Here is a 57671-nt window from a genome sequence, read left to right as displayed (position 1 = left end):
AAGGGCTATGCCAATTGCGGCTAAGCAAGTACATACAAGAGAAATTTGCGCCGTAAGAAACGGCTCTAAAACTTCTTGAAGTGTTGCTGCTGTTAAACAATCCATAATCAAGCTCTTATAGAAAATGGGGCGCGAGCGCCCCGATAACCGTGAAAAGGAATCAGCCGATTGCGCGACGAATCCATTTGAAGGCAGCAATACCGACGATTACGCCGAGAATTGCCAGACCAACGGTTTGCACGTCACCCAAAGATCCAGTGATCGTGTTGGTAACAGAGGTCAGATCCAGCGCAGTTGAAGTGGTTGTTTCTTCCATTTTCGTTCTCCAATGAGAGTTAAATTGCTTTTTTGATTTGCACAATTACCCAGGCAGAAGCCCAGAGAAGACCCACCGCTTGAACGAATTCAATGGCCTGTGCGGGGTCAACTTCAGGAAACACGTTATGAGGCCTTTGAAACCGCGCGAGGGGCTTCAGCAGGCTTTAAACGCAGCTCGAACGGATTCAGTTCGAGATTTTTAAAGCGGCCTACCTGAAAGGTGCTGACATCGAGTGTGTATTCACCAATAGGTTTGGCATCCGCAGGGTTGCGGAGTGGGATTTCAATTTGTTGAGGAAAGGCACCGCCCAGGTGAGCGTAAGCCTCCTGGAAGTAACGGATTCCGTTTCTGGTGTTGCGGGATTGGGCCTGATGATGGCCGTCAATGATGCTGATGTTTAACATGGTTTTTACCTCATGGTGGTTGGCGTAGAGTTATTGAAACAAGTCCAAGGCAGCAGGCTGCGCCTGCTGCATGTAGACGCTGTGCAATGACACAGGAAGCTGTTGATTCTGTTCCTGGATCTCTTCAAGAATGTCGGCAATACCGTCCATAATCTTCTGGCGGGCTTTGATGACCTTCTCGTTCTCACGGATCTGCCAGAAGTGGGTTCGGCTTAAGACCGTAATACCGTGAATCAGAATGCCCACAACACGCTCTTTGGCTTCATCGCCATAACGGGTGTGGGTGACTTCGGTAATCTCGCCCGTGGCAAAATCCAGCTTCTCCGACAAGGCATAAGTAGGCCGTGCCAGATACTCATTGCGTGGGATATTCGGGCCGCCCATGGCTTTTACGAATGCAGCCCAGTCACCAGCGTCAGCAGCTTGTCTAACTTGTTCGACGACACCTTCCTGCTCGCTCAGGCGTCTGAGTTCTCTCCATACCGTCACGCTTGGGCCTCCTATGGGCTGAAATTGGCGAATGCGGTTTGTTCTGGCCCATGCTTCGATTCGTTCAGCCGTTTCGTATGGGTTCTTACCGTTCCAGTCTTTGTCTTTTGCGGCCTGTTCATCGTTGTCGATTCCGTGGCCGTCGATGTTTTTACTGATGTACTTAATGATGTAGCCGGTTGCGGAGTACTCCCGCCCGGTTGCCGGATTGATACCAGTTTTAATTTTTTCTACTTTCACGCGGTGTTGAGCTGCACCCTTTTCGTCAGGTGAATCTTTGAGTGCCCAGCGGTGGAAGATTGAAACCAGTTCCTCACTGCGTTCTTTTTGAACGAATAAAAGGAAATGCCAATGAGGTGTGCCATCGTGGTGAGGTTCTGCAACGCGAAAGCCATAAGGGCGAATACCTTCACGGTGGAATTTGGCCTGAATCTTTGCCCAGGTAGAGCACAGATATTCCTGTGTGTCGCGTGGCGTTGACCCATCAAATTTCCCATTGGGAACGACCTTGATTACCTTGCCGGACTCACCGGTTATTTTGGTCATACGATGGAAGCGAGAGGGTGCTGTGAATGTCACAAACAGGGCTTCATGCCCCATTTCTTTGGCGAGAACTTCGTATCCCTTACAGCGGGTAATCAGTTCCAGGCGGCGGATAGCTGGATTGGATACCCCCAAATCTGACAGCTCAGCGAGTGTGTATTCCTGATCAAGTTCGTTGACTGCGATTTGCGCTTGCAGGAATGCACGGTTAGCCAGTTTCTGCTTGCGATGCTCATTCAGTGAAATCGTTGAGCAATAAGGAACGGCATGGTTGTGAACCTGCTTCAGCTCACGGGACACGGCTTCTACCGTAGTCTTTTTCAGCCGCATCAAATTGCGTTTCCACCACTTTTCGCAGCAGAGCCGAGCCAGACAGGCCTCAGTATTATTTGAGTGGTTTTCGGGGGCCGGTGGTGTGAGGGTGTATGACAGAGCGAGTTCAGAACAGGACTGGTAAGCGCTTTCGGTGCTCAAGCCATTAGCAATACCAAGGCAGATTGAGGCCAGCTTACCGGCAAACTCCGTTACCTGTTCAGGATCTGAAAGCAGGTTGAAGTCCCGGATCTGAAGCGTTTTATCAAGGTCAAGCAAGCGTAGATTCGCCTGCACATGGGATTGCTTCAGAGCAATGTCCAGATACTCAGCTTTGATTGCTGAAGCCAATGGAAAGAATTTGGTGAAGAAACGCTCACGGAACACAGCGCACTCATGGGTACCAAAGCCCAAGAGCTCATGATCTGAATGTAAATGGCGATCATGGCCGACAAACTGGCCACGACTGAGTGGTTGAGATACCATTCTTGCGTTCCTTTTTTAGCGAATCGGGACAAACTGAGGGTGTTGGCGCACCCTTGGAGGTCTTACCAGTTGGCGCTGGTAAGGCCGCTCTTAACGTTCAAACTCTGCTTCAAGCGCTTCTTTCGTAATCAAGGCGACATTGACCATTCGGTGCTTGCCGATCTTCACGGTTGGCAGATGGCCACGATCAATCATTCCCCTGATAGTCTCTTCCGTCAGACCCGTGAGCTGAGAGAACAGCTTTTTGGTTACAACTGGCCCTAACTGAAGAACGCCTGCCTGGCTAGTGGATTGGATGTCTTCCATAGGAATCTCGTATCTATTGTTTACGAATTTTGTGTCTATATTGTTTATTTTTGATGGCTCATTGGTCTTATGTCAACCATTTGTTTTTGTTTTTAGTAAACTTATGATTTAATTTCACTATCCAGCACTTTGTTACATGGTGAAAGAATGAGCATTGAAGCGCGTGCCAAGATTCTGGTTCAGTCCTTGGGGGTCTCTTTAGGCGAGCTTGAAAAGGGGAGTGGAATCTCAAAACAGGTTTGGAGTAATGCGTTCAGGGGAAAGCAACGCATGAACTCATCACACATCGAGTACCTGGGGGCAACTTATCCGGAATACAGCTATTGGCTGGTAACAGGTGATGAAAACGCGGGATTGAGTCCGGTTAATCGTGATACCTATGATTACTTTATTCAGAAAGGCGAGATCTACGCTACAGCGGTATCAGAGTACCGCTATGTTCAAACGATTTTGGCTTTTATCTCTGATAAGTCGGGTATAGCTGATCTTGAGCAAGGAGGACAAGCGAGTCCGTTACCGTCTCAAAGACGGGAATGGCAAGAGAAAGCACTGTCTGACATTGGCAGGAGGTACAGTGAAGCAATTGCTTATTCTCCTGATGGAGGCAAAGACGGTATTGATACCTTCTTCAGAAGTCTGGCTATAGCGGATCTGAATGAGATATCGACGGAGTACGGCGCTGAAAGCCGTGAATACCTGATGTGCAGCCGCTACTTTATTGAGCTGCTGATTCCTGGATCAACTTCCAATGTTTTCTGACTAAGTTATGACCATTAAGAAAGACGGCGACAAGTGGCTTGTTGATCTTTACCCTGAGGGCCGAAGTGGTAAACGAGTACGGAAGAAGTTCGACACCAGAACGGAAGCTGCACGATTTGAGAAGTTTGTGCTCAGTGCTGTTCACCAGGGAAAGGACTGGAATTCCAGTAAGCGAGACTCCCGGCATCTGAATGAGCTGATTGATATCTGGTACAAAGCGAAGGGCAGTTATCTGAAAGATGGGCCGCGCCGTCGAAAATGCTTGCTGGATATATCCGAGTGGCTGGGGAATCCGAAGGGAATTGATCTGAAAGCTACCAACTTTACGGCGTACCTGAGTTATAAAACCGAATCTGGTATCTCCGAAAAGACGATTAACAATCACCTGGGATATATGAATGCGGTGTACAACTATCTTTCCGACGTAGGTGAGATTGAGTACTCCAACCCTCTGGCCAAGATTAAGTCGATCAAGATAGATGAGCGTGAGCTTTCATGGCTCACAACCGAGCAGATCCGGCACCTCTTAAGTACCATCGAATCATTCAGCCAGAATCCGCACGTACTTCTTCTGACAAAGATATGCTTGGCAACAGGTGCAAGATGGAGTGAGGCGGAAGGGCTGAAGTTACGTCACGTTCGCGATGGAAAGGTAAGCTTTCACGGTACGAAGAGCGGTAAATCTCGGAGTGTTCCTGTGGCTGAAGATCTTTTTAACGAAATTTATGTTCACCTGGAGAGGTTCGGTGAGTTCAGCTTTTCATTGAGTGCCTTCAGACGGGCGCTGGATGAATCAGGTATTGAGTTGCCGAAAGGGCAAGCAGCTCATGTATTGAGGCATACCTTTGCGAGCCATTTTATGATGAATGGTGGAAATATATTGACGCTGCAAAAAATTATGGGGCACTCAGGGGTTGCAGTGACAATGAGGTATGCCCATTTGGCTAGTGATCATCTTCTCGATGCCGTTCGTTTCAATCCACTTCAAAGGCTGTGTTGTGCTAAGTGATAAAATGATCAGAGAGGCCTTAAAGGCATTTCTCAAAAATGGTGTGAATAAACCCAAGGTAGTTGTTGACGAATTGGGTGTTATTAATGGCCGTGCTATTGCTGATGTTGTTGCGATTTATGAATTTTCTCATTGCTTTGAAATCAAAAGTGACTTGGACTCATTGTCGAGGTTGAAAAATCAAATCGAAAGTTATAACGCATGCTTTCAAAAAATAACGGTTGTTACAACGGATAAGCATGTGGATAAGATTGTAGATATAATCCCGGAGTGGTGGGGGGTTATGATAGCCAGAGAGATTGGTGGGAGGGTCGCTATTAAAAGGGTTAAGAGAAGCCTTTGTAATAAAGATATTAGGGTTGAATCTATGTTCTATACTCTTTGGCGTGAGGAATTGGCAGATATTTATTCTCTGGAGTTCCTTCGGTCTGCACCTAGGCGCTACAGTAGAGAAAGGCTGGTTGAGAGTGTGCGTGGTATGTCTAAAAAAAATGCAATAAATTATTTCAATGGCTGTATTTTAAAAAGGAATTATAAGAAATCCTTTACTATGTAGGTTATATGTGAAACGTTTAAGAATTTGTACCAGTTGCCTTGTGAACTTGGGCTACCAATTTCTTTGCTTTTCTGATCTATAAATTTTTCTCCTGAACTGTAGTGTGCTCCTCTGAACTCTTCGAGTGAAACAATCTCTTTCGCAAGTTTGAAGTATTGCTTGTTGCCATTTGTCTTTAGACTGCCTCCGCGAAATATATAGTATTCATTTCGCCCTGTGTATATTAGTTTTGGCGTCGACATTTGATAAATGAACTCGATAGGTAGGCCTGAGTCGCTATACTCTGGACTGACAATTCCATAGTCGCCATATATTAGGTTGCTTTCTAATCTGCGAAGTTGTTCATATAGGAAATATTCAAATCTTGGGAGTTTTGATGACTTTTTAGCTGGGGTGTGTTCATTAAAGTTAGCGCTAATGACGGAGCTGGTGAATACTATGGTCGAGTAATTGATAGTATTAGATGTAGAGATGTCTTGAATGAAATCTGTCAGTGGGGTTATTAAGCGCTGTGCATCTTTTTCACCATGAATTACTGCAATATCAATTATTATGGTTATATTGCACCCTTGAAAATGAGCTAATAGTGCGGATAGCTCAGCCTCGCATGTATAAAAGTCATCTATTTCATACCTCTCTAACCTGATTGCAATCTTCGAGAAAGGGGCTTGTGTGTGATGCTTTTGTACGCACTCGTTGTGTCCTTTGTCTCTGTTTAAAGCTAGTACAGGTGTAAAATTAAATCCTTCCTCTTTAAATCTACTAATTGTGTAGTCGTAAATATGCTGATTGTTTACACTGAGTGTTATAATGTCTTTGCAGTCGATTAGTAGGTTTTTGCTTTTGTCCCAGCTCTTGTTTAGAAATTTTATGCCTTTTTCTACGGATGTTTGCGCGGTAGTAGGGCTCTCTTTTTCCGTCTTTGGTATGTCAAAAAGAGGAGTTAAATCTGAGAGAATGTTGCTTGATATTGATCCTAAGGCAGCTACTTCATTCTGCTTTAATTTTAGGAACGGGTAATATTTTGTGCTCATTCCATATCCTTTAGAATCGTGGCGTTATCCGTGCGATTGTTTATTTGTTTCGAGAATATAGTGTAGTCATTTCTTTCGAAGCGAATTATTCCTGCAAGGAGCGCTGGGTGAACGCTTAGAATTTTACTATCTTCTATCAAATTGCTTTCGCTGGGTTTTACTTTAGAACTGAGGGTTCTCCAAGCAGATGCAGGAGCAATTGCGGCGCGAGCTGCAGAATTTGCTTGCCGTTCTATTCTGTCGCTTGATAACTCTAAAAGGTCATCGATTATCGGCTGGTCGAGGTTGTCGTAATGGAGAATTACATGTGCAAGCTCATGCAGTGCGGTGAACCAGACGCTGTCTGTTCTTTGAAATCTTCCAGATATGGCAATGCAAGGATTGCCGCTTGGTAGCTTGAATACCGCTCCATCAATTTTACTTCCCTTAATGTAAGGTTCGTAAAGAAATATAATTCCCTTTGAAATAAGGGATTCCCTTATAGTTGAGATATTAGAATTCGTGAAAGATTTAGTGGCGGTAGTTCTCAGAAACTCTTGCGGAAGATCTTCGTGATTGTACGGCCGTATCTTTTCATTGAGTAAGATTGTTATCGCTTTTTGCTTTGCTTTTGCAATCCAAATGGCGTGATTAACGTTTGTTTCAGATGATGTGCGAAATAAGGCATCGCTAGAATTGCATAGTAACGCGTATGCATCACTGTAGTCTTTAATTGTCCCAGATTTTACCAGCTTGTCTAAATCACCTGAATGAAGCGCAGTTAGAAAACTGGTCATAACGCGAGAGTTTTCCATTGCGTTTGGGGCTACGTAGAAGTCATCTAATGTCATGATGCAATCCCCATGCTGATAAACTCGTTACAACTCTTCTGTGACATTTCGAATGATTGTAGATTTTGCTTGCCGGTATCTCTGCCCAGGCACGTCATGCCAATTTTTGAATAAAATTCTTCCGCTTTGGGAAGAGAGTGCAGTGAAAATCCCGGCTTTAAGCCCGCAGCTATATAATATCGGGCAGCCGCTTTCATTATTATTGAACCTAAGCCGTAAAATTGCCTTTGAGGTTTAGGTTCTCTGGCTATTCCTCTGTTCCAGGGCGCGGCCGCTACATAGTCGATATAAAATATCTTACCTGACTCGATCTCGCTTGCTTTTGGATGGTAGGCAATAAGTATTGCTTGCGTCCGGCCGTCGGGTGTACTTAGCGTGAACCAATCATACTCAGGAGAGGCTGCTAGGACAGAGGCCTTCTCGCCCCAATTCCAGTGTTCATCTTCGCCTAGATAGTCGTAGTAAACTTGAGTGGCATTAGCTATAGCCGCCGGATCATTTTGATCTACATGTTGAATTACAGGCAAAACAAAAGTATTGAATACACCGGCACGCCAAATGCTCCAATCAACCTGAAGCTGGGTGGCCAGTTGATAGATATCTGTCACTCCGACCACATGGTTGACAGTGTAATCAATTTGATTTCCTGTCGGCGCATCTACGATCGTTCCTGATTCAAGCGCGCTCACTACTGCTCCTTTGTAGTCACTATGTAGGCGGAGCTACTCCGTGCTGCTTCTTCTTTGTAAGGCAAGCCTTTGATTTTATTGGCTTACCCTGTATTTGTATGGTGGAGATGGCGGGATTTGAACCCGCGTCCGCCAATCCTCCACTAGAGGATCTACATGCTTAGCCGTCTCTATTGATTTAGTTCGTCACGGGCCGAGGGGCAGGCCGTTCAGAACGAGCTCGATTAAGTTTAACCTTTCAGCTCCGAGCGAAGCATCCGGGCGATCCTGTAAGACGTCGCCCTCGTCCCCCGGCTACAGGAACCCGAGTTCGGAGGTAAGCGGGCTTAAGCCGCTAGTGCGTAAGTTTCGTCGTTTGCGACTATAACTATGTATAACGTTTATTTACGAGATCGCTATACACTCTCGGCATGCACCCATAGCTTTGTAATCAACGTCGAATCCTAATCATCCCCGAATTCGTCGCCTGCTACTTGCTCAGGTCTTAGTGTCTTATATGAGGGCAGCCTGGTGTTTTTCAACCCCTGTCTGCCCGCAAACAAGATGAGTCAGCTTACCACAGTTGTCTGACATCTGTCAGCGTGTGGTGTGCTTCATGATCCGTTCTTTCTGCTTGGCCCAGTCGCGGTCTTTGGATGCATCGCGCTTATCGTGGCTCTGCTTACCTTTGGCCAGAGCAATTTCTGCTTTGACGTTGGGGCCTTTCCAGTAAATTGCAGTGCAGACGCAGGTGTAACCTTTGGCCTGGATTTTTTGATTCAGGCGGTCGATTTCACGGCGGTGCATCAGCAGTTTACGCTCACGCCGCGGTTCGGTAACGATATGGGTAGACGCCTGCTTCAGCGGTGTGATCAGGGCGCCACTCAGCCAGGCTTCGCCTTTATGCATGACGATATAGGAATCGACCAGCTGACATTTACCTTCGCGCAGCGCTTTTACTTCCCAACCAGTCAGCACCAGTCCGACTTCCAGTTTGTCTTCCAGGAAGTAATCGTGACGGGCTTTTTTGTTGAGGGCGATCGTGCCGCCATTTGTTTTGGGTTTTTTCTTGGTACTCATGGCCGCGAGTATAACTGACGAAGTGTAGAAAAGGCAGTAGCTGTAGCGCTGCTTTGGGTTGAGGCGAGGGGGCAAATCCCGGACAATACGCCGAACTGAAGATTGGGTAAAAAGAACGATGAGCGCAGACAAACGCGGAATGCACGGTATTTGGGGTAGCCGCTGGACATTTATTCTGGCCGCCACCGGATCGGCTGTCGGGTTGGGGAATATCTGGAAGTTTCCATATATCACGGGTGAAAACGGCGGCGGCGCTTTTGTTCTGATGTATCTGGTCTGTATTCTGATTGCTGGTGTTCCGGTGATGATGGCCGAGGTATTGCTGGGCCGCAAAGGCCGGATGAGCCCTATTCATACCATGCAGGCGATGGCGCGCGAGAATAATGCCCCACGGCTGTTTTCCGGTATTGGCTGGATGGGTGCAGTATCCGGTTTCTTTATTCTGTCGTTTTACAGTGTCATTGCTGGCTGGACGCTCGCTTACGTCGGTAAGTTAGCTTCGGGCGAGTTTGCCGGAGCAACGGGGGAAGTGGCAAAGGCGTCTTTTGGTGGACTGTTGAGTGATCCGTGGATGCTGCTCGGATTGCATACCTTTTTTATGCTGATGACCGGTTTTGTTATTGCCCGTGGCGTTAAGCACGGGCTTGAAGACAGTGTTCGCCTGCTCATGCCTATGCTGTTCCTGATGCTGATTCTGCTGCTTGGCTACAGCATCACGACGCCGGGTTTTGTACAGGGCTGGGATTTTCTCTTTACCTTTGATTTCAGCAAACTGACGACCCACAGTGTTGTGGTTGCTCTGGGTCATGCATTTTTTACCCTGAGTCTGGGGATGGGCGCGATCATGGCATACGGCGCTTATATGCCGGCTCAGGCCTCGCTGGGTAAAACTATTCTGGCGGTAGCGTTTCTGGATACCCTGGTCGCCCTGGTTGCTGGTCTGATTATTTTTCCTATCGTATTTTCGCATGGACTGGAACCGGCATCTGGCCCTGGCCTGATATTCCAGACACTGCCTATCGCCTTTGGCGCATTACCGGGCGGGACGTTAATTGGCACTGTATTCTTTGTTCTGGTCGTCATTGCGGCCTGGAGTTCGGCGATTTCTATTGCTGAACCGGCGGTAGCCTGGGCAGTAGAGAATGGTTTCAGCCGCGCCAAGGCAACCTTTGGTGTTTGCTTCCTGGCCTGGTTGCTGGGGATTGGTTCGGTATTGTCATTCAATGATTGGGGTGATGAGCAGTTCTTCGTAACCGAAACCATCGCCACGACCGTGGCTGACGCGAGTACCGGCGAAGAGATCCAGAGCAGTGAATCGGTATTCCACCTGTACGCCAACACGACAGAGCTGAATGCTGAGCCGCTGGCGGACGGGGCTGAGCGCAGCGTGAAGGGCAAGACGTTCTTCGACCTGCTCGACTTTATTACTGCCAACGTCATGATGCCGCTGGGTGGCGTCTTTATCGCCATCTTTGTCGGCTGGTTTATGTCGCGTGAGTCGGTGGCTGCCGAAGCCCGGGTAAAAAGCCCGCTGCTGTTTAATATCTGGCGATTTATGGTGCGTTATATTTCACCGGTTGCGATCTTTATTATCTTTGTTGAAGGCCTTTCCTGAGACGGCGGAGAGTGAGTGCGAATGACCAGTATTACGCGCAGTGCGTTGGTGATGCATACCGCAGAGCAGATGTTTGATCTGGTAAATGATGTGCGCCGCTACCCTGAATTTCTTCAGGGTTGTCAGGCAACAGAAGTGTTGGCTGAAGGTGAGGATTTTATTGAAGCCCGGCTGACCATTGCCAAGGCGGGTGTTAATCAGAGCTTCAGTACCCGCAACACACTGCAACGTCCGGAACGAATGGAAATGCGGTTGGTGGATGGGCCATTTACGCACTTTCATGGCGTCTGGCATTTTTATCCGTTATCCGATGAAGCCTGCAAGGTGTCTTTAGATATGGATTTTGATGTCGGTAATAAACTGGCGGGTGTGGCCCTGGGGGCAGTTTTTAAACAGGTTGCCAATATGATGGTGGATGCCTTTGTTAAGCGAGCAAAAGAGATTTATGGCTGACATGATTCGTGTAGAAGTAGCGTACGCCTTACCACATAAGCAAAAAATCCTCAGCGTTGAGGTTGAAGAAGGTACGAGCATGATTGATGCTGCTCGCCAGTCGGGAATTGAAGCTGAGTTCCCGGAGTTAGTATTAGCGGAGGCGAAGTTCGGTATCTTTGGCAAAGCATCGCGTGCACCGGAAACGGATGTCGTGCGGGATGGTGATCGTATAGAAATTTATCGTCCGCTGCTGATTGACCCCAAGCAGGCGCGGGCTAACCGGGCGGCCAAGGCACAGAAGTAAGCGCTTTACACGCCGCGCCAGAGAGCGCAGAAACAGAGCACAAAAAAGCCAGGCGATGCCTGGCTTTTTTGTGCTTAAGAGAGTGTATCTCAGATATCGGTTGGCACGGTGTTAACCGATTTTTCCTCTGTCGGCAGGGTTTTCAGCTGATCTTCTTCTTTGAAAGCCTGCTCTGGCAGAGTGCCGGTGTAATGGGTGTAGTTTCCCTGAGCATCGAAGTAAACGCTGATGGTGTAATTTTTGATAACCTTATCGCGCTGCTCAAGGGTATACAGATAGTCCCAGCGCTGTTGCTCAAAAGGATTCCGAACCACCGGATTGCCCATCACATAAGCCACCTGACGGGGATTCATGCCGGGTTTCAGTTGTTCCAGCATATCAGCAGTCACAATGTTGCCTTGCTGCACGTTCAGTTTGTAGACGCCAGGGAAGACACAGCCGGAAAGGGTTGCAAAACCGAGTAAAAGGGTCAGAATTGGGATTCGCATAATAATTGGTGTTGTCTCTGAGTGCGTTTGTAGTTGCATAGTTGTTGCGTTGTGACTTAGACCCGCGATAATACCCGATAATTCAAGTTGCTGTGAAATATTCGAGGAAAGCAATGTCCGATCAGAACGTGGAGTTGCGTAAAGCAGGCCTTAAAGTCACTTTGCCACGAGTGAAAATCCTGAGCATTCTGGAAACCAATATCGACGCACATATGAGTGCTGAAGATGTCTATAAATCTCTGATCGAAGCAGGCGAAGATGTTGGTCTGGCGACGGTTTACCGCGTACTGACCCAGTTTGAAAGTGCAGGTCTGGTGACCCGTCACAACTTTGATGGTGGTCATTCTGTGTTTGAGCTGGCGCGTGGCGAGCATCACGATCATATGGTAAACGTTGATGACGGCACCGTGATTGAGTTTACCAATGCGCAGATTGAGCGCCTGCAGCATGAAATTGCCGAAGAACACGGCTTTGATCTGGTTGAGCACAGCCTGGTGCTGTACGTACGCAAGAAAAAATAATCCTGCGCACAGACATAAAAAAAGCAGCCAATGGCTGCTTTTTTTATGTCTGTCGGTTACCGCTTCTGCGTATCAGTATCGCTGTGCTGGCACCGGTCTATCTGACCAGCGCCAGCATTTCTTGCGCATGAGCCAGGGTTTGTTTGGTGATATCAACGCCGCCCAGCATCCGCGCAATTTCCTCTGAACGCTGTTTCTCACTCAGTTCACGCAGCTGGGTGTGGGTGGCGCTGTCACCACTGATTTTGCTTACCTGATAATGCTGATGTGCCTGAGCAGCGACCTGCGGCTGGTGGGTAACACAGAGCACCTGGCTGTCTTTGCCCAGCGTCCGTAGCAGGCGGCCAACGCGCTCAGCGGTTCCGCCACCGATACCGACATCGACCTCATCAAAAATCAGACAAGGCGTTTCGCTGACGGCAGCGGTTACCACCTGAATGGCCAGGCTGATACGGGCCAGCTCACCGCCAGAGGCGACTTTGGCCAGTGGGCCGCCGGGCATGCCCGGGTTGGTCTGTACAAAAAAGCCGATCTGGTCGATGCCATGTTTGTTGCCGTGCTCGGTACTGCCGGCTTCAACCTGAGTGATAAAGCGGGCGCGACCCAGAGCCAGTGCTTCAAAGTGTGATTCAACTTCTCTGTCCATGCGCGCAGCGGCGGTCTGACGGGCACTGCTGAGCTGTTGTGCCAGTGTGCTGTATTCTGCCTGCAGTTCCTGTACCTGCTGTTCCAGTTCGGCCAGATCTTCGTCGCTGAGATTCAGGCCGGCGAGCGCTTCTTCCTGCTCCTGCCAGTAAGCGTGCAGTTGTTGTGGCTGAATCTGATGCTTGCGCGCCATGCTGTACAGGTCACTGAGGCGGCTTTCTACCTGTTGCAGCCGGTGCGGATTGATATCGACCAGCTCAAGGTAGTGCTGCAGCGACCGACCGGCTTCTTCCAGCTGGATTTGCGCCTGTTGCAGCAAATCGCGGGCTTCGTTCAGCAGCGGATGCTGGTCGTCGATATTATCGAGGCGGGTAATGGCCTGATAGGTCAGCTGGGTTGCGGCCAGCTCGCCATTGTCGTCGCCATAACAGGCAGCCATCGCATACTGGCCGTTAAGCAGCATACTTTCGGCATTGGCCAGACGTTTATGTTCGGCTTCCAGTTCGTCCAGCTCGGTCTCTCCCGGTGCCAGTTGGCGCAGCTCTTCAACCTGATAGGTCAGCAGCTGGCGCTGGGCGGTTACTTCGGCACTCTCTTCCTGCAGCATGGCAAGGCGTTTGGCGTGTTGCTGCCACTCTGACCAGACCAGGGCGACCTCGGTTGCCTGCAGCTGCAGCCCACCAAAGGCATCCAGCAGCTGGCGCGGGGTGTCTTTCTGCAGCAGGCGCTGATGGGCATGCTGGGAGTGAATTTCGATCAGATACTGGCCGATGTCTTTCAGGTCGTTGGCGGATGCGGGACGACCATTGATATAGCCGCGTGAACGGCCTTCGGCGGAAATAATACGGCGCAGAATCACCCAGTCGTCATCGGCGGGAATATCCCGCTGTTGCAGCCATAACCGCGCCTGTTCGTTCAGTGTGAACGAGGCGGACACTTCGGCTTTTTCGGCATTGTTACGCACACAGCCGGCATCGGCCCGCTCGCCGAGTGTTAGCCCGAGCGCATCAAGCAGAATCGATTTACCCGCACCGGTTTCGCCGGTAATCACCGACATACCGGGTTGCAGTTCAAGTTCCAGCTGATCGACTAACGCAAACTGATGAATGGACAGATGAGCCAGCATGGTCATGCTCCGTATCTGAATGGATATACAGTGTTTTTATATACAGTATAAGATTCTGTCAAGAGAATGTTGCAGCTCTGCCCTTGAATCTCATCCGTTCGTCCCCCATATAGCCGACAGTTTCGAAAATAGTGACCGAGGAAAGATAGATGTCGGAAGAGCAGAAGGTTCAAGAAGAACTCCAGGAACAACTGGACACTGAAACTCCGGTGGATGCGGCGGATGCCACTGCCACAGAATCTGCTGATGATCAGCTTGCCGGCGCACTGCAGGAAGTGGCCGAGCTGAAAGAACAGGTGTTGCGTGTTCAGGCGGAAATGCAGAACGTACGCCGTCGTGCTGAGCTGGATGTGGAAAAGGCCCATAAGTTTGGCGTTGAGAAGTTTGCCAACGAAATGCTGGCGACCGTCGATAATCTGGAACGCGCGCTGGCTGCGGCTGTTGCCGATGATGAAGCGACAAAAGCGATTCGCGAAGGCGTGGAAATGACCCTGAGCGGCCTGGTTGCCGGTCTGGAAAAATTCAAGGTGGAAAGTGTAGATCCGGTTGGTTCTGCGTTTAATCCGGAATTCCATCAGGCAATGGCCATGGTTGAGAATCCGGATGCCGCACCGAATACCGTTATTGCGGTGATGCAGAAAGGTTACACCCTGCAGGGACGCCTGTTGCGTCCGGCAATGGTGGTGGTGAGTAAAGGCGCACCACAAATCGACGAAAGCGCCTGATTTTATTGTTACCGGGGGCCTTGAAAGCCTGTTTCCCGGACTTATATAGAAAGCAACACAAATACAACGGTTAATAGTTCACGCAGCGTAAGCTGCCATGAATGGAGAATTGAAAAATGGGTAAGATTATCGGTATCGACCTGGGCACCACCAACTCCTGTGTGGCAATCCTGGATGGCGACAAAACCAAAGTGATTGAAAACGCTGAAGGCGATCGCACCACTCCTTCCGTCGTTGCTTATGCTGACGACGAAGTGCTGGTTGGCCAGTCAGCCAAGCGTCAGGCCGTCACCAACCCGAACAACACCCTGTTTGCGGTTAAGCGTCTGATCGGTCGTCGTTTCAAAGACGACGTAGTACAGAAAGATATCTCCATGGTTCCTTACAAAATCATGGAAGCCGATAACGGTGATGCCTGGGTAGAAGTAAAAGGCGAAAGATATGCGCCACCACAAATCTCTGCTGAAATTCTGAAGAAAATGAAGAAAACCGCAGAAGATTATCTGGGCGAGAAAGTAACTGAAGCGGTTATTACCGTACCGGCTTACTTTAACGATTCCCAGCGTCAGGCAACCAAAGACGCTGGTAAGATCGCTGGTCTGGAAGTTAAGCGTATCATCAACGAGCCAACCGCTGCGGCTCTGGCTTATGGTATGGATAAAGAAGGCGGCGACCGCACCATCGCAGTATATGACCTGGGTGGTGGTACATTCGATATTTCCATTATCGAAGTGGCTGACGTTGACGGTGAAAAACAGTTCGAAGTACTGGCAACCAACGGTGACACTTTCCTTGGTGGTGAAGACTTTGACCTGCGTCTGATCGAATATTTAGCGGCTGAATTCAAGAAAGAAAGCGGCATCGATCTGCACAACGATCCACTGGCTCTGCAGCGTCTGAAAGAAGCCGCAGAAAAAGCCAAGGTTGAGCTGTCTTCTTCTCAGCAGACTGACGTCAACCTGCCGTACATCACGGCCGATGCGACTGGTCCTAAGCACTTAAACGTGAAAGTGACCCGCGCCAAGCTAGAGTCTCTGGTTGAAGAGCTGGTAACCCGCTCGCTGGAGCCTTGCCGTATCGCACTGAAAGATGCCGGCCTGAGCTCCGGTGAAATTGACGAAGTGATTCTGGTGGGCGGTCAGACCCGTATGCCACTGGTGCAGAAGAGCGTTGCTGACTTCTTCGGTAAAGAGCCACGTAAAGACGTGAACCCGGATGAAGCTGTGGCTGTTGGTGCTGCGATTCAGGGCGCGGTTCTGTCCGGTGATGTTAAAGACGTTCTGCTGCTCGACGTAACGCCGCTGACTCTGGGTATTGAAACCATGGGTGGCGTTGCGACTGCGGTTATTGAGAAAAACACCACGATTCCGACCAAGAAATCTCAGGTGTTCTCAACCGCCGATGACAACCAGACTGCGGTAACCATTCACGTAGTTCAGGGCGAGCGTAAGCAGGCTGCGCAGAATAAATCACTGGGTCGTTTTGACCTGGCCGATATTCCGCCGGCACCACGCGGTATGCCACAGATCGAAGTAACCTTCGATATCGACGCCAACGGTATTCTGAACGTGAGTGCGAAAGACAAGGCTACCGGTAAAGAGCAGTCGATCGTCATTAAGGCCTCTTCTGGTCTGAGCGATGAAGAGATCGAAAAAATGGTTGCTGATGCAGAAGCGAATGCGGATGCTGACCGTCAGTTCGAAGAACTGGTGCAGGCACGTAACACCGCCGATGGTTTGATTCACGCAACCAAGAAAACTCTGGAAGACGCGAAAGACAAGGTAACCGATGACGAGAAAACCGCCATCGAAAAAGCCATCGCCGATCTGGAAGCTGTGATCAAAGGCACCGATAAAGAAGAAATCGAAGCCAAGACACAGGCTCTGACTGAAGCGTCCAGCTCTCTGGCTCAGCGTCTGTATGCCGAGCAGGCTCAGGCCCAGCAGGGTGGTGCGGAAGCTCAGTCCGGTAATCAGGACGATGACGTTGTTGACGCCGAGTTCGAAGAAGTTAAAGACAAGTAATTAACGGCTGCATCAGTCGTTAAGCGGACGCGGCAGTTTTCTTTCGGAAGCTGTCGCGTTTTGCTTTGTTATCACACCTCAGAAACGCCTGTGCGCGTGCTGGGTTTGTTCCTGTCGCCAGCGTTAATCAGCTTGTGGCGGCAGACAAAAAAACAGGTGAAGTATGTCTAAGCGAGATTATTACGAGGTTCTGGGCGTCAGTAAGGACGTCGATGGACCAACACTGAAAAAAGCTTACCGTAAGCTGGCGATGAAATATCACCCGGACCGCAATCCGGACGATAAAGATGCGGATGCCAAATTTAAAGAAGCAACCGAAGCTTACGAAGTGCTGGGCGATGAGCAGAAGCGCCGTGCCTATGACCAGTACGGTCATGCCGGGGTGGATGGTCAGGCCGGCGGCGGCTTTGGCGGTGGCGGTGCTAACTTCAGCGATATTTTCGGTGATGTATTTGGCGATATTTTTGGCGGCGGTGGCCGTGGCCCGCGTGGTGGCCCGCAGCGTGGTTCTGACCTGCGTTACACCATGGAGCTGACACTGGAAGAAGCAGTGCGTGGTGTGGAGAAGAAGATCCGCATTCCAACCCTGACCGCCTGTACTACCTGTGACGGCAGTGGTGCCAAGCCAGGCACCAAACCAAAAACCTGTAATACCTGTCATGGTGCGGGTCAGGTGCGTATGCAGCAGGGCTTCTTCTCGGTACAGCAGACCTGTCCGAGCTGTCGTGGTCAGGGTACGCAGATCGATGATCCCTGCACCAGCTGTCATGGCCGTGGCGTAAAAGAAGAAACCAAGACCTTGTCGGTGAAAATTCCTGCTGGTGTTGATACCGGCGACCGTATCCGTTTGTCCGGTGAGGGTGAAGCGGGAGCCATGGGTGGTCCGGCCGGTGATCTGTATGTGCAGGTCAGTGTGCTGGAGCATAAGCTGTTCCATCGCGATGGCCGTAACCTGTATTGCGAAGTACCGATCAGTATCGTCGATGCGGCACTGGGGGCTGAACTGGAAGTGCCAACGCTGGATGGCCGGGTAAAACTGAAAATTCCGGCAGAGACCCAGAGTGGCAAACAGTTCCGTCTGCGCGGTAAGGGTGTGCTGCCGGTACGCGGTGGCCCGGCGGGTGATCTGCTCTGCCGTGTACAGGTCGAAACACCGGTCAGCCTCAATGCTGAGCAGAAAGATCTGCTGATGAAGTTCCAGGCTTCTCTGACCGGTGAGAAACACTCACCACAGAAGAAGAGCTGGTTTGAAGGTGTGAAGAAGTTCTTTGAAGAAATCTGAGCAGCTTTAAACCCTGCAGGCGTGGCCTTCGGGCTGCGCCTCGCATCTCCTGCCGAATCGCTATATCCTTAGCGCCATTCTGAAATTCTGTCTGGGTATTTTTACATGACACGCATTGCAATTACCGGTGCTGCCGGACGTATGGGACGGGTGCTGATCGAAGCAGTCCGTAATGCTGACGACGCAGAACTTGGAGCAGCCATCGTTCTGGCTGATGATCCGCTGGCGGGTGTTGATGCCGGTGCTATTGCTGGTTTGGGCGTTACGCTTAATGTTGCTGCGGCAACTTCTGTTGAAGCCGTGCTGGATCAGTTTGATGTGCTGATCGACTTTACCGCACCAGCGGCCACCATGGCCAATATCGAACTGTGCCGTAAGGCCGGTAAAAGTATTGTGATTGGCACCACCGGTCTGAGTGACGAACAGAAAGCTGAGATGAAAGTTGCAGCAGCGGATATGAGCATTGTCTTTGCGCCAAATTATTCGGTTGGTGTGAATCTGTGTCTTAATCTGCTGCGCATGGCTGCTTCAGTTATGGGTGAAGACAGCGATATCGAAGTGGTGGAAATGCATCACCGTCACAAAGTCGATGCGCCATCCGGTACCGCATTGCGTATGGGCGAAGTCGTCGCAGAAACCCTCGGCTGGGATTTAAAAGAAGTGGCTGTGTATGGTCGTGAAGGTTACACCGGTGCCCGTCCGCAGAAGCAGATTGGTTTTGAAACCATCCGTGGCGGCGATGTGGTCGGTGATCATACCGTGATGTTTGCTACCGAAGGTGAGCGTGTGGAAGTGACGCACAAAGCACAAAGCCGTATGACCTTTGCCAAAGGTGCAGTGCGTGCCGCTAAGTGGGTCAGCACTCAGCCAAATGGTCTGTACGACATGCAGGATGTATTGGGCTTCTGATACCTTTCTGAATATAAAAAAGCCGCTCAACGAGCGGCTTTTTTATGGCTGGGGGGCAGGCCTCAGGCTTTAACGCCCAGCATATGATCGAAACCTCGCTCGACCATTTTTTCCATGCCGCGCGGTTTGCCGTTCGGATCAAATACCATCGATACCAGCATCTGGGCATTACCAAGCGCCCAGCGGGCACGTTCTTTCGGCGCCAGACCCTGTTCCAGAATGCCTTTCTTGATGCCTTTGTCGATTTGCTTGGCAATCAGCTCCAGTAATTTATTCTGGAATTCCAGATACTGTGGCCAGATTTCATCACGTACCGAAGCGCTCCATTCCAGCCAGACTTTAATGTAATCCGGGTTTTCTTCGCAGGCATTCAGGAATGCTTTAACGTGTGAACGGATGGCTTCCAGAGGGTTGTCTTCTTCTGCGTAAACGGACTCGGCCAGATTCAGCAGAAAGTTTTCTACTTCTTCCAGAACGGCTTCAACCAGAGCTTCGCGGGTTTTAAAGTAATTAAATACCGTTGCTACGGATACTCCACCGATCTCGGCAATCTCTGTATGACCGCCCCGGCCGATTCCGCGGCGGGCAAATACTTCAACAGCATTGGTTAATAATAAGCGCTTACGCTCTTCCGGTTGCAGACGACGACGACCATCTACGGCTACAGGCATGGGGCAGACCTCTTCATTTTGGTTTTAATTGTTGTTGTCCTTATTTTTTGACTTATCAGTCAGATATTTAATTGTTTAAAAATATCTTTAACTGTTAATAAGCCAGGCAGTAGTTTTCCCTCTCAATAGATAACAATGAAATGACTCATTTGATTCTGAGTGAAGTAATATTAAGTGTATATTTGTATGTTACAGAATGTAATCTTATGTAACTCGCTATTTAGTACCAGAGTTATCAGTAAATTTCAGGGGCCTTGCCTGGTGTTACTGACCTTCGGGGAGTACTCGGTCTGGCTTGCTTTTGGCTCAGCTTGCAGGTGAGGGATGGGGGAAATACGGAATGCGGCCGGCTGGTGCACTGTTAACGTACAATCCACCACCTTTAATGGACACAAGACCCTGTTTTCAGTATCATTTAGGGTTAGTTTATACACGCACTGCGGTGATCGTTTTTTGTCGCCGGAATCCGCTATCAGTCCATAGCGAGTCATAAGCGGGATGGAGTCAATTTGTCGCCATTCCGCTTTTTTACGACTGCAGATTCTGGTTCTGACCTCCTCCGGCCCGGTGCGGTAGTCTGCAAGTTTATTCTTTGTTCGGGGATTTAGCCTTGTCTACGCCAGCCATTCTAGCTCTTGAGGACGGCAGTATCTTCAAAGGTACCAGCATCGGTGCCGAAGGCCTGTCAGTGGGAGAAGTTGTTTTCAACACCTCCATGACCGGTTATCAGGAGATTCTGACCGACCCTTCCTACGCCAACCAGATCGTCACTCTGACCTATCCACACATTGGTAACTACGGTACCAACAGCGAAGATGAAGAATCCAATGGCATTTATGCCAAAGGTCTGGTGATCCGCGACCTGCCGCTGATCGCATCCAACTTCCGCAGTGAACAGGCACTGGATGTTTACCTGAAAGAGCGCAATGTGCTGGGCATTGCCGATATCGATACCCGCCGCCTGACCCGTATTCTGCGTGAAAAAGGCTCCCTTAATGGCTGCATTCTGGCGGCTGCAGATGCGCATTCTGAAGAGAATGTGGCGAAGGCACTGGCCGAAGCCAAAGCTTTCCCGGGCCTGAAAGGTATGGATCTGGCGAAAGAAGTGACTGTTAAAGAAGCTTACCGCTGGACTCAGACTGACTGGACGCTGGGCAAGGGTTATGGCGAGCTGAGCGAACCAAAATTCAAAGTCGTGGCGTACGACTTCGGCGTTAAGCGCAATATCCTGCGTCTGCTGGCTGAGCGTGGTTGTGAGCTGACTGTTGTTCCGGCACAGACTCCGGCTTCTGAAGTGCTGGCAATGAATCCGGACGGTGTTTTCCTGTCCAACGGCCCTGGCGATCCGGAGCCTTGTGATTACGCCATCAAAGCGATTCAGGACATTCTGGAAACCAATATTCCGGTGTTCGGTATCTGTCTGGGTCACCAGCTGCTGGCTCTGGCCTCCGGTGCCAAGACCATGAAGATGGGTCATGGTCATCACGGTGGTAACCACCCGGTGCAGGATCTTGAATCCGGCAAGGTGATGATTACCTCACAGAACCATGGTTTTGCGGTAGAAGAGAGCACTCTGCCAGCCAACCTGAAGGCGACCCATAAGTCGCTGTTCGATGGCACGCTGCAGGGTATCGCCCGCACTGATAAGCCTGCCTTCAGTTTCCAGGGTCACCCGGAAGCCAGTCCTGGCCCGCGCGATGTCGCGCCGTTGTTCGACCACTTTATTGATTTGATTGTTGCTGCCAAGGCCGCCCAATAACAGGACAGACTGAGTTATGCCAAAACGTACTGACATAAAAAGTATTTTGATCATTGGCGCCGGCCCTATCGTTATCGGCCAGGCCTGTGAATTTGACTACTCCGGCGCTCAGGCCTGTAAGGCTCTGCGTGAAGAGGGCTACCGTGTAATTCTGGTGAACTCTAACCCGGCGACCATCATGACCGATCCGTCGATGGCGGATGCAACCTATATCGAGCCGATTACCGTTGAAGCGGTTGCCAAAATCATCGAGAAAGAGCGTCCGGATGCACTGCTGCCAACCATGGGTGGCCAGACCGCACTGAACTGTGCGCTGGGTCTGGAAGCGGCTGGTGTACTGGAAAAATTCGGCGTGGAAATGATCGGTGCAAACGCCGACACCATCGACAAAGCTGAAGACCGTAACCGCTTTGATAAGGCGATGAAAAAGATCGGTCTTGAGTGTCCGCGCGCCGGTATTGCGCACAGTATGGAAGAAGCCCGCGAAGTACAGAAAACTCTGGGCTTCCCGTGCATCATCCGTCCGTCCTTTACCATGGGCGGCACCGGTGGCGGTATTGCTTACAACAAAGAAGAATTCGAAGAAATCTGTACTCGTGGTCTGGACCTGTCGCCAACCAACGAGCTGCTGATCGACGAATCCCTGATCGGCTGGAAAGAATATGAGATGGAAGTTGTGCGTGATAAAAACGACAACTGCATCATCATCTGTTCCATCGAAAACTTTGACGCCATGGGTGTGCACACCGGTGACTCCATCACCGTTGCTCCGGCACAGACCCTGACCGATAAAGAATATCAGATCATGCGTGACGCCTCTCTGGCGGTACTGCGTGAAATCGGTGTGGAAACCGGTGGCTCCAACGTGCAGTTCGGTATGGATCCGAAAACCGGCCGTATGGTCGTGATCGAGATGAACCCGCGTGTATCCCGTTCTTCGGCACTGGCTTCCAAAGCAACCGGTTTCCCGATTGCTAAAGTGGCGGCCAAACTGGCTGTGGGTTACACCCTGGATGAACTGCAGAACGATATTACCGGTGGTCGCACGCCGGCATCGTTTGAGCCGTCGATCGACTACGTGGTTACCAAAATTCCGCGTTTCACCTTCGAAAAATTCCCACAAGCCGATGGTCGTCTGACCACGCAGATGAAATCTGTCGGTGAGGTAATGGCGATTGGCCGTACTCAGCAGGAATCTCTGCAGAAAGCACTGCGCGGCCTGGAAGTCGGTTCTACCGGTTTTGATCCGAAAGTGGATCTGAACGATGCCGGCAGCAAAGACAAAATTATCTCTGAACTGCGCGTGCCTGGCGCCGACCGTATCTGGTACGTGGGCGATGCCTTCCGTGCCGGTATGAGCGTTGACGAAATCTATCAGCACTCCGGTATTGATCCGTGGTTCCTGGTGCAGATTGAAGATCTGATCAAAGAAGAAGGCAATGTTGCGCAGAGCAGTCTGACGTCAATGGATGCTGATCGTATCTTCCGTCTGAAGCGTAAAGGTTTCTCCGATGCGCGCCTGTCAGCACTGCTGGGCGTGACCGAAAAAACCTTCCGCAAACAGCGCCAGAAACTGGGCATCCGTCCGGTGTACAAGCGTGTGGATACCTGTGCGGCTGAATTCGCCACCGACACGGCTTATATGTATTCCACGTACGAAGAAGAGTGTGAAGCGAATCCGTCTGATCGCGAGAAGATCATCGTTCTCGGTGGTGGCCCGAACCGTATTGGTCAGGGTATCGAATTCGATTACTGCTGTGTGCACGCCGCACTGGCAGCGAAAGAAGAAGGTTACGAAGCCATCATGGTTAACTGTAACCCTGAAACCGTTTCCACCGACTATGACACATCCGACCGTCTGTACTTTGAGCCTGTGACTCTGGAAGACGTACTGGAAATCGTCGATCGTGAAAAGCCAAAAGGCGTGATCGTACAGTACGGTGGTCAGACTCCGCTGAAACTGGCCGACGAGCTGGAAGCCGCAGGTGTGCCGATCATCGGTACTTCTCCGGAAGCGATCGACCGTGCTGAAGACCGTGAGCGTTTCCAGCAGATGATTCAGCGTCTGGGTCTGAAGCAGCCGGTTAACGCCACTGTTACTTCGGCTGAAGAAGCGGTAATTAAAGCTGCAGAAATCGGTTACCCGCTGGTGGTTCGTCCATCTTATGTTCTGGGTGGCCGGGCGATGGAAATCGTCAACAATGAAGCCTCGCTGCGTCGTTACATGACTGAAGCGGTAAAAGTATCCAACGATTCTCCGGTACTGCTGGATTACTTCCTGGATCGTGCAGTAGAAGTCGATATCGACGCGATCTGTGACGGTGAGCAGGTTGTTATCGGCGGTATCATGCAGCACATCGAGCAGGCCGGTATCCACTCCGGTGACTCCGCCTGTTCTCTGCCGCCATACAGTCTGCCGGCTGATGTGCAGGATGAAATGCGCAAGCAGGTTGCAGCGATGGCACTGGAGCTGGGCGTTGTTGGCCTGATGAATACGCAGCTGGCATGGCAGGATGGCGAGATCTACGTGATCGAAGTTAACCCACGTGCTTCCCGTACCGTGCCGTTTGTGTCCAAGTGTATTGGTACCTCTCTGGCGGCGGTTGCGGCCAAAGTTATGACCGGCAAGAAACTGTCTGAACTGGGCTTTACCAAGGAAATTATTCCACCGTATTTCTCGGTAAAAGAAGCGGTATTCCCGTTCAATAAATTCCAGGGTGTTGACCCGATTCTTGGGCCGGAAATGAAATCCACCGGTGAAGTAATGGGTGCCGGTAAAACCTTCGGCGAAGCCTTCTTTAAGGCACAGCTGGGTGCCGGTGCCAAACTGCCGGACAGCGGTGTGGCTTTTGTATCGGTACGTGATGCCGATAAAGCCGGTGTGGTTGCCGTTGCTGAAGGTCTGATCGAGCGCGGCTTTAAACTGGTCTCTACCGAAGGTACCTGCAAAGTGCTGCAGGCTGCTGGTGTAGCCGTTGAACGCGTGAGCAAGGTGACCGAAGGTCGTCCACATATTGTGGATATGATTAAAAATGACGAGATTTCTCTGATTGTGAATACCACCGATGGCCCACAGGCCATTGCAGATTCTGCCGACATCCGTCGCAGCGCGCTGCAGCACAAGGTGTATTACACAACGACTCTGGCCGGTGCTGAAGCGGTGGTTGAAGCGCTGCGTTCAGAAGGTCTGAAAGAAGTTCGTCGTCTGCAGGAACTGCATGCGACCATTTAATGGTCGCATTCAATTAGGGAGTCAGAATATATGCAAAAGTATCCAATGACTGTTGAAGGCGAAGCCTCACTGCGTGAAGAGCTTCAGCGCCTGAAAACAGTTGATCGTCCGCGCGTTATTGCGGCGATTGCAGAGGCGCGTGAGCACGGCGACCTGAAAGAAAACGCTGAATACCACGCCGCCCGCGAACAGCAGGGTTTTATTGAAGGCCGTATTCAGGATATTGAAGGTAAGCTGTCTAATGCTCAGGTTATCGATATTAAAACCATTCCGCATAGCGGAAAGGTTTTGTTCGGTACTACGGTGCGTATCATTAATGTGGATACTGATGCAGAAGTGGAATACCGCATTGTTGGTGAAGACGAAGCGGATATTAAAGCTAACCGTATCTCTATTTCTTCACCGATTGCGCGTGCGCTGATCGGTAAAGAAGAAGGGGATGTGGTTACGGTTCAGATTCCGAGCGGTACCGTTGAGTATGAAATTGACGAAGTAAGACACGCCTGATTTCTGCTTTTCAGTCCATAAAAAAACCGCGCAATGCGCGGTTTTTTTATGTCCTATTGGTAGCTGATCAGGGGCAGGGGATCAGCGGTAAATCGTCAAAATCATCTGAGCCATCATCCCGCTCAATCGCACGCATCATTGCCTGCAGTTTCTTCTGCGCTTCTCGGCGTTTCAGTGCTTTGTTCCACCGGCGGATCTGAACTTCGTTTTTTAATTCCAGCTCCGGTACCGGGGTTGGTTTGTTGTTGTCATCCATGGCAACCATAGTGAAAAAACAGGTATGAGTATGGCGCACGGTGCGTTGCTTAATATCTTCGGCGACCACTTTAATACCGATTTCCATAGAGGTGCGACCGGTATAATTTACCGTAGCAAGGCAGGTGATGAGCTCGCCGATCAGAATGGGTTGTTTGAACAGAACGTTATCAACGGAGAGGGTCACAGCATAATGACCGCTGTAACGCATGGCACAGGTGTAGGCAACCTTGTCCAGCAGCTTGAGTAATTCGCCGCCGTGCATATTGCCGGAAAAGTTAGCCATATCCGGAGTGACGAGTACGGTCATCTCGGTTTGTATGATCTGTCCCACAAAGATTCCTCACTGAATGATAAAGCCAGTTTAACGGAAATCGGTGCAGAGAGAACGGGGGAATATGTTCAGGATCAGACTCTGTCAACAATGACAGAGTCTGATCACCAATTATTTGAACGGGAGAAGAAAATCAGAAATTTTCGGTGGAGGTGAAAAGCCCTACACGCAGATCTTTGGCGGTGTAAATTTCACGGCCATCAACTTCCATGGATGCGTCGGCAATACCCATTACCAGTTTCTGTTCCATAACGCGCTTGATGTCGATACGGTAAGTCACTTTTTTCGCGGTTGGTAATACCTGACCACGGAATTTAACTTCGCCACAGCCCAATGCACGGCCACGGCCAGGGTTACCGCGCCAGCCAAGGAAGAAACCAACCAGCTGCCACATGGCATCCAGGCCCAGACAGCCAGGCATTACCGGGTCAGTTTCAAAGTGGCAGTCAAAAAACCACAGCGATGGATCAATATCCAGTTCGGCAATAATTTCGCCTTTACCGTAAGCGCCACCTTCGCTGCTGATGTGCGCGATGCGATCCATCATCAGCATGTTAGGCAGTGGCAGCCGTGCATTGCCTTCACCAAACAGTTCACCGTGGCCGCAGGCCAGCAGTTGTTCACGGTTAAAGGAGTTTGGGTGAGTCATGCAGTTTCCTCTTCTGGTCTTGGTCTTTAGGGTCATTATAAGTATGCCGGTACACTGACATATTTACAGCATGATAGCCAATGAAGGTTTTTTGAATAAAAGGAATTAATGGGTAGTATTTCCGGCGCAGGTTGCGCCGGGAAACCGGTTTCTGATCAGAGTTTTTCGACCAGCAGACTGCCGATGGAATAACCGGCGCCAAAAGAACAGATCAGGCCTTTATCGCCAGCCTTGAAATCATCTTTATAGCGGTGGAAAGCGATCACTGAGCCGGATGACGCTGTGTTGGCAAATTCGTCCAGTACCACTGGTGCTTCATTACCTTCAGGCAGGCGGCCGAGGAGTTTTTTAACGGCAAACAGGTTCATATTAACGTTTGCCTGATGCAGCCACATACGTTTCAGTGAAGAAGCTTCCAGTTGGTTTTCGGTCAGCAGATTTTCAATAAAATTAGTGACCAGAGGCAGCAGTTCTTTGAATACTTTGCGGCCCTGTTGTTTGAAGGCGTAGCGGTTGGCCGGCACGTTTTCAAAGCAATAATCGGCGTAAGAGGCGTCGCAACGGATATTATCCGAGTATTGGGTAAATTGTTTGGTGCTCAGAATGCGGAAAGTATGTTCTGACGTTGCTGTCTCGGCAGGCTCCAGAATCGCTGCGGTAGCAACGTCGCCAAAAATAAAATGGCTGTCGCGATCTTTGAAATCCAGTCCCGGGGTGGTGAATTCCGGATTTACAAATAACACACATTTGGCGGTGCCGGCTTTTAATGCGGTGTAAGCATTGATCAGACCGAAGGTTGCGGATGAGCAGGCAATGCCCATGTCATAAGCAAAACCTTTAATTCCCAGTTCGCGTTGAATTTCAACCGACATACCCGGGTAGTCACGCTGGCGGAAGGTGCTGGATACAATGACCATATCAATGTCATCAGCGGTTTTACCGGCCTGTTCCATGGCTTCGCGTGCAGCAGCAACACCCATGGTAACCATTTCCGGGGTGGCGCCTTCCTGTGTCATCGGAAATACAGGGTGCATGATGTCCGGGTTGACGATGCCATCTTTGTACATGGCGTAGCGTGCTTTGATACCGGAAGCCTTCTCAATAAATTCGCTGCTGGACAGTGGCAGTGCTTCAGTTTCGCCGCTGGCAATGGCGTCCGCGTGCTCTTCGTTAAAGCGGTTTGCGTAGGCATTGTAGGCTTCTACCAGTTCATCGTTGGTGATGGTAAAAGGCGGGATGAACAGGCCGGAGCCGGAAATTACGATATCGGACATGAGCATTGAAACCTTACTTTTTTCGCTATTATCACCGGAACGGCCCGGTCTTCCAACTCCCCTTTGGTGTAAGCTTGTTAACACAGGTCTGATATGGGCAGTCAGGCCACGGATTTATCTTTCCTCTGCACTTATCCGGAGTATCCGGACGGAGTCATTAACATGGTCCGGCATTATCTGATTTTATTCCGCACGTTCTGGTTGGGTGGGTTATGGGCTTGTGCGTATGTGGTCAGGCCATTGCTGGAACACCGCGGCTTTTTTCCGCAGCACGGTATGGATGTTATGCATGTGATGGTAGGGGTTGGCGCGGTTAGCGGAGGGCTTATTCTGTTGTTGGGGTTATTGTTTCGTGCTCTCAGCTGGCGTCAGTTACCTGTGCAGCTGGTATTGATTATGACGTTTCTGTCACTGGTGTATTTCGCATTTATGCCATGGTGGAAGCTGCAAATGATACTGGTACATGCCATATCACTTTTAGGATTGGTCTGGCTGCTGATTGCGCCGCTAACGGTTATCCGCCGGGATGTTACGCCGGCGGAACGATAAAACGATCAGCGCTTCAGGTTGGACAGCTTTGGATTCGCTTTGGGGTTGCGACGTAGTAACAACGCGGTGTTACCTATCTGTTGCGGCATTTCTGCACCGGTGATGCGCAGAATTTCGGCCAGAACTTCTTTTTTTACATCGCGGTCACCGACCGACACTTTGATTTTGATCAGTTCGTGATCGTTCAGGGCGCGGTTCAGCTCGTCAATAACGCCTTCGGTCAGGCCATTGGCGGCAACGGTGACAATCGGATTCAGTGTGTGGCCGATGGCACGATAGGCCTTTTTCTGTTCGTTTGATAATGCCATATAGGTTCGGAAGCTCTGTAGTTCGGTAGTAAAGTGGTTCGGTGGTAAACTTACCGTTTTATACGGCGTAGACCCTTGGGCTTGTTTCCACGAGTTAAACAGACCCTAGTATACCTGACCTTGGAGCAAGTACCTGCATGGCGCGTTCAAAAACCAGTGCCGATTGGCTGAAAGAGCATGTTGATGACATTTATGTGCAGAAAGCACAACAGGATGGCTACCGCACGCGTGCCAGTTACAAGCTGATTGAACTTGATGAAAAAGACCAGCTCATAAAGCCCGGTATGACCATTATTGACCTGGGGTCGGCCCCGGGTGGCTGGTCACAGGTGGTCGGGCGCAAGCTGAATGGCAAAGGCGTTGTCATTGCCTCCGATATTCTGCCGATGGATCCGATTGCTGACGTCGACTTTATTCAGGGTGACTTCACTGAAGAGGCCGTTTTTAACGAATTGATGGCAATTGTCGATGGCCGCCCTGTGGACCTTGTAATCTCCGATATGGCCCCCAATATGAGTGGAGTAGCCTCCATTGATCAGCCCGGTTCCATGTATTTGGTAGAGCTGGCGCTGGATATGGCGCGACAGGTGTTACGCCCTAACGGTCAGTTTGTCGCCAAAGTGTTCCAGGGTGATGGTTTTGATGAGTACGTAAAGGATGTAAGACAATCCTTTACAAAAGTTTTGATTCGTAAGCCCAAGGCGTCGCGTCCGCGCTCACGTGAGGTTTACGTCGTTGGGAAAGGTTTCCGCGCTTAGCCATTGCTTGCTAAGCTAGACAGTTAAAAGAAGGGAAGTCGGGATATGGCCCGACTCCGCAGCCAATGAGGTGGTGCCGGGTATGGCGAAGAATTTCATATTATGGGCGGTGATTGCAGCCGTTCTGATGATGGTGTTCAACAATTTCCAGAGTGTGGGCCGGGGTAAGGAGTATTCCTACTCTGAGTTCATTACTGCCGTGGAAAGCGGGCAGGTGGAGAAAGTTACCATCTCTGGTCAGACCATTTCCGGTGTTAACAGCGGTGGCGAAGCTTTTGAAACCATTCTGCCTGTCTATGATGACAAGCTGATGGATACCCTGCTGAATAACCACGTTCAGGTGTTGGGTGAAAAACCTGAGAAACAGGGTTTCTTCACGCAGTTGTTGCTGGCGTCATTGCCGATTCTGATCATTATCGCGGTGTTTATGCTGTTTATGCGCCAGATGCAGGGCGGTGGCGGCGGTAAAGGCGGCCCGATGGCTTTTGGTAAAAGCAAAGCCAAGTTGCTCAGCGAAGATCAGATCAAAACCACGTTTGAAGACGTCGCCGGCTGTGATGAAGCTAAAGAAGATGTAAAAGAACTGGTTGAGTTCTTACGTGACCCGGGCAAATACCAGCGTCTGGGCGGTAAAATTCCACGTGGCGTACTGATGGTTGGTCAGCCAGGTACCGGTAAAACCCTGCTGGCAAAAGCCATTGCCGGTGAGGCGCGTGTGCCTTTCTTCTCCATATCCGGTTCCGACTTCGTTGAGATGTTTGTCGGTGTTGGTGCATCACGTGTACGTGACATGTTTGATCAGGCGAAGAAGCAGGCGCCTTGTATCATCTTCATTGACGAGATTGATGCGGTTGGCCGTTCCCGTGGTGTAGGTATCGGCGGTGGTAATGATGAGCGCGAACAGACCCTGAACCAGTTGCTGGTTGAGATGGACGGCTTTGAAGTTAACGATGGCATCATTGTTATTGCTGCAACCAACCGTCCGGATGTACTGGACCCGGCGTTACTGCGTCCTGGTCGTTTTGACCGTCAGGTTGTTGTTGGCTTGCCGGATATCCGCGGCCGTGAGCAGATTCTGAATGTGCATATGCGTAAAGTGCCGCTGGCTGATGATGTGAATGCCTCCATTATTGCCCGTGGCACACCGGGATTTTCCGGTGCTGATCTGGCTAACCTGGTAAACGAAGCAGCACTCTTTGCGGCACGTTCAAACCGTAATCTGGTTACTATGGAAGAGTTTGAGAAAGCCAAGGATAAGATCCTGATGGGCGCCGAACGTAAGACCATGGTGATGTCTGAAAAAGAAAAGACCAACACGGCTTATCACGAAGCGGGTCATGCCATTGTTGGTCGTCTGGTGCCGGAGCATGATCCGGTTTACAAGGTATCGATCATTCCCCGTGGCCGTGCGTTGGGTGTCACCATGTTCCTGCCGGAAGAAGATCGTCATTCCATCAGTAAGCGCGGCATCGAAAGCAATATCTGCTCGCTCTATGGTGGCCGTATTGCTGAAGAAATGACGCTGGGTAAAGACGGTGTGACAACCGGTGCTTCCAACGATATTGAGCGTGCGACCAAATATGCCCGTAACTATGTCACCAAGTGGGGCTTATCGGAAAAACTGGGCGCGCAGTTATATACCGAAGAGGAGCAGAATGGTTATCTGGGTTCTTCCGGTGGCGGTCAGATGTCGCATCTGTCGGATGACACTGCACGTGTTATTGATGCCGAGGTAAAGGGCTTGCTGGATAGCTGTTATCAGCGTGCGGCGAAAATTCTGGAAGAAAACCGCGATAAACTCGAACTGATGAAAGACGCGCTGATGGAATATGAAACCATTGATGCGGATCAGATCGACGATATTATGGCTGGTAAAAAGCCACGTCCGCCAAAGTCCTGGGGTGATAATGGCTCTGGCCCTGCGGCACCGGCAGAAGAAAGCCGCGATATGGCCCGCGATGCCGATGATGATGCGGCGGGTGATCCGGCCGGCGAGCGCAACTGATTCGCTTGGCTTATGCATAACAAAAAGGCGGCGCAAGCCGCCTTTTTGTTTCTGTTCGTATTTCCATTTGTCTACAGGATCTCTGCGTGAAATTTGTTTGCGGTAATCGCCAGCTTGATCTTTCTGTTCCCCGGGTGATGGGGATTCTTAATGTTACTCCTGACTCGTTCTCCGACGGTGGCCGTTTTACTGTGCTGGATAATGCATTGCGTCATGCCGAGCAGATGCTGAATGAAGGTGCAGCCTTGGTTGATGTCGGTGGTGAGTCGACCCGTCCGGGTGCTGCGCCGGTGAGCGAAGCTGAGGAGCTTGAGCGGGTTGTTCCGGTGATTGAAGCCATCGTGCAGCGTCTGGATGTGGCGGTTTCCGTTGATACCAGCAACGCGGAAGTTATTCGTGCCAGTGCTCAGGCAGGTGCTCATCTGGTTAATGATGTGCGTGCACTGACAAGGCCCGGAGCGTTGGCGGCTGCAGCGGCTTCTGGTTTGCCTGTATGTCTGATGCATATGAATGGTGAGCCACAGGTGATGCAGGCAGCCCCGCATTATGATCGTCCGATTGAGGATACAGTGGTTGAGTATCTGGCTCAGCGTATTGCGGCTTGTGAGGCTGCAGGCATTGGTTGGGAGAAATTGCTGCTGGACCCGGGCTTTGGTTTTGGCAAAACTTTTGAGCATAACTTCCGGCTATTGAACCGGCTGGAGCGCTTGCATGAGCTGGAACTGCCTCTGCTGACCGGATTGTCGCGTAAACGTATGATTGGTGAAGCAACGGGAAATTCGGTTGCGGACGAACGGATTGCAGGAAGCGTGAGCGGTGCCGTGATCTGTGCTTTAAAAGGTGCGAAAATACTCCGCGTACACGACGTAAAACAAACAACAGAAGCATTGCGTGTAGTGATTGCCACACAGAGGGAAGGGCATGCCTAGAAAATATTTCGGCACTGATGGTGTCCGTGGTCGGGTGGGTGCATACCCTATTACCCCGGAGTTTGTTATGAAATTAGGCTGGGCGGCCGGGAAGGTTTTTGCTCAGCAGGGGAAAAGCCGTATTTTAATTGGTAAAGACACCCGTATTTCAGGCTATATGTTTGAGTCCGCACTGGAGGCCGGTTTGTCTTCGGCGGGTGTTGATATTGGTCTGCTGGGGCCTATCCCTACGCCGGGTATTGCTTATCTGACCCGGACATTCCGCGCTCAGGCGGGGATTGTTATCAGCGCCTCGCATAATCCGTATTACGATAACGGCATTAAATTCTTTTCCGGCAATGGCGAAAAACTGCCGGATGAAACCGAGCTGGCAATTGAATCCTGGCTGGATAAACCCATGAGCTGTGTCGAATCTGCGCAGCTGGGTAAAGCTGTGCGTATTAATGATGCCGCCGGCCGTTATATTGAATTCTGCAAAGGCACGGTCAGCTCACTGAATCTGCGTGGTCTGAAAATCGTACTTGATTGCGCTCATGGTGCGACCTACCAGATTGCGCCCGCGGTATTTGCTGAGCTGGGCGCGACGGTTATTACCATTGGCGCCCAGCCGGATGGCCTGAATATTAACGAAGGAGTCGGTTCTACCGAGCCTGAGGCTTTGCAGGCGCGGGTGCTGCAGGAACAGGCGGATCTTGGTATTGCCTTTGATGGCGATGGTGACCGGGTGATGATGGTGGATCACCGTGGTGAACTGGTTGATGGTGATCAGCTGCTGTTTATTATCGCGACCCACGCCAAAAATCAGGGCCGTCTGAATGGTGGAGTGGTTGGTACGCTGATGAGCAACCTGGGGCTGGAGCTTGGGCTGAAAGATCTGGGGGTGGATTTTCTGCGTGCCAAAGTCGGTGACCGTTATGTGATGCAGATGCTGAACGAAAACGGCTGGCGCTTCGGTGGCGAATCATCCGGCCATCTGCTGTGTCTGGATGCCAACACGACCGGTGACGGTATTGTTGCTGCACTGCAGGTACTGCAGGCATTGAAAGACAGTGGCACCTCTCTGCATGAATGGCAGAAACGCATGAGTAAAATGCCGCAGGTAATGATTAATGTACAACGCAGCCGTCAGGCTGATGTCATGAGTTTGCCGGAAATTATTCAGGCTATTGCTGCTACCGAAGAAAAGCTCGCCAGTCGCGGTCGTGTCCTGCTGCGTCCGTCGGGCACTGAGCCAGTGGTGCGGGTAATGGTCGAAGGCGAAGACGCGGTACTGGTACAGACACTGGCTGAAGAATTGGCTGCAGTGGTTGAACAGGCCCTGGCATAAGTCTGTTGAATTGCCCGGCAGGCGTGCTGTTGCTTGTCTCGCCGGGGCTTCTTAGATAGTATCTGCGCTCTTTGAATTTAGGGAGACGTCATGCGTCGTTTGTTGGTTGCCGGAAACTGGAAGATGAATGCCTCTGTGGCGATGACCCAGAGTCTGTTGTCGGAACTCCGCGCCGCTCAGATTGACCAGTGTGATGTTGCGGTATTTCCGCCGTTTCCTTATCTGACACAGGCTGGCGAACTGTTGTCAGGCAGCGACATCGCTTTGGGTGCGCAGAACTGTGCAGCTGAAGAGTCCGGTGCTTTTACCGGCGAAGTTTCCGCGCCGATGCTGGCCGATGTAGGCTGCGCCATGGCGCTGGTCGGTCACTCAGAGCGCCGCACTTTATATGGTGAGACTGACGACACCGTGCTGGCCAAAACCCGGCAACTGCTGGATAACAGCATGACGGCAGTTGTCTGTGTCGGTGAAACGCTGGCTGAGCGTCAGGCGGGTCAGGCCGAGGCAGTGGTAGCTCAGCAGCTGAAGCTGTTACTGGAGCAACTGAATGCTGCTCAGTGGCAACGTATTATTCTTGCCTATGAGCCGGTGTGGGCCATCGGTACGGGTGAAACCGCTACGCCGGAACAGGCGCAGGCGATTCATGCGTTTATCCGTTCGCAGCTGCAGGTGCTGGGTGCGGACGTCGCACAGGCGACACGAATTTTGTATGGCGGCAGCGTAAAAGCTGCTAATGCTGCGGAGCTTTTTTCGCAGCCTGATATTGATGGTGGTCTGGTCGGCGGTGCATCGCTCGACGCCACTGAATTTCTGGGTATTTGTCGGGCATAAGGTAAATTATGGAATCCATTATTCTGATCGTTCATATCGTGCTGGCTCTTGGCATCATTGGTTTTGTGATGCTGCAGCAGGGTAAAGGTGCCGACGCCGGCGCATCATTCGGTAGCGGTGCTTCCCAGACTGTCTTTGGCAGCAGTGGCTCAGGTAACTTCCTCAGTCGTACCACCGCAATTCTGGCGACATTATTCTTCGTAACCAGTCTTGGTCTGGGTATTTATGCCAAGCAAAAAGCTGAAGGTTTCACTGATTTAGGAATTCCTAGTCAGGAAGTGATTGAAAAGCTTGAGAAAGATACCCCACTTGTGGAAGAATACGCGCCTTCCTCTGATGCTCCTGAACTGGATGCATCAACCTCTGATGAACCTGCCGTGGAAACCACTGGCAATTAAGGTAAATCAGTTTTAGTGCGGATGTGGTGGAATTGGTAGACACGCCATCTTGAGGGGGTGGTGAGCCTAGCTCGTGCGAGTTCGAGTCTCGCCATCCGCACCAATTTATTCCGGGAAAGCGAACATGGTTCGCTTTTTCTGTTTAAAGCGCCTATAATGCGCGTGCTTTTAGAGAGCACTACTAAAAAGCCCCTCGAGTCAGGGGCTTTTTAGTAGTTGCTTTTCAGAAGCGATTCACGCCGGCAATGCCATGTGTGAGTCTCACAGGAATCTGCGGTAAACGTGGATTCCGGTCTGCATAAAGCAGTAGCGGACTGGGCACAACGTTGCCCAGTTTTTGTTTGTGGTGGGGGTAGTTTTTGGCAAAAGATACGCAATTAGCAGAGCTGTTGGCACCGGTAGTGGAATCCATGGGGTTTACCTATTGGGGGCTGGAGTTTATTTCCCAGGGACGTCATTCCCTGTTGCGTGTTTTCATCGACCATGCCGATGGCATTCTTGTCGACCATTGTGCGGAAGTCAGCCGACAGCTGGGCGCCGTACTCGATGTAGAAGATCCGATCGCGCAGGATTACACGCTGGAAGTTTCGTCCCCGGGGATGGATCGTCCGCTATTCACACTCGAACAATTCCAACAATATGCCGGCCACATTATTGATGTGCGTCTGCGTATGCCCTTTGAAGGGCGCCGAAAATACAAAGGCCAATTAATTGGTGTCGAGCAGCAAGATGTCGTACTCGTCGTTGACGATCACGAATATTTACTGCCGATTGAACTGATTGATAAAGCCAATGTTGTTCCACAATTCAAGGACTAAGGTTGCAGAGCGAGGCTAGAAGATGAGCAAAGAAATTCTCCTGGTCGCGGAAGCGGTATCCAACGAAAAGGGCGTTTCAAAAGAAATTATTTTTGAAGCAATTGAGTCAGCCCTGGCAGCGGCCGCCAAGAAGCGCTACGAAGATGAAGAAGCCACTATCCGTGTGGATATTGACCGTAAAACCGGTGATTACCAAACCTTCCGCAGTTGGTTGGTGGTCAGCAATGATGTGGTTCCGGGGCTGGGCGATGAGCTGACCCTGCAGGAAGCCCACGAAATCGATACCAATCTGCAACCTGGCGACACTTACGAAATCGAAATCGACAACCCTGACTTCGGCCGTATCGCCGCTCAGGCTGCGAAGCAGATTATCGTACAGAAAGTCCGCGAAGCAGAACGTGCGCAGATTGTTGATCAGTACCAGCACCGCGTTGGTGAACTGATTAACGGTACTGTTAAAAAAGTGACACGCGATAACGTTATCGTCGATCTGGGTAATAACGCTGAAGGTCTGCTGCCGAAAGATCAGCTGATTGGTCGCGAAATTATGCGTATGGGTGATCGTGTGCGTGCCATCCTGCATGCCGTACGTCCGGAAAACCGTGGTCCGCAGCTGATGCTGAGCCGCACCATTCCGGAAATGCTGATCGAACTGTTCCGCATTGAAGTACCGGAAATTGCCGAAGAAGTTATCGAAATTAAAGGCGCGGCCCGTGATCCGGGTTCCCGTGCAAAAATTGCGGTAAAAACCAACGACAAACGTATCGACCCGGTTGGTGCTTGTGTGGGTATGCGCGGTGCGCGTGTTCAGGCAGTGACTAACGAACTGGGTGGAAACGAGCGTATCGACATCGTGCTGTGGGATGACAATCCGGCACAGCTGGTGATTAACGCCATGGCTCCGGCTGATGTCGCGTCGATCATTATGGATGAAGAAACCAACACTATGGATGTTGCTGTTGCCTCCGACAATCTGGCCCAGGCCATTGGTCGTGGCGGTCAGAACGTACGTCTGGCTTCCGAGCTTACCGGCTGGGAAATCAACGTGATGACCGAAGAAGAAGCATCCGAGAAACAGAATGAAGAAGCCTCCGGCTTTATCGAAGGATTTATGAAATCCCTCGATCTGGACGAAGACTTCGCCACCCTGCTGGTTGAAGAAGGTTTCACCACGCTGGAAGAAGTGGCTTACGTGCCAATGGAAGAGATGCTGAGCATCGACGGTCTGGATGAAGAAGTGGTTACCGAACTGCGCAACCGCGCGAAAGACGTACTGCTGACTCAGGCCATTGCTTCCGAAGAAAAACTGGAAAATTCCCAGCCGGCGGACGATCTGCTGAACATGGAAGGAATGGAGAAACACCTGGCACTGGTTCTGGCAAGTAAAGGCATTTGTACGATGGAAGATCTGGCCGAGCAATCCATCGATGACCTGTTGGACATTGAACAGATGACTGAAGAAAAAGCGGCGGAATTGATTATGACCGCACGCAAGCCCTGGTTTGAGGGCAACGACTAACCACTGCTCGGCATAGGAGAAACGTATGGCAGATGTAACAGTTAAAGAACTCGCCGACGTGGTAGGGACAAGCGTTGAGCGCTTATTGTCCCAAATGAAAGAAGCGGGGTTGCCACAAACCGCAGCCAGTCAGTCTGTTTCTGATGATCAGAAACAGTCTTTGCTGCTTTTTCTGAAGAAAAGCCATGGTGAAGCAGCGGCAACGCCGAACAAAATTACGCTGAAGCGTAAAGTCACCACGACCCTGAAAACGGGTCAGGGTGGCAAGAAAGCCGTCGCCATTGAAGTTCGTAAAAAACGCACGTATGTAAAACGCGAAGAGCTGGATCTGGAAGCTGAAAAAGCGAAAGAAGAAGCTGCACGTGTTGAAGCCGCCGCTCAGGTTGCTGCAGAAGCTCCTGCCGCTCCGGTTGCAGAAGAAGCTCCGGCAGCCGTTGTTGCTGAGGCCCCTGCCGCAGCAGAAGCGCCGGCCGCAGACGCTGCTGTTGCTGAAAAGCCAGCCGCTAATGCCAAGCCTGCCGCTAAGGCCAAGCCTGCTACCGTCGAAGAAGACGCAGCACAGAAGCGTGCTGAAGCTGAAGCTGCTCAGGCTCGTCAGGAAGAAAACCGTAAAAAGTCGAATAAAACCGTCGACAAAAAACGTGTTGATCTGCGTGAAAACAGCCGCTTCACCGATGGTGGTGAAGACGACCGCAACCGTTCACGTCGTGGCGGCAAGGGCAAGATGAAAGGTGGCCGTGGCCGTCAGCAGTCTGCCAATGAGCACGCGTTTACCCGTCCCACCGCGCCTGTTGTTCACGAAGTTGAACTGCCGGAAGCCATTACCGTTGCCGATCTGGCATCGAAAATGGCGGTTAAAGCCGGTGAAGTGATCAAGACCCTGATGAAAATGGGCGTTATGGCGACCATTAACCAGATTCTGGATCAGGACACAGCCACCCTGGTGGTTGAAGAAATGGGTCACAAAGTGACCAAGCTGATTGCCGATAACGCGCTGGAAGTGGCCGTTACCGAATCCGTTTCTTACGAAGGTGATGAACAGCCACGTGCACCGGTGGTTACCGTAATGGGTCACGTTGACCATGGTAAAACCTCGCTGCTCGACTATATCCGTCGTACCCGCGTGGTATCCGGTGAGGCCGGTGGTATCACTCAGCACATCGGTGCTTACCACGTAGAAACCGATCACGGCATGGTGTCTTTCCTGGATACTCCGGGACACGCGGCGTTTACCTCGATGCGTGCCCGTGGCGCCCAGTCTACCGACGTTGTCATCCTGGTGGTGGCTGCGGACGATGGTGTGATGCCGCAAACCGAAGAAGCCATCCAGCACGCGAAAGCTGCTGATGTGCCGATCGTGGTTGCCATCAACAAAATGGATAAAGAAGCCGCCGATCCTGAGCGTGTGAAGAGCGAACTGTCCGCCCGTGACGTACTGCCGGAAGACTGGGGCGGTACCGTTCCGTTTATCCCGGTATCTGCGCACACCGGTCAGGGTATTGATGATCTGCTTGAAGCGGTTCTGCTGCAGGCCGAAATTCTGGAGCTTAAAGCGCACTTCACCGGTCCTGGTCAGGGCGTTGTGGTTGAGTCCCGTCTGGATAAAGGACGTGGTCCGGTTGCAACCCTGCTGGTTCAGAACGGTACGCTGAAAAAAGGCGACATCGTTCTGGCGGGTACCTGTTACGGTCGCGCCCGTGCACTGCTGGATGAAAATGGTCAGCAGGTGAACGATGCTGGTCCGTCCATTCCGGTTGAGATTCTCGGCCTGAACGGTACACCGGAAGCCGGTGACAACTTCATGGTTGTTGAAAGCGAGAAGAAAGCCCGTGAAGTGGCTGAATTCCGTGAAAACAAAATGAAAGAACTGGTACAGCAGCGTCAGCAGGCAGCCAAACTGGATGCCCTGTTCAGCGGTATGGGTGAAGGTCAGGTTGCTAACCTCAACGTGGTTGTTAAAACCGACGTTCGTGGTTCGCTGGAAGCCATTGTGGCCTCCCTGCAGAAACTGGCGACCGACGAAGTACGCGTAAACGTCGTATCTTCCGGTGTTGGTGGTATCACCGAAACTGACGCGACCCTGGCGGTTGCCTCCGGTGCGGTTATGTTCGGCTTCAACGTTCGTGCGGATAACGCAGCGAAGAAAGTGGTCGAGAATAACGGCGTGGATATGCGCTACTACAGCGTGATTTACGATCTGCTGGACGACGTTAAACAGGCCATGGCTGGTCTGCTGGCGCCGGAACTGCGTGAAGAAATCACCGGTATTGCTGAAGTCCGTGATGTCTTCAACTCACCGAAATTCGGCCAGATTGCCGGCTGTATGGTGATTGATGGTGTTGTCTACCGTCACAAGAAGATCCGCGTACTGCGCGACAACGTTGTGGTCTATGAAGGCGAGCTGGAATCCCTGCGCCGCTTCAAAGATGACGTTGCCGAAGTACGTCAGGGTATGGAATGTGGTATCGGTGTGAAGAACTATCAGGACGTCCGTCCGGGCGACCAGATCGAAGTGTTCGATGTACGTGAAATTGCCCGTACACTCTGATCTGCACCAGCACCTGTAACGGGCCTCCGGGCCCCGACAGCAAAGCCCGGCTCCGTGTCGGGCTTTGCTGTCTCTGACAGACCAGCGCCAGAGCTGTACACATGCCTGACGCTGGGTAACAGAGGATTTAAATATGCCAAAAGATTACAGCCGTACCTCGCGCCTGGGTGAACAGATTCAGCGCGACCTGGCTCATATGATTCAGTTTGAGATGAAAGACCCGCGTCTGGGTATGGTCACACTGAACTACGTAAAAGTTGCCAAAGACCTGGGCTATGCCGACATCTACTTCACTGTGATGGGCGCCAAAGGCGAAACCGATGCCGAAATCCGCAAACAGACTTCAGCCATTCTGAACGATGCGGCCGGTTACCTGCGTAACGAGCTGGCGCGTATTATGCGCACCCGCATTACGCCGCACCTGCGTTTTCATTACGATGAGAGCATGGACCGTGGTCACCACCTGACCGGCCTGATCAAGAAAGCGCTGGAAGAAGATAAAGCCCATCATCAGGATGATGCCGACTCATCTGACAATCAGGGCTGATACATGGCGCGTGGAAAAAAAGGCCGTGCGGTCAGCGGCATTCTGGTGGTCAATAAGCCGCTGGGATTGTCTTCCAATCAGGTGCTGCAACGGGTGAAATTCCTGTTCGGCGCCCAGAAAGCCGGGCATACCGGCGCGCTGGATCCGCTGGCAACCGGCGTACTGCCGATCTGCCTGGGCGAGGCCACCAAGTTTTCACAGCTGTTGCTGGAGTCTGACAAAGGCTACGACACCACCGCGCTGCTGGGCGAAATCCGCTCCAGCGGTGACGGCGAAGGCGAGGTGATTGCGACCGCCGAAGTGCCGCCGCTGACCCATGCTGAAGTGGAAGCGGTGCTCGATCGCTTCCGTGGCGCTGTCGAGCAGGTGCCGCCGATGTTTTCAGCGCTGAAGCTCGATGGCAAGCCGCTGTATGAGCTGGCACGTCAGGGTATGAGTGAAGAAGATATCCGTGCGGTCGCTGAGAAAAAGCGCCGTATCATCACCATCTATGAACTGCTGCTGCGCGAGCAGCGCGCTACCGAGCTGGATCTGTCGGTGCGCTGCTCGAAAGGCACCTATATCCGCACACTGGTGGAAGATATCGGTCAGGCGATTGGTTGCGGTGCTTATGTCAGCAAGCTGCACCGTACTCTCTGCGGGCCTTACCACGCCGGGCAGATGGTCACGCTGGAGCAGGTGCAGGACGCGGCCGAGCAGGGGCATGACGCACTGGATGCGTTACTGCTGCCGACCGAAACCGCTTTGCCTGACTGGCCGGAAGTGGCTCTGACACTGGCGGAAGCGGATAAAATCCTGCATGGACAGCCAGTCAGTACTGGCCTGCCCGCCAGTCCTTCTGTACAATTGTGGGCCGTTGAATCAGGCGTCCGGCAATTGCTTGGCATTGGCCGCATTGACGAAGGCAAGGTAAAACCACAGCGTTTGCTGCAGGTGACACTGCCTTAACCGGAAGTTTTGCTTCAACCGTCGCCATCAGGCGGCACGCATCTCACTGTTAATGTGCACGGTGACGATGATCATATAATCCCGGGCTTCTACAGATGTCCGCGCACATTCATGGAGTAAGTAAAGATGGCATTAACTGCTGCTACTAAAGCTGAGATTGTAAAAGAGTATCAAACTGCTGAAGGCGATACCGGTTCTCCTGAAGTTCAGGTTGCACTGCTGACCCACAACATCGTTGGTCTGCAGAGCCACTTCAAAGAACACGGTAAAGATCACCACTCACGTCGTGGTCTGATCCGCATGGTTAACCAGCGTCGTAAGCTGCTGGACTACCTGAAGCGTAAAGATGCTGCCCGTTACACCGCACTGATCGGTCGTCTGGGTCTGCGTCGCTAAGATCTCAAGCTTGCAGCAAAAGCCCTACGGGGCTTTTGTTGTATCTGGCCAGTCAGGCTATCCTGTTCTGCTTCTGCGGAATAACAACTACCTGCCAAGCTGTGGTGCCAACCCCACTATTCACAGGAATGTGGTGGTGCTTCTAAATATTGGCTTTGCACACGCATCGTTCTGCTCCGGCAAGACAGCGTCTGTCAGAGCAGAGTTAATATTTAGAAGTACCGGCAGTCAGCAGGTTTATCGGTAAATTTAAGGAAATACGAATACATGAGCACAAAACCTGTTGCTAAGACCAAAACCTTTCAGTTCGGTAACGACACCATCACCCTGGAAACCGGCCGTGTAGCCCGTCAGGCCGATGGCGCAGTACTGGCAACCATGGGTAAAACCCAGGTGCTGGCCACTGTTGTTGCTGCCAAAAGCACGAAACCAGGCCAGGATTTCTTCCCGCTGTCTGTTCACTATCAGGAAAAAATGTACGCCGCCGGCCGTATTCCTGGTGGCTTCCTGAAGCGCGAAAGCCGCCCTTCAGAAAAAGAAACCCTGACTTCCCGTCTGATTGACCGTCCTATTCGTCCGCTGTTCCCGGAAGGTTTCATGAACGAAGTTCAGGTTATCCTGACCGTTATGTCTTCTGAAAAAGAAGTGGATCCGGATATCTGCGCCATGATCGCCACCTCTGCTGCTCTGGCAGTATCCGGTGTGCCGTTCAATGGTCCTATCGGTGGTGCCCGTGTTGGCTTCACTGAAGAAGACGGCTACATGCTGAACCCAACCCAGACCCAGATGCAGGATTCCCTGCTGGACATGGTTGTGGCCGGTACCAAAGACGCTGTGCTGATGGTTGAATCCGAAGCTCAGGAACTGACCGAAGACGAAATGCTGGGTGCCGTATTGTTCGCCCACACCGGTTTCCAGTCTGCCATCACCGCCATCAACGAGTGGGTTGAAGAGCTGGGTGTACAGAAGTGGGACTGGACTGCAGAAGCCAAAAACACCGCGCTGTACGAAGCGGTTAAAGCCGAAGCTGCCGCTGGTATCGGTGAGGCTTACACCATCTCCGACAAAATGGCCCGCTACGCCCGTCTGGACGAAGTGAAAAAAGCCGCCGTTGAAAAACTGGCTGCTGGTGAAGGCGAAGAAGGTTTCTCCGCTGACGAAATCGCCGAAATGGTTGGCGAGCTGAAGTACGAAGTCGTACGTAACCGTGTTATCGAAGGCCAGCCACGTATCGACGGTCGTGATAACGACACCGTACGCCCGCTGACCATCGAAACCGGTGTGCTGAAAACCACCCACGGTTCAGCCATCTTCACCCGTGGTGAAACTCAGGCCATCGTTGTCACCACTCTGGGTTCAACCCGTGATGCGCAGATGATCGACTTCCTGCACGGTGCGAAAGACGATCCGTTCCTGTTCCAGTACAACTTCCCTCCATACTCTGTGGGTGAAGCTGGCCGTCTGGGCGCTCCTGGCCGTCGTGAAATCGGTCATGGCCGTTTAGCCCGTCGTGGTATCCAGGCGATGATGCCTAGCCATGATGAATTCCCGTACACCATCCGTGTGGTATCGGAAATCACTGAATCCAATGGTTCTTCTTCCATGGCTTCTGTGTGTGGTGCCTCTCTGTCTCTGATGGACGCGGGTGTACCGATCAAGGCGCCTGTTGCCGGTATCGCTATGGGTTTGATCAAAGAAGGCGACAAGTTTGCCGTTCTGACCGATATCCTGGGTGACGAAGATCACCTCGGCGATATGGACTTTAAAGTGGCCGGTACTGACGAAGGTATCACTGCTCTGCAGATGGATATCAAGATCGAAGGTATCACTGAAGAAATTATGGAAATCGCTCTGGAAAAGGCCAAAGCTGCGCGCTTTACCATCCTTGAGCAGATGAACACCGTGATTGCTGAACCACGTAAAGAACTGGCGGAAAATGCTCCGACCATGTCTACCATGAAGATCCCGTCTGACAAGATCCGTGACGTGATTGGTAAAGGTGGCGCGACCATCCGTGATATCACCGAGAAGACCGGTGCGTCTATCGACATCAACGACAACGGCGAAATCAAGATCTTCGCTGCTGGCAAAGAAGCGTCTGATGCTGCCCGTCAGATGATTGAAGCCATCACTGCTGAAATCGAAGTAGGTACCACCTACACCGGTAAAGTAAGCAAGATCGTTGATTTCGGTGCCTTCATTACCGTTCTGCCTGGTAAAGATGGTTTACTGCATATCTCCCAGATCAGCGAAGATCGCGTAGAGAACGTGTCTGACTTCCTGACCGAAGGTCAGATCGTTAACGTACACGTTGCCGACGTTGATCCTAAAGGCCGTATCAAGCTGACCATGAAAGGTATTGAGCAGCCTGCTTAATTCTTTCTGAGTTAAAAAAAACCGCCCCGGTGCAAGCCGCGGCGGTTTTTTTGTGGACATTTATCCGTAGATATAACTGTTTTCTATTTATGTTCTGTCACGATTTCTTCAATAGCACTCATATTTTATGAAATAAGTAGCAATTTCATGGTCTGTGCTTATTAACTGTGAGTCTGTTAATTCCCTTTTATATGAGGTCTTGTGCCTTAATCTTTATAAAGAATATATGCGATCCTACTGCTTCAGCACTTCTGATTATCACTCAGAATCTAAGCCATATTTCTGATATTTATAGACTGAAAATCCTCTCACTGACCCGGATAGATAATGTTCATTGTCATTGTCTTTAAATGATCAATCGCTCCATCCTTTTGGAGGATGTTAGGGGAGCGATATTGGTGTATTTCTAAAGCCCCGTGGTTACCTCTTTATGGTTTTTACCGTAAAGGATTACAAATGGAGCTGTAAATGAAATATATCCTGCCAGGAATACTGACTGTACTTTTCTTTATTAATCCGGTTATCGCGTCGGCTAATGCCAGTGACGCACGGATGGTCGCATTTTTTCCTGTTGAATCTGAAGTCTGTCCTGCTGGTTGGAGTGAATATAAACCAGCCAAAGGCTATCTGATTCGTGGCACCGACAATACAAAACTGATTGGAACCCGCAAAGGTGATGCTATTGCTGACGCCAAAGCCCCCCTTCATCGTCATAAAATACAGGCTGATCTCCCTCTGGCAAGAGAAGGGCTGGGTTTAATCAGTGGTCCCCACGCGAGGGTAGACAACAGTAGCGTTAATGTTAATGGCTGGAGTGATACCTCTGACGGTGCGATGCCCTATATCCAGTACCTTATTTGTCAGGAAGACGTTCCCAAAGCTGGAGAACCATCGCAGAGTATTTTCCTCCCGCGCAATACCGTGCAGTGGTTTACCGGTGGCTCTTGTCCTACAGGCTGGGCACTGTATGAACCCTTGATTGGCAATAAAGGACGTACTGCGTTGCCCTTGCCAAGGGATGCAGTGGCAACCAGTGTTGCTGCTGTGGTTGATGAAGACCCGAACTGGGTTAATCATGCGCATAAATTATTTTTTAATATGCCGGGTAAAGAAAACAACATCAGCCTGGAAGTTAACCACACGGATGATCCTTATTTTTTAAACCCCTTTCATAAAACCGATGTGGCCAAGTCATCTCTGCGGGAAATTGAGCGCCTGAGCGATGATGCGGTCCGCACCGATGTTCCCGCAAAATCGTTTGAAATTCTGATGCCCTATGTCTATCTGCGTCCCTGTCATAAAGAAAGCAATACCGTTAATGTGGCTGAACTTCCGGCCGGTATGGGAGTATTTTCAAAGAGCTTTTCCTGCCCAACGGGACTATACAATGTCGCGTCTTCCGCCGGTCGTTTTCTTGTCGGATTGCCTGAACAAAAGCCGGGGTCAGAAAAACCTTTAAGTGGCACAGCATTCGGAGCTGAGCCATTAAAGTCAGAAGGAAAGCCGGAGCATTTCCACAGAGTTGATATTCCTGTTTCCCTGAATACCTGGGATATGGATACCTCGACTTTTCTGCCCTACAAAGATCATTTGAAGGGACTGAGCAAAGGCTCTTCGAAAGTAGAAGGAAAGACCGAATACGCGTCGATGATTTTCTCTTATGTACAGCTTAAGTTTTGCAAGGTTCAGGAATAAACGGACATTACCCACATAATCAGGGCCTGTTGCAGCAGGCCCTTGCAAGGAGCCAAGCCTATGAATCCCGCACATTCAGTTTATAAATTACCGCTATCTATTAATGCCAGCGTTGATACCATGATGGAGCATCTTGCTATCAAGCGGACTCCGGTAGCTGCCGACTCGCGTAATAAGCTTATTGCTATTCACCGTTCTCAGGATAATGACACTCGCCATAAAACCGATCTTATCGGTGTACGCCAGCAGCCTCATCCGGATTTAAAAAATGCCACTCAGACTATTCTGATGCATTACTTTGAAGATGAAACCAGCGCCTCAGGCTGGTCACATGAAGAAACTCCGCTGGAAGATGTTTATGATCCGGGCAGTAAAGAAAAGCTGCTCAGCGGTGTGCGTGAGCTGAGCGGTTTTCATCAGAATGGCATTACCTATTTATTTGTTCAGTATCAGTCACCGTCATCGCAGAACAGTTACAGCGTTAAAATCCTCTGGTCGGTTATGGATAATGGCCGGCCCGTCTGGCAAGAAAAAAAATGGGATCACAGAGGAGATGATGCACGTTCCGTACTGTCCTCGGTTCGTCAGCTGTCCATTCATCGCCGCAATGACGGACAGCACGTTCTGTACGGCGTCACCCGCGGATTTGGCGATCCGGAGTTAGCGCGCGGAGAAGAAGAATTCTTCATGATTATTCCGCGGAAACCGGCTGATCTGTCGGCAATTACTCATCAGGATATTGCCTTTGATACCCTGCACGACAGCGATCATGAAATTCCGAATTGGGATGGTATTGAAAATGCCAGTATCTATCAGCTGGCAACACCATTGGACGGTGAAGCTGATAGTGATGAGAACCGCTACACATTGCTGCGGTTGCGTAACGGGAAAATTGAATTCCACACTACCAGAGTATTACCTGTCAGCCGCTTTTATGCGCAGCCACGTTTAAGTTTTGACCGTGGTTCTGTACTGGTTGACAGTCAGGGGGTCGATTTATCTTCAGCCAGAATTTTTTCTGTTCCTGCCGGACCTGAGGATGCCCTGCTGGTTCATCAGCCTTCTGGTGATCTGGGGATTCTGGAAAACATTCACTCAGCCCAACCGGGTTATCGTTCGCTTCTGCAGGAGGCAGGCCCCGCTGACATCGACCGCTTAAGTATCGGTGTCGTAGGACACCCGGGGAGCACTGATGCCAGCCTTGCTATTTTTGCGACACCGGCAGGTCAGAATACGCTGTGGCTGTTACGTCTGGATGCCCATGCTTCTCAGAGCTCCTGGGTATGTCTGGGTGATCAGGTCAGCGACATCGCCTGTCCGAGAATTATGCCTGACGGTGCGGAGCTGTTTCAGGTTTCGCCGCAGGCCGGAAAAATAGAGTTCAAGCGTCAGCACCCCCAGACTTACAGCTGGACGACCAATGAGCTTGCGGTAGCCACCTCCGATTTAGCCGGAGTAACCCCGATAAATGCGCACGTCGTTGATATTGAGGTTACAGATGCGAACTTTATTCCCTGTCCACACCGGGAAATTACATTAACCAGTGATACCCCTTGTCTGCTGTATATCGATGGTGTGACCTATCGCGTGGGACCAAGACTGCCGTTAACTCTTACCAGTAATGGTTATGGTCGTATCCGCGGCGTTATTCCGGCTGATGGTTTAAAAGCGCCGGTATTTACAGTGAATACGGCGGATGCTGCGGCCATCAGAGTTTATCCTAATGGCCGTCTCAGTGAACGCCTTGCCGGTAATGCCAAAGGCTTTAATGTCAGTAAAAGTATCGCCGAGCTTGCTCCGGCGGAGCATCGCACAGCGGTTAATCAACTGATTAAGAGCTATGGTGATGCAGCCAGTAAATCGAAGCGGGGAGTGAACTGTGACGGAACGCTGCGGAAACAGTATCGGCTCAGCTCGCAGGGGAATGGTTTGTTTGTCGATGAAACCTCAGCCGGAAATACACTGAGCGCCGTACCGCTGGAAGGGTTTGCCGGAGATATCCTGAATCATATCCGCCAGGGATTTAATGATATTAAGCAAATGGTGGTTCGGGTTTTTGATGCCAGTGTTGAATTCCTGATTCAGACCGGTAATGAAATCCTGAAATTTACCAACAGTGTGTTTGACAGTATCGTTGATGGTTTTGAAGCGCTGGCAGACTTTCTCTCAGAGGTGTTCGAAAAACTGGGCGACGTGGTAAAGGATATAGGGAAAAAGATCCTTGATGCCGTCAGTTTTGTTTTTGGTGGTAAGGATGTCTTTGCTGCCAACGATGCTTTACAAAGTACTATCAAATCCGGATTCATGACAACTTCTTCCAATCTTGTGAAGCTTGGGACGAGGATGAACTCGGAGTATCAAAGGCATATTGACATTATTGATGAACACCTTGATTCATTGATCGATCAGTCGCAAAAAGCCAAAAATGTACGCTCAGCAAGTGCTGAGCAGGGGATGTCTTTTGGTGGAGTTGATATTCCGGCACCTTCAGCTCTGGTTAAAACCAACAGGGCAGGTAGTGATGTTATGGGCGGAAATCAGGGTAAGTTTGATGAAGCGAGTCCTGATGTCAGTGCAGAGAAAACTGAAGCGGATGTAATCAATAATTTACTGAAGAAACTCCGCTCAAACTATGAAAAAGATGTGGCTGGAGTGATTCGTGATATCGGCGATAAACTCAGCTCGGACAGCTCGTTTATTGAAAAGCTGAGTTCCATGCCACTGGAGATTATCCGGTTATTAAAAGGCGTTATAAAAACGATCGCTAAGCTTGCAGGAGACGTTCTTGAAGCGGCTGTTAAACTGATTGATATTCTTCTTTCCCGTTTGTTTGAAGCATTTGAAAGTAAAATTGATATTCCGGTTCTGAATACGCTGGTCCAGCTTTGGTCTGGCGATAATGAACGGAAGCTTTCTTACTTTGACATTATTACCTTACCATTTGCTTTTATCGGTACTGCTATCTGGAAAATTGTTTCAGGAAAAGCAATTGTGACATCCGAAATGAACGAGGAATATATACCGTGGGTCGATAACCTTCCTGCGGTAATGGATTTTTCTTCAGTCGGGGGACCCAGGAAGAAAGTTAAACACAGATCGCTTGGTGCTGCCGCTGTTTCTGATGAATCTACAGATCCTTCGGACAGTTTTAAGAATATCTATGGTTTTCTGGAGATAATGGCCGCACTGACTATTATTGCTGCACTTGCCGGTATTCTGGTTGGAATGACGGCCCAGCCTGTTGCAACGGTTGCAGAGATTACCACTACAAGTTCCGGTCCGGCAGGAGTCGTTGTTATGATTATGACACTGATACCGGTATTGCTCGTTCTTACACAGAAAATTGTTACGCTGTTTTATGAAATATATGAGGGAATACGTATTCCATCTGGCGAGTCTGTAAATGCGGATGAGAAGGCTAAAAATACTGGTCTGGTAATATTGATATTTGCCATTATCGCCGTTGCAATGCTGATCGCTATTATCGGTGTTGTCGTCAAAATAATACTCAAAATACCAGGCTACGTTGTAAATACGATACTGAATGTATTATCGATTATCGCCGGTGTTGGCTTGCTGGGATACGCTGTCTATAACATCGTCGAGCATGCGATTTCCCATGGTAACAATGGCAACGATGAGCATTTGTGGGGAATTGGCCTTGAAGTTGCTTCGGGGGTTGGCAGCCTGATTTCTGTCGCGGCAACGATCTGTGTGATCATTGCCAGTAATCTGATAAAAGGTGAGGTTATTTCCGGAGCTGTTATGACGGCAGTGGCGGTTGGTCTGCAAACGACCTCAACCATTATCTCAAAAGGAGCAACCATTATAGAGGGCGGGCGTACAGCTGAGGCTCTGGCTAAGGGCAGGCCTAAATCAGAAAACTGAGTTCTTTGCGGGGCTCAGTTCAGGCCTGAATATCAATAAAGCGACCGCGACGGGATGTGCCGTCGCTTGCTGAGGTATTCAGGAATGCCTGTATTTCGGGGCGCTGCGGATCACTGACCAGACTGCGTGTGCTGATGCCGGGGCTCTCGCTGTCCTCGTCACGTACAGGCAGGTATTCCGCTGTTGCTGTAGTTGTTGCGGTTGTTATTGTTGCTGCTTCAGCGGCGGGGGTACGCGGATTGCTGTCAGCCTGAGTACGGGAACGCTGACTGTCATCCCGGCTGTTAATTCGTGCTGTCTTTTCAACAGCCTCCGCTGCCAGACTGTCCGGCTTTTTCGCCAGGGCAGGTGCAGAAGTGCCAGAAGCCTTCAGCGGACTGACAGGGCTGCTGTTATAGCCAGTTAAGCCGGATGAAGGCAGGATGTTCATGCAGGAAATCTCACAGATTCTGAGCGCGTAAGAGCTACTATAGCGGCAGATTTATGCAGCGTCAGATGTGTGGCTGATTTAATCGGCGGAATATCCTGTCACGATCCCCTGTGAGCGTAGCGCTACCGGATCGTGACAAAAATATGCCGGATTATCACCTTATAAAAGCGTCATTAACCCGTTCTTTTATCGCCTCAGGCGGTTTCACCCGGCAGGCAGAACTCACCTTTCATATAGGCAAAGCAACGTCCGGCAATCAGCACCCGATCGTGTTCCAGCTGTAGCATGGCATCTCCGCCACGGGCCGAGCACTGCCAGCCGTTGAGCTGGGTTTTGCCCAGTTTTTCGCTCCAGTAAGGGGTCAGTGTACAGAACGAGGAACCGGTTACCGGATCTTCATCCAGACCCTGACGCGGAGCGAAGAAGCGGCTGACAAAATCATAGCCTTCGCTGTCACTGCGGGCGGTTACCATAACCGCAAAGGTTTCTAACTGGCTGAGCAGTGCCTGGTTGGGGCGGCAGTTACGCAGAGCCTGCTCACTTTCCAGCTCAACCAACATATCGCGGGCATTACTGATGGCGACCACCTTCTGACCAAGGGCTTGTTCCAGCTGTTGCTGCAGCAGCGGATTGTTAATCATCTCTCCCGGGCGCGCCGGAAAATCCAGCTGTAGCATAGTATTGTCGCCGCCATTACTGCGCAGTGCGCGCACGGTCAGATTGCCGGCTTCCTGAGTCGAGAATGGGATAATCTCGCGCAAATCCTGCAGTTCATTACGGATAACCCAGGCGGCCGCCAGTGTCGCATGTCCACAAAGATCCACTTCTGTCGTCGGAGTGAACCAGCGGATATGGTAAATACCGTCGCTGTTTTTAACGAAGAAGGCGGTTTCAGACAGATTGTTTTCGGCCGCAATGGCCTGCATCTGCTCCTCATTCAGCCACTCTTCCAGCGGTACGATGGCGGCAGGGTTGCCACTGAAACCGTTAACAGATTGGCGGATAAAGGCATCAATTTTGTAAACAGAATAACGCATGGAGGCTTACCGGCGATGAGTGTATTACCGATAGTAACAGGCGTATCAGCGATATGGGAGAGACAAGTTGCTATAAAATAATGGCAAGCAGCCGGTTTTCCCGGCTGCTTTATCAGGGATTAATCCAGCAAGGCAATATCCAGATATTCAGGTACTTCCACCTCCCAGTTAAACTCGTCTTTTAAATGCCGGCGCATGGCGTCGGCGGCACAGCTTTCACCGTGGGTAATAAAGACTTTGCGTGGTTTGCCAGGCATTTTCTTCAGCCAGTCCGATATTTCCACATAATCCCCATGGCTGGATAAAGCCTGGAGGTTGGCTATCTCAGCCTGAACCTGACAGTACTGGCCATGAATTTTAATATGATCAGCCCCCTTGGTCAGACTGTCGCCACGGGTACCGGCAGCCTGATAACCAAGAAACAGAATACTGTTACGCGGATCAGATACCAGAGCCTTCAGATGGTGAAGAACACGCCCACCGCTGGCCATACCGCTGGCGGAAATAATAATGGCCGGTGTTTTCTTTTCCACCAGAGCGATGGATTCTTCGGTGGTTTTTACATAGATGGTCATATCATCCATACGGCTGCAGTCGTCTTCTGTCAGTTTATGCAGATCGTGATGGCTGAAGAAAATAGAGGTCGCACGGATTGCCATCGGGCTGTTCAGATAAACCGGCAATGATGGAATACGTTGCTGATCACGCAGGCGCTGCAGGTAATGTAAAACCAGCTGCGCACGTCCGACGGCAAAAGCCGGCATTAATACAATACCGCCGCGCTTATAGGTGCGGTTAATCACGTCGGCAATGGCTTCCTCGGCATCAATCTCTTCGTGGCGGCGGTCGCCATAGGTTGATTCCACCACCAGATAATCGGTTGCCGGAAGTGGCTGTGGCGGATACATAATGGCATCGTTACTGCGACCAACATCACCGGTAAAGGTAATGCTTTTTCCCTGAAATTCCAGACGGATAGAGGTCGCGCCAAGAATATGTCCGGCGGGAATAAACTGTGCGGTCATACCGCCGGGAAGAGTCAGGGTTTCGCCCTGAGGAACATCTTTAAATTGCTTCAGAACTTTGCGTGCGTCTTCTTCGGTGTAAAGCGGTTCTGCCGGATCATGCTTTGAAAATTTCTTTTTGTTGGCATAACGCGCATCTTCTTCCTGCAGAAAACCGGCATCCGGAAGCAGTACTTTGCAGAGTGCATGAGTAGCTTCGGATGAATAAACCGGGCCGTGAAAACCGCGTTTCATCAATGCCGGTAAAAAACCGGAGTGATCGATATGAGCATGGGTAAGTAATACGGCATCAACCTGGTCGGCCGGAAAAGGCAGCTCGTTCCAGTTGCGGCGGCGGACATTTTTTATTCCCTGAAATAAACCGCAGTCGATCAGAATTTTGTAGCGATCATATTTAACCAGATACTTGGAACCGGTAACGGTACCGGTAGCGCCGATAAACTGAACCTGAAACGGACTCTGCATAGGGATATTCCTTGCGGAACACGAGGTCATTCTTTAACAGGCAAGGCACCGCAGGACGGTTTTTTACCCACGAATTTCTCAGTGTTTCCTTTATCATGAATGAAGTGAAAAATCATTCTGGCAGATACAACGAAGCATGGGAAACGCTGTCAGAGCAATCGTTGATTTACCGCAAGGTGATGGGCTGCGCACGGGCCTACACTGCCTACTGCTAAATAGGGTGTATTTATGGATACTCAGCTCGACTTCTTACATCTGCGACGGCTCGGAATTAACACGCATCAGGAGCCGGTGGTTTATATGCGTCAGGATTGTCAGGTGGCAATTTCAGAGGGATTTTATGCGCATAGCCGGGTAGAAGTGCACTGTGGCGAACAGAGCGTTATCGCCACTCTGGTTCTGGTGTGCAGCGATTTATTATCCCACGAAGAAGCCGGCCTGTCGGAAGCCGCATGGCACCGGCTGGATTGCCCTGCTGATGGCGTGCCAGCGCGCTTTCACCATGCCCGTCCGGTCGAGTCCATGTCTTTTGTTCGCGGGAAACTCTACGGTCAGCGCTTCAATGCCGAGTCTGCAAAAGCCATTATCGAAGATATCAAAGCCGGCCACTACAGCGATATTCAGCTGTCAGCCTTTGTTACCGCCTGCGCCGGCGACCGCCTTGACCTTGATGAAACCATTGCCATTACCCGCGCAATGGTTGGCAGTGGCCAGCGGTTTGACTGGTCATCCGACAAAGTGATGGATAAACATTGTGTGGGCGGTCTGCCAGGTAACCGTACCACGCCGATTGTAGTCGCCATTGTGGCTGCCAATGGGCTGCTGATGCCAAAAACCTCCAGCCGTGCCATTACTTCACCGGCAGGAACCGCCGACACCATGGAGAGCATGACCACGGTAGCGATGAGCTTCGGGCATATGCGTGAAGTGGTTGAGCAGGAAGGTGGCTGTCTGGCATGGGGCGGTTCGGTCAGCCTCAGCCCGACCGACGATATTGTTATCCGCGTAGAGCGGGCACTGGACCTCGACAGCGAAGGCCAGCTGGTGGCTTCAGTCATTTCCAAAAAAGTCGCAGCGGGTTCCAGACAGGTGCTGATCGACATTCCTGTTGGCCCAACCGCCAAGGTGCGTTCGCAATCCATGGCGCAGACCTTAAAGCAATTGCTGGAAAAAACCGGCGCGGCACTGGGACTGGATGTGCGTACGGTTATTACCGACGGTAATCAGCCTATTGGTCGTGGTATAGGTCCTGCGCTGGAAGCGCGGGATATTCTGCAGGTGCTGCGCAATGACGGCCATGCACCGCAGGACCTGCGGGAAAAATCCCTGCAACTGGCCGGTATTCTGCTGGAAATGGGCGAAAAAGCCGCTGCCGGTCAGGGCTATGCTCTGGCGCAACGCACGCTGCTGGATGGCAGTGCGATGAAAAAGTTCGAAGCCATCTGTATGGCGCAGGGCGGTTTCAGCGAACCGCCGGTCGCCGAATTTACCCATTGTATCCGCGCCCCGAACAGCGGTGTGGTTGCCTACTTCAATAACCGCTTTATTGCCCGTCTGGCATCCCTTGCCGGAGCACCGAATGCCAAGGCCGCTGGTATTGAATTGCATGTGACGCTGGGTGATGAGGTGGAAGCCGGAGCGCCGTTATTTACCCTGCATGCAGAAGCGCCGGGTGAGCTGGCGTATGCGCTGGATTTTCTTGATGGCCATACCGATGTTATCCGCATCGAAGAGCAAATGGTTTAAAAAAACAAAGGAGCCGGAGAGCCTCAGCGTTCACCGGTTTCCTGATAATAAAACGACAGGCAGAAATATTATGACAACACATCTCCTCTGCCTTGACGGGCATGAGTCGCTGGCGGAGTCGCTGGCGCAACAACTCAGCAAGGCAGGTACAGAAACCCGGCTGCTGGCTCTGGAAAGCCGGCATTTTCCCGATGGTGAACTCTATTTTAATTTGCCGGATATTATTCAGGGTGACGATGTTATCGTACTTTGTCAGCTGCACCAGCCCAGCGATAAGGCTCTGGCGCTGTGGTTTATGGCACGCCATCTGCGCGAATTCGGCGCGCGCCGAATTGGTCTGGTAGCGCCTTATCTCGCTTATATGCGTCAGGATATCCGCTTTCATCCGGGTGAGTGTTTAACTTCAAAATACTTTGCTGAGCTTATTAATCAGAATTTTGATTACTTAATTACCATTGATCCGCATCTGCATCGTTACCACAGTCTGAGTGAAATTTATTCCATTCCGGCGCAGGCCCTGCACGCCACCGACAGCATCGGCCAGTACCTGAAACAGAATGTGAATAAACCACTGGTGATCGGCCCGGATGAAGAGAGTGAGCAATGGGCAAAAGACGTCGCTCAGATAGCCGGATGTGATTATCTGGTACTGCGTAAAACCCGCAGTGGTGACCGTGATGTCGCCATTCATATACCGGATGTACAAACCTATGCCGGTCATCAGCCGGTTCTGGTGGACGATATTATTTCAACCGGTCGTACCATGCTGCGTACCGCCGATGAACTGATTGCGCAGGGATTGAATAAGCCACTGTGCATTGGCGTGCATGCGGTGTTTGCCGAAGGCGGGCCTGGTGTTCCGTCGGCCGATGAAGAAATGCGCGCCGGTCCTATCGCCGGCATTGTTACCTGCAACTGCATTCCTCATGCGACCAACGGCATTGATATCAGCCCGTTACTCGTGCCGGCCATTCAGAATATGCTGACTGTTGTGGCTGCTTCAGGAGAGACATTATGAGTCTGAATCTGTATCAGAAACTGAGTGAACGCTATAAAACTCAGGAAATCGAAGCGGAAGCACGCAGTCATCGTGAATACGATAAAGACTTTGCCGCCTGGGCCGCCGGGTGTGGTGTTATTAAACATACCGCAGCCACCCAGTTACAGGTATTTGAGCTGGCGACCACCCTGCTGGAAGCCGGTCTGATTGAACATAAAGCAGAATGCTACCGCAAGCTGACAGCTCTTGATCAGCTGACCAATCAGGCAATGTGGCTGGTTGTGCATATGACCTACGCCAAACATGTTTTTCTCGATGGCCGCGATTTAACCGCCGATGATTTTAAACGTGATCCGCAAGGACATACCGGTGGCTCGCTGAATATGGTTCCGGCTTATGCTGCGTTGCTGGCTGTTAACAGTTTAACCGGTCAGCACCGTGACTGGCTGATGGGGCAGGGCCACTGTGTCGCGGCCATTGATGCCGTGCAGTTGTTATCCGGTACTGCCTTGCCGGAACGGAAAAAACAATATCCGTTAACCGATGAAGGCTTAAGCCGTTTCGCACAGGATTTTTATAATTACCGTGTACGCGCCGATGGCAAACCTTTATCACCACTGGGCAGCCACGTTAACGTTAATACTGCCGGGGCAAAAATCGAAGGTGGTTATTTAGGTTTTGCCGGTTTGCAGTATGTGCATCAGCCATTACCGGGCGAGCGTCTGGTCGCTTTTTTAAGTGATGGTGCCTTTGAAGAACAACGCGGCAGCGACTGGGCGGCGCGCTGGTGGCGGGCAGAAGACAGTGGTCTGGTCAGCCCGGTGATGATCGCCAATGGCCGCCGTATTGATCAGCGTACAACGGTGGCGCAGCAGGGCGGCAGTGCCTGGTTTATGGAGCACCTGAGTAATCAGGGATTTGCGCCTTTTATTATTGATGGCCGCGATCCGGCTGCCTTTGTCTGTGCTATTTATTTTATGGAACAGCATTTAAGCCATGCTGCTGCTACCGTTGCCAGTGGTGCCGCGAGCTATCCGCTGCCTCTGCCTTATTGTATTGCCGAAACTATTAAAGGCTACGGTTTTCCCGGAGCCGGAACCAATGCCGCCCACGGTTTACCATTGGGCAGCAATCCGCGTCGTGATAACGAAGCACTGAATTTTTTCCATCGTGGTGCCAAAGCATTGTGGCAGGAAGAAAATCAATGGCGTGCTGCGGTGGCCGAATTAACCCAGCCAAAAACACCGCTGCAACCGGTTGCCGTAACCATTAACCGCCATGACCCGCACTGGTTAAAAGAATCACTGGCACCAATGGCCGCCATCGATAATTACTTTGTCGATCTGGTGGAAGTGAATCCGCACTTACGGGTTCGTGTCGGAAATCCGGATGAATTGCGTTCCAACCGTATGAACCAGACGCTGGATTTATTAAAGCACCGCGTCACCGACCCGGAAGAAGGCGTCGCCGAAGCGGTCGACGGTTGTGTTATTACCGCACTCAATGAAGAGGCCGTGGTCAGTGCCTGTCTGGCCAATCAGTCGGGCCTGAATATGGTGGTTTCTTACGAAGCCTTTGCCACCAAAATGCTGGGTGCCTTACGTCAGAGTATTATTTTTTCCCGTCATCAGAAAGAAGCGGATGAGCCCGCTTCGTGGTTGGGTATTCCGGTTATTTCGACGTCGCACGTCTGGGAAAACGGTAAAAACGAACAAAGCCATCAGGACCCTAGCCTGGCCGAAAGCCTCTTGGGTGAAATGGCCGACATGGCGCGTGTGGTTTTCCCGGCCGACGGTAATTCTGCGATGGCCTGTTTAAAAGCCTGCTATGGCGATCTGGGTACTATCTGGAATCTGGTAGTTCCCAAATCCACCATGCCAGCCGTGTTTGATGGCAAACAGGCCGCTGCTCTGGTACAGGACGGAGCCATCTGTGTGCGTGGAAATTGTGCTTCAGATCTGCAGCTGGTGGCCTGTGGTGCATTCCAGTTACAGCAGGCATTAAAAGCGTCTGACCGGTTAAAAGAAAAAGGCGTGGCTCACTCGCTGATTTATCTGCTGGAGCCGGGCCGCTTCCGTATTGCGCGTGATGAATTTGAGCAGAATATGCAGGCCGACCCGCAGGTTCTGGATTCATTATTCCCGGCGCGGGTACAGCAGCGGGTGTTTATGGTGCATACCCGTCCGGAAGTTATTCTGGGGCATTGCCGTATGCTGGATCTGGGACCGCAGCGCACCGTTGCACTGGGTTATGTTAATCAGGGCGGCACGCTGGATACCGAAGGCCTGCTGTTTGCCAACCGCTGCACCTGGGCGGATGCCCTGGCAGCGCTGGCCAGACTGAGTCAGCGTGATCCGCTGGAGTGGTTAAGTGCAGAAGAGTGGGCCGCTATTCGCGGCGAAGGTGATCCGTACGATGTGATTAAGCATCCGTATCCGTAAACATTCCTACGGATTTGGTGGGGCAAAAGGGAAGCATGGTTTCCCTTTTGTCCCACCGTTTGGAGTGTCATGGTATCACTCCAGGCTGAAGCTTCATCGATTACTGTTTTCAATCGGAAGCGCCTTTCCGGGGCTCC

At 51.0% G+C, this 57671-nt stretch carries 51 protein-coding genes, 1 tRNA gene and 1 other RNA gene; 34 read left to right on the top strand and 19 right to left on the bottom strand.

Annotated features, from left to right (window positions below):
- Positions 1–160 precede the first annotated feature (160 nt).
- The 4 genes from LGT44_RS03485 to LGT44_RS03470 form a co-directional block, all read right to left on the bottom strand.
- Positions 161–316 carry a major capsid protein gene (locus LGT44_RS03485; RefSeq protein WP_230331238.1) on the bottom strand — a complete coding sequence of 52 codons (156 nt, stop codon included), beginning with the start codon at positions 314–316 and terminating at the stop codon, positions 161–163.
- Between the two features lie 125 nt (positions 317–441).
- On the bottom strand, positions 442–723 hold the full coding sequence (locus LGT44_RS03480; protein ID WP_230331237.1) for a G5P family DNA-binding protein: 282 nt from the start codon (positions 721–723) through the stop codon (positions 442–444).
- A 30-nt stretch (positions 724–753) separates the two neighbouring features.
- On the bottom strand, positions 754–2553 hold the full coding sequence (locus LGT44_RS03475; protein WP_230331236.1) for a replication endonuclease: 1800 nt from the start codon (positions 2551–2553) through the stop codon (positions 754–756).
- Positions 2554–2643: 90 nt separating this feature from the next.
- Positions 2644–2859, bottom strand: coding sequence for a helix-turn-helix domain-containing protein (locus LGT44_RS03470; protein ID WP_145470698.1), 216 nt, complete (start codon positions 2857–2859; stop codon positions 2644–2646).
- Positions 2860–3006: 147 nt separating this feature from the next.
- Here LGT44_RS03470 and LGT44_RS03465 point away from each other — a divergent pair, with 147 nt between their 5' ends.
- Genes LGT44_RS03465 through LGT44_RS03455 form a run of 3 tightly spaced genes read left to right on the top strand, consistent with a single transcriptional unit; the run spans position 3007 to position 5183 of the window.
- Positions 3007–3618 carry a hypothetical protein gene (locus tag LGT44_RS03465; RefSeq protein ID WP_230331235.1) on the top strand — a complete coding sequence of 204 codons (612 nt, stop codon included), beginning with the start codon at positions 3007–3009 and terminating at the stop codon, positions 3616–3618.
- Positions 3619–3625: 7 nt separating this feature from the next.
- Positions 3626–4627 carry a phage integrase gene (locus tag LGT44_RS03460; protein ID WP_230331234.1) on the top strand — a complete coding sequence of 334 codons (1002 nt, stop codon included), beginning with the start codon at positions 3626–3628 and terminating at the stop codon, positions 4625–4627.
- Complete coding sequence (locus LGT44_RS03455) at positions 4617–5183, top strand: sce7726 family protein (protein WP_230331233.1); 567 nt, start codon at positions 4617–4619, stop codon at positions 5181–5183. The genes LGT44_RS03460 and LGT44_RS03455 overlap by 11 nt, the downstream gene beginning before the upstream one ends.
- Here LGT44_RS03455 and LGT44_RS03450 read toward each other — a convergent pair.
- From LGT44_RS03450 to smpB, 5 genes are all read right to left on the bottom strand, one after another.
- Positions 5159–6217: a beta family protein gene (locus tag LGT44_RS03450; RefSeq protein WP_230331232.1), complete on the bottom strand. Its 1059-nt coding sequence runs from the start codon at positions 6215–6217 to the stop codon at positions 5159–5161. The genes LGT44_RS03455 and LGT44_RS03450 overlap by 25 nt on opposite strands.
- Positions 6214–7047: an ImmA/IrrE family metallo-endopeptidase gene (locus LGT44_RS03445; protein ID WP_230331231.1), complete on the bottom strand. Its 834-nt coding sequence runs from the start codon at positions 7045–7047 to the stop codon at positions 6214–6216. The genes LGT44_RS03450 and LGT44_RS03445 overlap by 4 nt, the downstream gene beginning before the upstream one ends.
- Complete coding sequence (locus LGT44_RS03440) at positions 7044–7736, bottom strand: GNAT family N-acetyltransferase (RefSeq protein ID WP_230331230.1); 693 nt, start codon at positions 7734–7736, stop codon at positions 7044–7046. The genes LGT44_RS03445 and LGT44_RS03440 overlap by 4 nt, the downstream gene beginning before the upstream one ends.
- Before the next feature lie 99 nt (positions 7737–7835).
- Positions 7836–8191: a transfer-messenger RNA gene (gene ssrA / locus LGT44_RS03435) on the bottom strand.
- Positions 8192–8312: 121 nt separating this feature from the next.
- Positions 8313–8795: an SsrA-binding protein SmpB gene (smpB, locus tag LGT44_RS03430; RefSeq protein ID WP_145466151.1), complete on the bottom strand. Its 483-nt coding sequence runs from the start codon at positions 8793–8795 to the stop codon at positions 8313–8315.
- Between the two features lie 139 nt (positions 8796–8934).
- Between smpB and LGT44_RS03425 the strand changes: the two genes are divergently transcribed.
- The 3 genes from LGT44_RS03425 to LGT44_RS03415 are packed head-to-tail and all read left to right on the top strand — an operon-like array spanning position 8935 to position 11149.
- On the top strand, positions 8935–10410 hold the full coding sequence (locus tag LGT44_RS03425; protein ID WP_225693262.1) for a sodium-dependent transporter: 1476 nt from the start codon (positions 8935–8937) through the stop codon (positions 10408–10410).
- Between the two features lie 21 nt (positions 10411–10431).
- Complete coding sequence (locus tag LGT44_RS03420) at positions 10432–10863, top strand: type II toxin-antitoxin system RatA family toxin (RefSeq protein WP_145466146.1); 432 nt, start codon at positions 10432–10434, stop codon at positions 10861–10863.
- Positions 10856–11149, top strand: a complete 294-nt coding sequence (locus tag LGT44_RS03415) for an RnfH family protein (protein WP_225693263.1) — start codon at positions 10856–10858, stop codon at positions 11147–11149. Before LGT44_RS03420 ends, LGT44_RS03415 begins: the two co-directional genes overlap by 8 nt.
- 89 nt (positions 11150–11238) lie before the next feature.
- Here LGT44_RS03415 and LGT44_RS03410 read toward each other — a convergent pair whose 3' ends face one another.
- Positions 11239–11637: an outer membrane protein assembly factor BamE gene (locus tag LGT44_RS03410; RefSeq protein ID WP_225693265.1), complete on the bottom strand. Its 399-nt coding sequence runs from the start codon at positions 11635–11637 to the stop codon at positions 11239–11241.
- Between the two features lie 113 nt (positions 11638–11750).
- On the opposite strand from LGT44_RS03410, the gene fur reads away from it, so the two are divergent.
- Positions 11751–12158: a ferric iron uptake transcriptional regulator gene (gene fur, locus LGT44_RS03405; RefSeq protein WP_145466140.1), complete on the top strand. Its 408-nt coding sequence runs from the start codon at positions 11751–11753 to the stop codon at positions 12156–12158.
- Between the two features lie 97 nt (positions 12159–12255).
- Here fur and recN read toward each other — a convergent pair whose 3' ends face one another.
- Positions 12256–13929, bottom strand: coding sequence for a DNA repair protein RecN (gene recN, locus LGT44_RS03400; protein ID WP_230331228.1), 1674 nt, complete (start codon positions 13927–13929; stop codon positions 12256–12258).
- Between the two features lie 149 nt (positions 13930–14078).
- Here recN and grpE point away from each other — a divergent pair, with 149 nt between their 5' ends.
- The 4 genes from grpE to dapB all read left to right on the top strand — a co-directional run bounded on the left by grpE (position 14079) and on the right by dapB (position 18869).
- On the top strand, positions 14079–14654 hold the full coding sequence (grpE, locus tag LGT44_RS03395; protein WP_225693269.1) for a nucleotide exchange factor GrpE: 576 nt from the start codon (positions 14079–14081) through the stop codon (positions 14652–14654).
- 116 nt (positions 14655–14770) lie between these two features.
- Positions 14771–16678 carry a molecular chaperone DnaK gene (dnaK, locus tag LGT44_RS03390; RefSeq protein ID WP_145466134.1) on the top strand — a complete coding sequence of 636 codons (1908 nt, stop codon included), beginning with the start codon at positions 14771–14773 and terminating at the stop codon, positions 16676–16678.
- 163 nt (positions 16679–16841) lie between these two features.
- Positions 16842–17960 (top strand): molecular chaperone DnaJ, encoded by a 1119-nt coding sequence (gene dnaJ / locus LGT44_RS03385; RefSeq protein ID WP_225693271.1) that lies wholly within the window; start codon positions 16842–16844, stop codon positions 17958–17960.
- A gap of 105 nt (positions 17961–18065) precedes the next feature.
- Positions 18066–18869, top strand: coding sequence for a 4-hydroxy-tetrahydrodipicolinate reductase (gene dapB, locus LGT44_RS03380; RefSeq protein ID WP_145466130.1), 804 nt, complete (start codon positions 18066–18068; stop codon positions 18867–18869).
- 62 nt (positions 18870–18931) lie between these two features.
- Here dapB and LGT44_RS03375 read toward each other — a convergent pair whose 3' ends face one another.
- Positions 18932–19540, bottom strand: coding sequence for a TetR/AcrR family transcriptional regulator (locus LGT44_RS03375; protein WP_145466128.1), 609 nt, complete (start codon positions 19538–19540; stop codon positions 18932–18934).
- Between the two features lie 610 nt (positions 19541–20150).
- On the opposite strand from LGT44_RS03375, the gene carA reads away from it, so the two are divergent.
- From carA to greA, 3 genes are read left to right on the top strand one after another with little or no spacing between them, the layout of a single operon-like run.
- On the top strand, positions 20151–21299 hold the full coding sequence (carA, locus tag LGT44_RS03370) for a glutamine-hydrolyzing carbamoyl-phosphate synthase small subunit (protein WP_230331227.1): 1149 nt from the start codon (positions 20151–20153) through the stop codon (positions 21297–21299).
- Between the two features lie 16 nt (positions 21300–21315).
- Positions 21316–24531 carry a carbamoyl-phosphate synthase large subunit gene (gene carB, locus LGT44_RS03365; RefSeq protein ID WP_145466125.1) on the top strand — a complete coding sequence of 1072 codons (3216 nt, stop codon included), beginning with the start codon at positions 21316–21318 and terminating at the stop codon, positions 24529–24531.
- Between the two features lie 30 nt (positions 24532–24561).
- Positions 24562–25038, top strand: coding sequence for a transcription elongation factor GreA (greA, locus tag LGT44_RS03360; protein ID WP_222428427.1), 477 nt, complete (start codon positions 24562–24564; stop codon positions 25036–25038).
- A gap of 67 nt (positions 25039–25105) precedes the next feature.
- On the opposite strand, the gene LGT44_RS03355 is transcribed toward greA, so the two are convergent.
- From LGT44_RS03355 to LGT44_RS03345, 3 genes are all read right to left on the bottom strand, one after another.
- Complete coding sequence (locus tag LGT44_RS03355; protein WP_145466123.1) at positions 25106–25627, bottom strand: acyl-CoA thioesterase; 522 nt, start codon at positions 25625–25627, stop codon at positions 25106–25108.
- Between the two features lie 133 nt (positions 25628–25760).
- Positions 25761–26276, bottom strand: a complete 516-nt coding sequence (gene fabA / locus LGT44_RS03350; RefSeq protein WP_145466121.1) for a 3-hydroxyacyl-[acyl-carrier-protein] dehydratase FabA — start codon at positions 26274–26276, stop codon at positions 25761–25763.
- Positions 26277–26431: 155 nt separating this feature from the next.
- Positions 26432–27550 (bottom strand): beta-ketoacyl-ACP synthase III, encoded by a 1119-nt coding sequence (locus LGT44_RS03345; protein WP_145466119.1) that lies wholly within the window; start codon positions 27548–27550, stop codon positions 26432–26434.
- Between the two features lie 162 nt (positions 27551–27712).
- Here LGT44_RS03345 and LGT44_RS03340 point away from each other — a divergent pair, with 162 nt between their 5' ends.
- A complete protein-coding gene (locus LGT44_RS03340; protein ID WP_230331226.1) occupies positions 27713–28099 on the top strand; it encodes a hypothetical protein in 387 nt (128 codons plus the stop codon).
- A 5-nt stretch (positions 28100–28104) separates the two neighbouring features.
- Here the strand turns inward: LGT44_RS03340 and LGT44_RS03335 are convergent, their stop codons facing one another.
- Complete coding sequence (locus LGT44_RS03335; RefSeq protein WP_145466115.1) at positions 28105–28407, bottom strand: YhbY family RNA-binding protein; 303 nt, start codon at positions 28405–28407, stop codon at positions 28105–28107.
- A 137-nt stretch (positions 28408–28544) separates the two neighbouring features.
- Here LGT44_RS03335 and rlmE point away from each other — a divergent pair, with 137 nt between their 5' ends.
- The 16 genes from rlmE (at position 28545) to LGT44_RS03255 (ending at position 49390) form a co-directional block, all read left to right on the top strand.
- Positions 28545–29165, top strand: coding sequence for a 23S rRNA (uridine(2552)-2'-O)-methyltransferase RlmE (gene rlmE, locus LGT44_RS03330; protein ID WP_230331225.1), 621 nt, complete (start codon positions 28545–28547; stop codon positions 29163–29165).
- Between the two features lie 82 nt (positions 29166–29247).
- Positions 29248–31170 (top strand): ATP-dependent zinc metalloprotease FtsH, encoded by a 1923-nt coding sequence (ftsH, locus tag LGT44_RS03325; RefSeq protein ID WP_230331224.1) that lies wholly within the window; start codon positions 29248–29250, stop codon positions 31168–31170.
- Positions 31171–31256: 86 nt separating this feature from the next.
- Entirely contained in the window at positions 31257–32099 is an 843-nt protein-coding gene (gene folP, locus LGT44_RS03320) for a dihydropteroate synthase (protein WP_230331223.1), read from the top strand.
- Positions 32092–33426 (top strand): phosphoglucosamine mutase, encoded by a 1335-nt coding sequence (gene glmM, locus LGT44_RS03315; protein ID WP_230331222.1) that lies wholly within the window; start codon positions 32092–32094, stop codon positions 33424–33426. The genes folP and glmM overlap by 8 nt, the downstream gene beginning before the upstream one ends.
- A gap of 90 nt (positions 33427–33516) precedes the next feature.
- Positions 33517–34257, top strand: a complete 741-nt coding sequence (tpiA, locus tag LGT44_RS03310; protein ID WP_230331221.1) for a triose-phosphate isomerase — start codon at positions 33517–33519, stop codon at positions 34255–34257.
- Between the two features lie 8 nt (positions 34258–34265).
- Positions 34266–34655 carry a preprotein translocase subunit SecG gene (gene secG / locus LGT44_RS03305; protein WP_145466104.1) on the top strand — a complete coding sequence of 130 codons (390 nt, stop codon included), beginning with the start codon at positions 34266–34268 and terminating at the stop codon, positions 34653–34655.
- A 17-nt stretch (positions 34656–34672) separates the two neighbouring features.
- Positions 34673–34758: transfer RNA gene (locus LGT44_RS03300), tRNA-Leu, on the top strand.
- 256 nt (positions 34759–35014) lie between these two features.
- The gene (gene rimP / locus LGT44_RS03295; protein ID WP_145466102.1) at positions 35015–35473 is read left to right on the top strand and encodes a ribosome maturation factor RimP; all 459 of its coding nucleotides are present in this window, start codon (positions 35015–35017) and stop codon (positions 35471–35473) included.
- Positions 35474–35495: 22 nt separating this feature from the next.
- Entirely contained in the window at positions 35496–36992 is a 1497-nt protein-coding gene (nusA, locus tag LGT44_RS03290; RefSeq protein WP_145466101.1) for a transcription termination factor NusA, read from the top strand.
- 25 nt (positions 36993–37017) lie between these two features.
- Positions 37018–39540, top strand: a complete 2523-nt coding sequence (gene infB / locus LGT44_RS03285) for a translation initiation factor IF-2 (RefSeq protein ID WP_145466099.1) — start codon at positions 37018–37020, stop codon at positions 39538–39540.
- A 133-nt stretch (positions 39541–39673) separates the two neighbouring features.
- Positions 39674–40087, top strand: coding sequence for a 30S ribosome-binding factor RbfA (gene rbfA / locus LGT44_RS03280; RefSeq protein ID WP_145466097.1), 414 nt, complete (start codon positions 39674–39676; stop codon positions 40085–40087).
- A gap of 3 nt (positions 40088–40090) precedes the next feature.
- Positions 40091–41035 (top strand): tRNA pseudouridine(55) synthase TruB, encoded by a 945-nt coding sequence (gene truB, locus LGT44_RS03275; RefSeq protein ID WP_230331220.1) that lies wholly within the window; start codon positions 40091–40093, stop codon positions 41033–41035.
- Between the two features lie 126 nt (positions 41036–41161).
- Positions 41162–41431 carry a 30S ribosomal protein S15 gene (rpsO, locus tag LGT44_RS03270; protein ID WP_145466093.1) on the top strand — a complete coding sequence of 90 codons (270 nt, stop codon included), beginning with the start codon at positions 41162–41164 and terminating at the stop codon, positions 41429–41431.
- Positions 41432–41698: 267 nt separating this feature from the next.
- Positions 41699–43807, top strand: coding sequence for a polyribonucleotide nucleotidyltransferase (gene pnp, locus LGT44_RS03265; protein WP_145466091.1), 2109 nt, complete (start codon positions 41699–41701; stop codon positions 43805–43807).
- A gap of 468 nt (positions 43808–44275) precedes the next feature.
- Entirely contained in the window at positions 44276–45502 is a 1227-nt protein-coding gene (locus LGT44_RS03260) for a hypothetical protein (protein WP_230331219.1), read from the top strand.
- Positions 45503–45562: 60 nt separating this feature from the next.
- A complete protein-coding gene (locus LGT44_RS03255; RefSeq protein WP_230331218.1) occupies positions 45563–49390 on the top strand; it encodes a hypothetical protein in 3828 nt (1275 codons plus the stop codon).
- A gap of 19 nt (positions 49391–49409) precedes the next feature.
- Here LGT44_RS03255 and LGT44_RS03250 read toward each other — a convergent pair whose 3' ends face one another.
- From LGT44_RS03250 to LGT44_RS03240, 3 genes are all read right to left on the bottom strand, one after another.
- Positions 49410–49820 (bottom strand): hypothetical protein, encoded by a 411-nt coding sequence (locus LGT44_RS03250; protein ID WP_230331217.1) that lies wholly within the window; start codon positions 49818–49820, stop codon positions 49410–49412.
- A 194-nt stretch (positions 49821–50014) separates the two neighbouring features.
- Positions 50015–50857, bottom strand: a complete 843-nt coding sequence (locus LGT44_RS03245; protein WP_230331216.1) for a PhzF family phenazine biosynthesis protein — start codon at positions 50855–50857, stop codon at positions 50015–50017.
- A 119-nt stretch (positions 50858–50976) separates the two neighbouring features.
- Positions 50977–52347: an MBL fold metallo-hydrolase gene (locus LGT44_RS03240; RefSeq protein ID WP_145466078.1), complete on the bottom strand. Its 1371-nt coding sequence runs from the start codon at positions 52345–52347 to the stop codon at positions 50977–50979.
- Between the two features lie 228 nt (positions 52348–52575).
- Between LGT44_RS03240 and LGT44_RS03235 the strand changes: the two genes are divergently transcribed.
- From LGT44_RS03235 to LGT44_RS03225, 3 genes are all read left to right on the top strand, one after another.
- On the top strand, positions 52576–54093 hold the full coding sequence (locus LGT44_RS03235; RefSeq protein ID WP_268866359.1) for a thymidine phosphorylase family protein: 1518 nt from the start codon (positions 52576–52578) through the stop codon (positions 54091–54093).
- 70 nt (positions 54094–54163) lie between these two features.
- On the top strand, positions 54164–55111 hold the full coding sequence (locus LGT44_RS03230; protein WP_230331214.1) for a ribose-phosphate pyrophosphokinase: 948 nt from the start codon (positions 54164–54166) through the stop codon (positions 55109–55111).
- Positions 55108–57534: a phosphoketolase family protein gene (locus tag LGT44_RS03225; protein WP_145466072.1), complete on the top strand. Its 2427-nt coding sequence runs from the start codon at positions 55108–55110 to the stop codon at positions 57532–57534. Before LGT44_RS03230 ends, LGT44_RS03225 begins: the two co-directional genes overlap by 4 nt.
- The last annotated feature ends 137 nt before the right edge of the window (positions 57535–57671 follow it).

Source organism: Thalassolituus alkanivorans, from assembly GCF_020447205.1.
Lineage (GTDB): Bacteria > Pseudomonadota > Gammaproteobacteria > Pseudomonadales > Oceanobacteraceae > Venatoribacter > Venatoribacter alkanivorans.
The sequence above is the reverse complement of the archived record's forward strand: the minus strand, read 5'-3'. Positions and strand labels throughout refer to the sequence as shown.

Bases quoted from the DNA above. Each gene is read 5' to 3' on its own strand.
- LGT44_RS03485 (WP_230331238.1), bottom strand. From the start codon at position 316: ATGGAAGAAACAACCACTTCAACTGCGCTGGATCTGACCTCTGTTACC.
- LGT44_RS03480 (WP_230331237.1), bottom strand. From the start codon at position 723: ATGTTAAACATCAGCATCATTGACGGCCATCATCAGGCCCAATCCCGC.
- LGT44_RS03475 (WP_230331236.1), bottom strand. From the start codon at position 2,553: ATGGTATCTCAACCACTCAGTCGTGGCCAGTTTGTCGGCCATGATCGC.
- LGT44_RS03470 (WP_145470698.1), bottom strand. From the start codon at position 2,859: ATGGAAGACATCCAATCCACTAGCCAGGCAGGCGTTCTTCAGTTAGGG.
- LGT44_RS03465 (WP_230331235.1), top strand. From the start codon at position 3,007: ATGAGCATTGAAGCGCGTGCCAAGATTCTGGTTCAGTCCTTGGGGGTC.
- LGT44_RS03460 (WP_230331234.1), top strand. From the start codon at position 3,626: ATGACCATTAAGAAAGACGGCGACAAGTGGCTTGTTGATCTTTACCCT.
- LGT44_RS03450 (WP_230331232.1), bottom strand. From the start codon at position 6,217: ATGAGCACAAAATATTACCCGTTCCTAAAATTAAAGCAGAATGAAGTA.
- LGT44_RS03445 (WP_230331231.1), bottom strand. From the start codon at position 7,047: ATGACATTAGATGACTTCTACGTAGCCCCAAACGCAATGGAAAACTCT.
- smpB (WP_145466151.1), bottom strand. From the start codon at position 8,795: ATGAGTACCAAGAAAAAACCCAAAACAAATGGCGGCACGATCGCCCTC.
- LGT44_RS03425 (WP_225693262.1), top strand. From the start codon at position 8,935: ATGCACGGTATTTGGGGTAGCCGCTGGACATTTATTCTGGCCGCCACC.
- LGT44_RS03420 (WP_145466146.1), top strand. From the start codon at position 10,432: ATGACCAGTATTACGCGCAGTGCGTTGGTGATGCATACCGCAGAGCAG.
- LGT44_RS03415 (WP_225693263.1), top strand. From the start codon at position 10,856: ATGGCTGACATGATTCGTGTAGAAGTAGCGTACGCCTTACCACATAAG.
- LGT44_RS03410 (WP_225693265.1), bottom strand. From the start codon at position 11,637: ATGCGAATCCCAATTCTGACCCTTTTACTCGGTTTTGCAACCCTTTCC.
- fur (WP_145466140.1), top strand. From the start codon at position 11,751: ATGTCCGATCAGAACGTGGAGTTGCGTAAAGCAGGCCTTAAAGTCACT.
- recN (WP_230331228.1), bottom strand. From the start codon at position 13,929: ATGCTGGCTCATCTGTCCATTCATCAGTTTGCGTTAGTCGATCAGCTG.
- grpE (WP_225693269.1), top strand. From the start codon at position 14,079: ATGTCGGAAGAGCAGAAGGTTCAAGAAGAACTCCAGGAACAACTGGAC.
- dnaK (WP_145466134.1), top strand. From the start codon at position 14,771: ATGGGTAAGATTATCGGTATCGACCTGGGCACCACCAACTCCTGTGTG.
- dnaJ (WP_225693271.1), top strand. From the start codon at position 16,842: ATGTCTAAGCGAGATTATTACGAGGTTCTGGGCGTCAGTAAGGACGTC.
- dapB (WP_145466130.1), top strand. From the start codon at position 18,066: ATGACACGCATTGCAATTACCGGTGCTGCCGGACGTATGGGACGGGTG.
- LGT44_RS03375 (WP_145466128.1), bottom strand. From the start codon at position 19,540: ATGCCTGTAGCCGTAGATGGTCGTCGTCGTCTGCAACCGGAAGAGCGT.
- carB (WP_145466125.1), top strand. From the start codon at position 21,316: ATGCCAAAACGTACTGACATAAAAAGTATTTTGATCATTGGCGCCGGC.
- greA (WP_222428427.1), top strand. From the start codon at position 24,562: ATGCAAAAGTATCCAATGACTGTTGAAGGCGAAGCCTCACTGCGTGAA.
- fabA (WP_145466121.1), bottom strand. From the start codon at position 26,276: ATGACTCACCCAAACTCCTTTAACCGTGAACAACTGCTGGCCTGCGGC.
- LGT44_RS03345 (WP_145466119.1), bottom strand. From the start codon at position 27,550: ATGTCCGATATCGTAATTTCCGGCTCCGGCCTGTTCATCCCGCCTTTT.
- LGT44_RS03340 (WP_230331226.1), top strand. From the start codon at position 27,713: ATGGTCCGGCATTATCTGATTTTATTCCGCACGTTCTGGTTGGGTGGG.
- LGT44_RS03335 (WP_145466115.1), bottom strand. From the start codon at position 28,407: ATGGCATTATCAAACGAACAGAAAAAGGCCTATCGTGCCATCGGCCAC.
- rlmE (WP_230331225.1), top strand. From the start codon at position 28,545: ATGGCGCGTTCAAAAACCAGTGCCGATTGGCTGAAAGAGCATGTTGAT.
- ftsH (WP_230331224.1), top strand. From the start codon at position 29,248: ATGGCGAAGAATTTCATATTATGGGCGGTGATTGCAGCCGTTCTGATG.
- glmM (WP_230331222.1), top strand. From the start codon at position 32,092: ATGCCTAGAAAATATTTCGGCACTGATGGTGTCCGTGGTCGGGTGGGT.
- tpiA (WP_230331221.1), top strand. From the start codon at position 33,517: ATGCGTCGTTTGTTGGTTGCCGGAAACTGGAAGATGAATGCCTCTGTG.
- secG (WP_145466104.1), top strand. From the start codon at position 34,266: ATGGAATCCATTATTCTGATCGTTCATATCGTGCTGGCTCTTGGCATC.
- nusA (WP_145466101.1), top strand. From the start codon at position 35,496: ATGAGCAAAGAAATTCTCCTGGTCGCGGAAGCGGTATCCAACGAAAAG.
- infB (WP_145466099.1), top strand. From the start codon at position 37,018: ATGGCAGATGTAACAGTTAAAGAACTCGCCGACGTGGTAGGGACAAGC.
- rbfA (WP_145466097.1), top strand. From the start codon at position 39,674: ATGCCAAAAGATTACAGCCGTACCTCGCGCCTGGGTGAACAGATTCAG.
- truB (WP_230331220.1), top strand. From the start codon at position 40,091: ATGGCGCGTGGAAAAAAAGGCCGTGCGGTCAGCGGCATTCTGGTGGTC.
- rpsO (WP_145466093.1), top strand. From the start codon at position 41,162: ATGGCATTAACTGCTGCTACTAAAGCTGAGATTGTAAAAGAGTATCAA.
- pnp (WP_145466091.1), top strand. From the start codon at position 41,699: ATGAGCACAAAACCTGTTGCTAAGACCAAAACCTTTCAGTTCGGTAAC.
- LGT44_RS03260 (WP_230331219.1), top strand. From the start codon at position 44,276: ATGAAATATATCCTGCCAGGAATACTGACTGTACTTTTCTTTATTAAT.
- LGT44_RS03255 (WP_230331218.1), top strand. From the start codon at position 45,563: ATGAATCCCGCACATTCAGTTTATAAATTACCGCTATCTATTAATGCC.
- LGT44_RS03250 (WP_230331217.1), bottom strand. From the start codon at position 49,820: ATGAACATCCTGCCTTCATCCGGCTTAACTGGCTATAACAGCAGCCCT.
- LGT44_RS03245 (WP_230331216.1), bottom strand. From the start codon at position 50,857: ATGCGTTATTCTGTTTACAAAATTGATGCCTTTATCCGCCAATCTGTT.
- LGT44_RS03240 (WP_145466078.1), bottom strand. From the start codon at position 52,347: ATGCAGAGTCCGTTTCAGGTTCAGTTTATCGGCGCTACCGGTACCGTT.
- LGT44_RS03235 (WP_268866359.1), top strand. From the start codon at position 52,576: ATGGATACTCAGCTCGACTTCTTACATCTGCGACGGCTCGGAATTAAC.
- LGT44_RS03230 (WP_230331214.1), top strand. From the start codon at position 54,164: ATGACAACACATCTCCTCTGCCTTGACGGGCATGAGTCGCTGGCGGAG.
- LGT44_RS03225 (WP_145466072.1), top strand. From the start codon at position 55,108: ATGAGTCTGAATCTGTATCAGAAACTGAGTGAACGCTATAAAACTCAG.